The 56,689-nt window shown below is 60.7% G+C and carries 52 protein-coding genes, 2 tRNA genes and 1 riboswitch (1 of these 55 only partly in view); of the genes, 24 read left to right on the top strand and 30 right to left on the bottom strand.

Annotation, left to right across the window (positions count from 1 at the left end):
- The first annotated feature begins 42 nt into the window (after positions 1-42).
- Positions 43-114: transfer RNA gene (locus ACIOTL_RS05370), tRNA-Thr, on the top strand.
- A gap of 273 nt (positions 115-387) precedes the next feature.
- Positions 388-495: riboswitch (TPP riboswitch) on the top strand.
- The gene (thiC, locus tag ACIOTL_RS05365; protein ID WP_400342038.1) at positions 492-2,234 is read left to right on the top strand and encodes a phosphomethylpyrimidine synthase ThiC; all 1,743 of its coding nucleotides are present in this window, start codon (positions 492-494) and stop codon (positions 2,232-2,234) included. It overlaps the preceding riboswitch by 4 nt.
- 92 nt (positions 2,235-2,326) lie before the next feature.
- Here the strand turns inward: thiC and ACIOTL_RS05360 are convergent, their stop codons facing one another.
- Complete coding sequence (locus ACIOTL_RS05360; RefSeq protein ID WP_388022972.1) at positions 2,327-4,246, bottom strand: DEAD/DEAH box helicase; 1,920 nt, start codon at positions 4,244-4,246, stop codon at positions 2,327-2,329.
- A gap of 308 nt (positions 4,247-4,554) precedes the next feature.
- Between ACIOTL_RS05360 and ACIOTL_RS05355 the strand changes: the two genes are divergently transcribed.
- Positions 4,555-4,971, top strand: a complete 417-nt coding sequence (locus ACIOTL_RS05355) for a hypothetical protein (RefSeq protein WP_133833604.1) — start codon at positions 4,555-4,557, stop codon at positions 4,969-4,971.
- An 88-nt stretch (positions 4,972-5,059) separates the two neighbouring features.
- Here ACIOTL_RS05355 and ACIOTL_RS05350 read toward each other — a convergent pair whose 3' ends face one another.
- Together ACIOTL_RS05350 and ACIOTL_RS05345 are read right to left on the bottom strand one after the other, a co-directional pair.
- Positions 5,060-6,217, bottom strand: a complete 1,158-nt coding sequence (locus ACIOTL_RS05350) for a cystathionine gamma-synthase (protein ID WP_400342037.1) — start codon at positions 6,215-6,217, stop codon at positions 5,060-5,062.
- A gap of 27 nt (positions 6,218-6,244) precedes the next feature.
- Positions 6,245-7,609, bottom strand: a complete 1,365-nt coding sequence (locus tag ACIOTL_RS05345) for a pyridoxal-phosphate dependent enzyme (RefSeq protein WP_105657076.1) — start codon at positions 7,607-7,609, stop codon at positions 6,245-6,247.
- A 139-nt stretch (positions 7,610-7,748) separates the two neighbouring features.
- On the opposite strand from ACIOTL_RS05345, the gene ACIOTL_RS05340 reads away from it, so the two are divergent.
- Positions 7,749-8,711 (top strand): DNA-3-methyladenine glycosylase family protein, encoded by a 963-nt coding sequence (locus tag ACIOTL_RS05340; protein ID WP_400342034.1) that lies wholly within the window; start codon positions 7,749-7,751, stop codon positions 8,709-8,711.
- Between the two features lie 25 nt (positions 8,712-8,736).
- Here the strand turns inward: ACIOTL_RS05340 and trxA are convergent, their stop codons facing one another.
- Both trxA and ACIOTL_RS05330 read right to left on the bottom strand, forming a co-directional pair.
- On the bottom strand, positions 8,737-9,111 hold the full coding sequence (gene trxA, locus ACIOTL_RS05335; RefSeq protein WP_105656896.1) for a thioredoxin: 375 nt from the start codon (positions 9,109-9,111) through the stop codon (positions 8,737-8,739).
- Positions 9,112-9,252: 141 nt separating this feature from the next.
- Positions 9,253-9,334, bottom strand: a tRNA-Tyr gene (locus ACIOTL_RS05330).
- 182 nt (positions 9,335-9,516) lie between these two features.
- Here ACIOTL_RS05330 and ACIOTL_RS05325 point away from each other — a divergent pair.
- On the top strand, positions 9,517-10,005 hold the full coding sequence (locus tag ACIOTL_RS05325) for a YajQ family cyclic di-GMP-binding protein (protein ID WP_105656897.1): 489 nt from the start codon (positions 9,517-9,519) through the stop codon (positions 10,003-10,005).
- A gap of 115 nt (positions 10,006-10,120) precedes the next feature.
- Here ACIOTL_RS05325 and ACIOTL_RS05320 read toward each other — a convergent pair whose 3' ends face one another.
- Together ACIOTL_RS05320 and htpX are read right to left on the bottom strand one after the other, a co-directional pair.
- A complete protein-coding gene (locus ACIOTL_RS05320) occupies positions 10,121-10,756 on the bottom strand; it encodes a hypothetical protein (RefSeq protein ID WP_400342033.1) in 636 nt (211 codons plus the stop codon).
- Positions 10,757-10,953: 197 nt separating this feature from the next.
- Positions 10,954-11,832, bottom strand: a complete 879-nt coding sequence (gene htpX / locus ACIOTL_RS05315; protein ID WP_105656899.1) for a zinc metalloprotease HtpX — start codon at positions 11,830-11,832, stop codon at positions 10,954-10,956.
- 238 nt (positions 11,833-12,070) lie between these two features.
- Here htpX and rarD point away from each other — a divergent pair, with 238 nt between their 5' ends.
- Complete coding sequence (gene rarD / locus ACIOTL_RS05310) at positions 12,071-13,009, top strand: EamA family transporter RarD (RefSeq protein WP_400342030.1); 939 nt, start codon at positions 12,071-12,073, stop codon at positions 13,007-13,009.
- A 94-nt stretch (positions 13,010-13,103) separates the two neighbouring features.
- On the opposite strand, the gene gabT is transcribed toward rarD, so the two are convergent.
- From gabT to ACIOTL_RS05295, 3 genes are all read right to left on the bottom strand, one after another.
- The gene (gene gabT, locus ACIOTL_RS05305; protein ID WP_400342028.1) at positions 13,104-14,447 is read right to left on the bottom strand and encodes a 4-aminobutyrate--2-oxoglutarate transaminase; all 1,344 of its coding nucleotides are present in this window, start codon (positions 14,445-14,447) and stop codon (positions 13,104-13,106) included.
- A gap of 206 nt (positions 14,448-14,653) precedes the next feature.
- Positions 14,654-14,797, bottom strand: coding sequence for a methionine/alanine import family NSS transporter small subunit (locus ACIOTL_RS05300; protein ID WP_332487043.1), 144 nt, complete (start codon positions 14,795-14,797; stop codon positions 14,654-14,656).
- Positions 14,798-14,799: 2 nt separating this feature from the next.
- Positions 14,800-16,407, bottom strand: coding sequence for a sodium-dependent transporter (locus ACIOTL_RS05295; RefSeq protein WP_400342026.1), 1,608 nt, complete (start codon positions 16,405-16,407; stop codon positions 14,800-14,802).
- Positions 16,408-16,521: 114 nt separating this feature from the next.
- Between ACIOTL_RS05295 and ACIOTL_RS05290 the strand changes: the two genes are divergently transcribed.
- From ACIOTL_RS05290 to ACIOTL_RS05275, 4 genes are all read left to right on the top strand, one after another.
- The gene (locus tag ACIOTL_RS05290) at positions 16,522-17,925 is read left to right on the top strand and encodes a PucR family transcriptional regulator (RefSeq protein ID WP_400342025.1); all 1,404 of its coding nucleotides are present in this window, start codon (positions 16,522-16,524) and stop codon (positions 17,923-17,925) included.
- An 18-nt stretch (positions 17,926-17,943) separates the two neighbouring features.
- A complete protein-coding gene (locus ACIOTL_RS05285; protein ID WP_105656905.1) occupies positions 17,944-18,378 on the top strand; it encodes a hypothetical protein in 435 nt (144 codons plus the stop codon).
- Entirely contained in the window at positions 18,378-18,890 is a 513-nt protein-coding gene (locus ACIOTL_RS05280) for an HIT family protein (RefSeq protein ID WP_388022801.1), read from the top strand. Before ACIOTL_RS05285 ends, ACIOTL_RS05280 begins: the two co-directional genes overlap by 1 nt.
- A gap of 183 nt (positions 18,891-19,073) precedes the next feature.
- Positions 19,074-19,244, top strand: a complete 171-nt coding sequence (locus ACIOTL_RS05275; protein WP_166650716.1) for a hypothetical protein — start codon at positions 19,074-19,076, stop codon at positions 19,242-19,244.
- Positions 19,245-19,327: 83 nt separating this feature from the next.
- On the opposite strand, the gene ACIOTL_RS05270 is transcribed toward ACIOTL_RS05275, so the two are convergent.
- Positions 19,328-20,425 (bottom strand): polyprenyl synthetase family protein, encoded by a 1,098-nt coding sequence (locus ACIOTL_RS05270; RefSeq protein WP_400342024.1) that lies wholly within the window; start codon positions 20,423-20,425, stop codon positions 19,328-19,330.
- A 290-nt stretch (positions 20,426-20,715) separates the two neighbouring features.
- On the opposite strand from ACIOTL_RS05270, the gene ACIOTL_RS05265 reads away from it, so the two are divergent.
- From ACIOTL_RS05265 to ACIOTL_RS05250, 4 genes are all read left to right on the top strand, one after another.
- On the top strand, positions 20,716-22,053 hold the full coding sequence (locus tag ACIOTL_RS05265; RefSeq protein WP_400342022.1) for an isochorismate synthase MenF: 1,338 nt from the start codon (positions 20,716-20,718) through the stop codon (positions 22,051-22,053).
- 166 nt (positions 22,054-22,219) lie between these two features.
- Positions 22,220-23,008, top strand: coding sequence for a transporter substrate-binding domain-containing protein (locus ACIOTL_RS05260; RefSeq protein ID WP_400342021.1), 789 nt, complete (start codon positions 22,220-22,222; stop codon positions 23,006-23,008).
- A gap of 98 nt (positions 23,009-23,106) precedes the next feature.
- Positions 23,107-23,898 (top strand): amino acid ABC transporter permease, encoded by a 792-nt coding sequence (locus ACIOTL_RS05255; protein WP_105656910.1) that lies wholly within the window; start codon positions 23,107-23,109, stop codon positions 23,896-23,898.
- Positions 23,899-23,911: 13 nt separating this feature from the next.
- Positions 23,912-24,694, top strand: a complete 783-nt coding sequence (locus tag ACIOTL_RS05250; RefSeq protein ID WP_133833593.1) for an amino acid ABC transporter ATP-binding protein — start codon at positions 23,912-23,914, stop codon at positions 24,692-24,694.
- Positions 24,695-24,764: 70 nt separating this feature from the next.
- Here ACIOTL_RS05250 and menD read toward each other — a convergent pair whose 3' ends face one another.
- The 3 genes from menD to ACIOTL_RS05235 all read right to left on the bottom strand — a co-directional run bounded on the left by menD (position 24,765) and on the right by ACIOTL_RS05235 (position 29,856).
- Positions 24,765-26,456 (bottom strand): 2-succinyl-5-enolpyruvyl-6-hydroxy-3-cyclohexene-1-carboxylic-acid synthase, encoded by a 1,692-nt coding sequence (menD, locus tag ACIOTL_RS05245; RefSeq protein WP_400342263.1) that lies wholly within the window; start codon positions 26,454-26,456, stop codon positions 24,765-24,767.
- Between the two features lie 155 nt (positions 26,457-26,611).
- Positions 26,612-28,735 carry a PhoX family protein gene (locus ACIOTL_RS05240; RefSeq protein WP_388022814.1) on the bottom strand — a complete coding sequence of 708 codons (2,124 nt, stop codon included), beginning with the start codon at positions 28,733-28,735 and terminating at the stop codon, positions 26,612-26,614.
- Between the two features lie 125 nt (positions 28,736-28,860).
- Positions 28,861-29,856 carry an o-succinylbenzoate synthase gene (locus tag ACIOTL_RS05235; RefSeq protein ID WP_400342018.1) on the bottom strand — a complete coding sequence of 332 codons (996 nt, stop codon included), beginning with the start codon at positions 29,854-29,856 and terminating at the stop codon, positions 28,861-28,863.
- Positions 29,857-29,936: 80 nt separating this feature from the next.
- Between ACIOTL_RS05235 and ACIOTL_RS05230 the strand changes: the two genes are divergently transcribed.
- A complete protein-coding gene (locus tag ACIOTL_RS05230) occupies positions 29,937-30,800 on the top strand; it encodes a phosphatase PAP2 family protein (RefSeq protein ID WP_105656915.1) in 864 nt (287 codons plus the stop codon).
- Positions 30,801-30,825: 25 nt separating this feature from the next.
- Here ACIOTL_RS05230 and ACIOTL_RS05225 read toward each other — a convergent pair whose 3' ends face one another.
- The 4 genes from ACIOTL_RS05225 to pdhA form a co-directional block, all read right to left on the bottom strand.
- Positions 30,826-31,851: a hypothetical protein gene (locus ACIOTL_RS05225; protein WP_400342016.1), complete on the bottom strand. Its 1,026-nt coding sequence runs from the start codon at positions 31,849-31,851 to the stop codon at positions 30,826-30,828.
- A gap of 234 nt (positions 31,852-32,085) precedes the next feature.
- Positions 32,086-33,495 (bottom strand): dihydrolipoamide acetyltransferase family protein, encoded by a 1,410-nt coding sequence (locus ACIOTL_RS05220; RefSeq protein WP_400342014.1) that lies wholly within the window; start codon positions 33,493-33,495, stop codon positions 32,086-32,088.
- Positions 33,496-34,578: an alpha-ketoacid dehydrogenase subunit beta gene (locus ACIOTL_RS05215; protein WP_105656918.1), complete on the bottom strand. Its 1,083-nt coding sequence runs from the start codon at positions 34,576-34,578 to the stop codon at positions 33,496-33,498. It abuts the gene before it with no gap.
- Between the two features lies 1 nt (position 34,579).
- Complete coding sequence (gene pdhA, locus ACIOTL_RS05210; protein WP_105656919.1) at positions 34,580-35,743, bottom strand: pyruvate dehydrogenase (acetyl-transferring) E1 component subunit alpha; 1,164 nt, start codon at positions 35,741-35,743, stop codon at positions 34,580-34,582.
- A 226-nt stretch (positions 35,744-35,969) separates the two neighbouring features.
- Here pdhA and ACIOTL_RS05205 point away from each other — a divergent pair, with 226 nt between their 5' ends.
- On the top strand, positions 35,970-36,422 hold the full coding sequence (locus tag ACIOTL_RS05205; protein ID WP_013349765.1) for an Lrp/AsnC family transcriptional regulator: 453 nt from the start codon (positions 35,970-35,972) through the stop codon (positions 36,420-36,422).
- A 76-nt stretch (positions 36,423-36,498) separates the two neighbouring features.
- On the opposite strand, the gene ACIOTL_RS05200 is transcribed toward ACIOTL_RS05205, so the two are convergent.
- The 9 genes from ACIOTL_RS05200 to ACIOTL_RS05160 all read right to left on the bottom strand — a co-directional run bounded on the left by ACIOTL_RS05200 (position 36,499) and on the right by ACIOTL_RS05160 (position 44,135).
- Positions 36,499-37,284: an enoyl-CoA hydratase/isomerase family protein gene (locus ACIOTL_RS05200; RefSeq protein WP_332595042.1), complete on the bottom strand. Its 786-nt coding sequence runs from the start codon at positions 37,282-37,284 to the stop codon at positions 36,499-36,501.
- 18 nt (positions 37,285-37,302) lie between these two features.
- Positions 37,303-38,463: a 1,2-phenylacetyl-CoA epoxidase subunit PaaE gene (paaE, locus tag ACIOTL_RS05195; protein ID WP_105656922.1), complete on the bottom strand. Its 1,161-nt coding sequence runs from the start codon at positions 38,461-38,463 to the stop codon at positions 37,303-37,305.
- Positions 38,460-38,957, bottom strand: a complete 498-nt coding sequence (gene paaD / locus ACIOTL_RS05190) for a 1,2-phenylacetyl-CoA epoxidase subunit PaaD (RefSeq protein ID WP_332489069.1) — start codon at positions 38,955-38,957, stop codon at positions 38,460-38,462. Before paaD ends, paaE begins: the two co-directional genes overlap by 4 nt.
- A gap of 37 nt (positions 38,958-38,994) precedes the next feature.
- A complete protein-coding gene (gene paaC / locus ACIOTL_RS05185; protein WP_400342012.1) occupies positions 38,995-39,855 on the bottom strand; it encodes a 1,2-phenylacetyl-CoA epoxidase subunit PaaC in 861 nt (286 codons plus the stop codon).
- Positions 39,852-40,142 carry a 1,2-phenylacetyl-CoA epoxidase subunit PaaB gene (paaB, locus tag ACIOTL_RS05180; protein WP_105656924.1) on the bottom strand — a complete coding sequence of 97 codons (291 nt, stop codon included), beginning with the start codon at positions 40,140-40,142 and terminating at the stop codon, positions 39,852-39,854. The genes paaC and paaB overlap by 4 nt, the downstream gene beginning before the upstream one ends.
- Position 40,143: 1 nt before the next feature.
- Positions 40,144-41,130: a 1,2-phenylacetyl-CoA epoxidase subunit PaaA gene (gene paaA / locus ACIOTL_RS05175; protein ID WP_105656925.1), complete on the bottom strand. Its 987-nt coding sequence runs from the start codon at positions 41,128-41,130 to the stop codon at positions 40,144-40,146.
- Between the two features lie 141 nt (positions 41,131-41,271).
- A complete protein-coding gene (locus ACIOTL_RS05170; RefSeq protein WP_332489071.1) occupies positions 41,272-41,721 on the bottom strand; it encodes a DoxX family protein in 450 nt (149 codons plus the stop codon).
- Between the two features lie 195 nt (positions 41,722-41,916).
- A complete protein-coding gene (locus ACIOTL_RS05165) occupies positions 41,917-42,672 on the bottom strand; it encodes an amino acid ABC transporter ATP-binding protein (RefSeq protein WP_105656927.1) in 756 nt (251 codons plus the stop codon).
- Positions 42,669-44,135 (bottom strand): amino acid ABC transporter substrate-binding protein/permease, encoded by a 1,467-nt coding sequence (locus ACIOTL_RS05160; protein ID WP_388022837.1) that lies wholly within the window; start codon positions 44,133-44,135, stop codon positions 42,669-42,671. The genes ACIOTL_RS05165 and ACIOTL_RS05160 overlap by 4 nt, the downstream gene beginning before the upstream one ends.
- 202 nt (positions 44,136-44,337) lie before the next feature.
- On the opposite strand from ACIOTL_RS05160, the gene ACIOTL_RS05155 reads away from it, so the two are divergent.
- The 6 genes from ACIOTL_RS05155 (at position 44,338) to ACIOTL_RS05130 (ending at position 51,035) form a co-directional block, all read left to right on the top strand.
- On the top strand, positions 44,338-46,491 hold the full coding sequence (locus ACIOTL_RS05155) for a S9 family peptidase (protein ID WP_400342011.1): 2,154 nt from the start codon (positions 44,338-44,340) through the stop codon (positions 46,489-46,491).
- Between the two features lie 20 nt (positions 46,492-46,511).
- Entirely contained in the window at positions 46,512-47,525 is a 1,014-nt protein-coding gene (locus ACIOTL_RS05150; RefSeq protein ID WP_400342009.1) for a GNAT family N-acetyltransferase, read from the top strand.
- A gap of 116 nt (positions 47,526-47,641) precedes the next feature.
- Entirely contained in the window at positions 47,642-48,088 is a 447-nt protein-coding gene (locus tag ACIOTL_RS05145) for a hotdog fold thioesterase (protein ID WP_105656931.1), read from the top strand.
- A 32-nt stretch (positions 48,089-48,120) separates the two neighbouring features.
- Positions 48,121-49,440: a phenylacetate--CoA ligase family protein gene (locus ACIOTL_RS05140; RefSeq protein ID WP_400342008.1), complete on the top strand. Its 1,320-nt coding sequence runs from the start codon at positions 48,121-48,123 to the stop codon at positions 49,438-49,440.
- A gap of 32 nt (positions 49,441-49,472) precedes the next feature.
- The gene (locus ACIOTL_RS05135) at positions 49,473-50,090 is read left to right on the top strand and encodes a TetR/AcrR family transcriptional regulator (protein ID WP_105656933.1); all 618 of its coding nucleotides are present in this window, start codon (positions 49,473-49,475) and stop codon (positions 50,088-50,090) included.
- Positions 50,091-50,306: 216 nt separating this feature from the next.
- A complete protein-coding gene (locus tag ACIOTL_RS05130) occupies positions 50,307-51,035 on the top strand; it encodes a nicotinamide mononucleotide transporter (RefSeq protein ID WP_388022849.1) in 729 nt (242 codons plus the stop codon).
- 84 nt (positions 51,036-51,119) lie between these two features.
- On the opposite strand, the gene paaZ is transcribed toward ACIOTL_RS05130, so the two are convergent.
- Together paaZ and ACIOTL_RS05120 are read right to left on the bottom strand one after the other, a co-directional pair.
- The gene (gene paaZ / locus ACIOTL_RS05125) at positions 51,120-53,243 is read right to left on the bottom strand and encodes a phenylacetic acid degradation bifunctional protein PaaZ (RefSeq protein WP_400342005.1); all 2,124 of its coding nucleotides are present in this window, start codon (positions 53,241-53,243) and stop codon (positions 51,120-51,122) included.
- Between the two features lie 110 nt (positions 53,244-53,353).
- Positions 53,354-54,070, bottom strand: coding sequence for a tyrosine-protein phosphatase (locus tag ACIOTL_RS05120; RefSeq protein WP_400342003.1), 717 nt, complete (start codon positions 54,068-54,070; stop codon positions 53,354-53,356).
- 140 nt (positions 54,071-54,210) lie between these two features.
- On the opposite strand from ACIOTL_RS05120, the gene ACIOTL_RS05115 reads away from it, so the two are divergent.
- Complete coding sequence (locus tag ACIOTL_RS05115) at positions 54,211-55,113, top strand: serine protein kinase RIO (protein ID WP_400342002.1); 903 nt, start codon at positions 54,211-54,213, stop codon at positions 55,111-55,113.
- Between the two features lie 149 nt (positions 55,114-55,262).
- Here ACIOTL_RS05115 and ACIOTL_RS05110 read toward each other — a convergent pair whose 3' ends face one another.
- Positions 55,263-55,661 (bottom strand): acetate uptake transporter, encoded by a 399-nt coding sequence (locus ACIOTL_RS05110; protein ID WP_388063455.1) that lies wholly within the window; start codon positions 55,659-55,661, stop codon positions 55,263-55,265.
- Positions 55,662-55,962: 301 nt separating this feature from the next.
- Here ACIOTL_RS05110 and ACIOTL_RS05105 point away from each other — a divergent pair, with 301 nt between their 5' ends.
- On the top strand, positions 55,963-56,689 hold the 5' portion of the coding sequence (locus tag ACIOTL_RS05105; protein WP_400342000.1) for a LuxR C-terminal-related transcriptional regulator. It continues 98 nt past the right edge of the window; the window shows 727 of its 825 coding nt (coding positions 1-727); the start codon lies at positions 55,963-55,965; its stop codon lies beyond the right edge, outside the window.

Below are 56,689 nucleotides of genomic sequence, written 5' to 3'. Positions count from 1 at the left end.
ATTTTGCAAACCTCAAAAACCTGTGTAAAGTATTTACCTGTTGCCCCCTTAGCTCAGTGGTAGAGCGCGTTCTTGGTAAGAACGAGGTCGCCGGATCGATTCCGGCAGGGGGCTCGAAATAAGAGAGGCAATCTGGTTCCAGATTGCCTCTCTTTTCGTTTATCCCGCAGATGCCGTGTAGCCACTGCGAGCATGGCCCAAGGCGCACCCCAAGCTGCAGCACCGGCTATCGGCCGCGTCTTGCGCCCCGGATTCCAGGTGCCCCCGGCAAGAGTCTCCGGCCAATGAAAAGCATCCTGGCCCGCCACAGCCGGCCCTTCCCACTTCCTTGATGTCAGGCCCTGACCACTGGGTTTGCGTTTTCTCCTCGCAAGCGTGCTAAGTTGTTCGCGACCACACGGGTGCCCTGGCAAGGGCTGAGATCGGGCTATCGCCGTCCGCGACCGTTGAACCTGTCCGGGTAATGCCGGCGAAGGAAGTGAGTTTCCCCAGTGGAACAAATTGAACAGCACCCTGCCCACACCCTTGCCTACCGTGAATCTGCGGGAATTTCTGTTCCCGTCACGCAGATCCAATTGGCAGACTCCCCCAATGGACAGCCCAACGAGCCGCTGGCGGTATATCGCACCAGCGGACCGGGAAGCGAGCCCACCCAAGGCCTGCAACCCTTCCGCGAGCGGTGGATCCTGGAACGCGGGGACGTGGAAACCTATGCAGGCCGCGAACGCAACCTGCACGACGACGGACGCTCAGCGGTCCGCCGCGGCACGGCCAGCGCGGAATGGGCCGGACGCTCAGCCCCGCCACTGCGGGCCGTTGGCGGAGCCCGCGTGACGCAGATGCACTATGCGCGTGCCGGGATCATCACCCCGGAAATGCGCTATGTGGCCCTGCGCGAGGAATGCGATGTCGAGCTGGTGCGCAGCGAGCTCGCGGCCGGGCGAGCCATCATCCCGGCGAACATCAACCACCCGGAATCCGAGCCGATGATCATCGGCAAGGCGTTCCTGGTCAAGATCAATGCGAATATCGGCAACTCGGCGGTGACCAGCTCCATCGCAGAAGAAGTCTCCAAGCTCCAGTGGGCGGCCAAATGGGGCGCGGACACGGTAATGGACCTGTCCACCGGAGATGACATCCACACCACCCGCGAGTGGATCATCCGCAACTCCCCGGTCCCCATCGGCACTGTGCCGATCTACCAGGCGTTGGAGAAGGTCAACGGCGAAGCCAACGAACTGACCTGGGAGATCTTCCGCGACACCGTCATTGAGCAGTGCGAGCAGGGCGTGGACTACATGACCATCCACGCCGGGGTGCTGCTGCCCTACATCCCGCTGACCGCCAACCGGGTCACCGGCATGGTCTCGCGTGGCGGGTCCATCATGGCCGGCTGGTGCTTGGCGCACCACCAGGAGAATTTCCTGTACACCCACTTCGATCAGCTGTGCGAGATCTTCGCGCAGTACGACGTGGCCTTCTCGCTGGGCGACGGGCTGCGCCCGGGCTCCATCGCAGATGCGAACGACGCCGCCCAGTTCGCCGAGCTGGACACCCTGGCCGAGCTGACCAAGCGCGCCTGGAAGTACGATGTGCAGGTGATGGTCGAAGGCCCGGGGCATATCCCGTTCCATCTGGTGCGCGAGAATGTGGAACGCCAGCAGCAGCTGTGCGACGGGGCGCCGTTCTATACCCTGGGCCCGCTGGTCACCGACATCGCCCCGGGCTACGACCACATCACCAGCGCCATTGGCGCCACGGAGATCGCACGGTACGGGACCGCGATGCTCTGCTACGTCACCCCCAAGGAGCATCTGGGACTGCCCAACCGGGATGATGTGAAGACCGGGGTGATCACCTACAAGATCGCTGCGCACGCCGCCGATCTGGCCAAGGGCCACCCGGGTGCCACAGCGCGGGATGATGCGCTGAGCAAGGCGCGCTTCGAATTCCGCTGGAATGACCAGTTCGCGTTGTCCCTTGACCCGGTCACCGCACAGGAATTCCATGATGAGACCTTGCCGGCCGAGCCGGCCAAGACCGCCCACTTCTGCTCCATGTGCGGGCCGAAGTTCTGCTCCATGCGCATCTCCCAGGATATCCGCGACGAGTACGGCTCGGCCGAGGCGCAGGCCGCATTGGCCGGGATGGCGCAGAAAAGCAGGCAGTTCCTTGAAAGCGGCGGCACGGTCTATCTCGGGGACGGGATCCCGGTGGGAACTCCTGCTCCGTAAATAGCCTGCGGCGCACGAAAAACGCCCTTGGGGCAAGCTTTCGGCTTGCCCCAAGGGCGTTATTCAATGCTGTTCAGCTGCGTGCGACTGGCTTAGTAGTCGCGACGTCCACCGCTACGGCCCGAATCGCTGAAGCGATCCTTGCCGCCGCGTCCGCCGCCACCGAAACCGCCACGTCCGCCACTGCGTCCGCCACCGAAACCGCCACGTCCGCCGCTGCGTCCGCCGCCGAAGCCGCCACCACGGCCGCCACGGAAGCCACCGCGGTCGCCTTCGTCGTCGCGACGTGGGCTGCGGCCATTGTCGAGCTCAAGCTCGATGGCCTCGCCGCCGATGCGGGTCTTGGACAGTGCACGCCACTGGTCCTTGCTCAGCTCTGCTGGCAACTCGACCAGGGTGTGGTCCGAACGGATCTCGATGCCGCCGATTTCCGAAGAATCGAAGCCACCCTCGTTGGCCAGTGCGCCAACGATCGAGCCCGGCTGCACGCGGTTGCGGCGGCCAACGGCCAGACGGTACATGGCGTTGCCCTCGGCAGCGGTCTTGCGGGCACGTGGACCGCGATCGCCACGGTCACCGCGGTCGCCACGCTCGCCGCGCTCTGGGCGATCCATGCGCGCCTTCTTCGAAGGGGACATGACTGGTTCGGTCATCAGCAGCGGGCGGCCGCCCTGGGCCATCAGAGCCAGTGCAGCTGCGATTTCCAGCTGGTCCAGGTCTTCGTGCTCGGAAGCGAACTTCTCCACGATTTCGCGGAAGGTGGTCAAGTCCTGGCCGCTGATGGTCTTATCGATGCGATCAGTGAACTTCTGGATACGACGGTCGTTGACCGAATCCAGCGAAGGCAGCTGCATCTGGGTCACCGGCTGGCGGGTAGCCTTCTCGATGGCACGCAGCAAGTACTTCTCGCGCGGGGTCATGAACAGGATCGCGTCGCCCGAGCGGCCGGCACGGCCGGTACGGCCAATGCGGTGCACGTAGGACTCGGTGTCATGCGGGATGTCGAAGTTGATAACGTGCGAAATGCGCTCAACGTCCAAACCACGAGCTGCCACGTCGGTAGCAACCAGGATGTCGATCTTGCCCGAGCGCAGGTTCTCAACGGTGCGCTCACGCTGCTGCTGAGGGATGTCGCCGTTGATGGCAGCCGCGGTGAAGCCGCGGGCCTTCAGCTTGTCGGCCAGGTCCTCGGTAGCCATCTTGGTGCGGACGAAGGTGATAACGCCTTCGAACGACTCGGATTCCAGGATGCGGGTCATGGCGTCCAGCTTGTGGGCGCCCATGACCTGCAGGTAGCGCTGGGTGATGTTGGTGCCGGTGGACTGCTTGGACTTCACGGCAACTTCCTGCGGGTTGCGCAGGTATTCCGAAGCGATGCGGCGGATGGTGCGTGGCATGGTTGCCGAGAACAGGGCAACCTGCTTGTCCTCTGGGGTAGCTTCCAAGATCTTGTCGACCTCCTCGGCGAAGCCCATGCGCAGCATTTCGTCGGCCTCATCAAGGACAACGTACTGCAGGTTCGACAGGTCCAAGGAACCCTTGTTGATGTGGTCGATAACGCGACCTGGGGTACCAACGACTACCTGGGCGCCACGGCGCAAGCCGTTGAGCTGCGGGCCGTATGGCGAGCCGCCGTACACTGGCAGAACGGTGAAGTTCGGCAGGTACTTGGCGTAGGAAGTGAAGGCTTCGGCGACCTGGAGGGCCAGCTCGCGGGTTGGAGCCAGAACCAGGATCTGCGGGGTCTTGGCTGGACCATTGGTGTCAGCCAGCTCTGCCATGCGGGACAGGGCAGGAAGCGCGAAAGCAGCGGTCTTGCCGGTACCGGTCTGGGCCAGGCCGACAACGTCGCGGCCTTCGAGAAGCAGTGGAATGGTCGCTGCCTGGATTGGCGATGGCTTTTCGTAGCCAAGGTCGGCAAGCGATGCAAGCACGCGGGCATCCAGGCCAAGTTCGGAGAAGAGCACGGTTGGCTCTTCCGGGGTCTGGTTGTCGTCGGTGTTTACGGGCATGTCAGAAGACACGAAGAATTACCTCATTCGTTAGGGGATAGGCCTTGGCCGTCCCCAAAGAAACGACGTATAGGCTGCACAGTCAGATACAAGTCACGCTCATCAAGCGCTCCCCTATGACATAAAGACCCGCACACACTTTGCGGAAAATACAACACGAGAAGGCTCCGGCCTCAAAAATTGGGCTGGATGCGAGAGGGATACCCTGATGTTCGCGAACACTTAATGCTAGCTTGAACAGGCCACTATTGTCAGTGTCGAGAGCGTGTGAGATCGGGCACCGCACCAAAGCACGTAGGGTTGAGAACGTGAAGAAACCACTTTTTCCGCGACGTCCAGATGAGCCCACCCCAGGCGGATTGTTCATCGCCCAAATGCTATGGCTCCTAGCCGGAGTGCTTTTTCTCGGCTTCGGAGGCTTCCTGGCTTACGAGCATATCCAGGATTCCGCACTGGATTTCGGAGCCATTGCGCTGATGATCTTTTTCGCCGCCGCCGGCCTTGCCTGCTGTGTGCTGGGTTACCGCTTATTCACCGGGGACCGGGCCGCGCGCGCCCAGCTGTCCTGGTTGGGCCTGATTACCGCGCTGCCGCTGTTGCTGCGATTCGGCCGCTATTCGCTGTTGGCTGCCATCATCATGTTCAGCGTGGCCTTGATGTGGATGCCAGCGAGCAACAGGTATTTCAAGATCGTGGATCCCAAACCGGCCAAGCGCCGCCGGTAGCCGATCCGGAACTTCGTTCAAAGCACCAAGGACCTGGGTTCCGTTGCCCTTTGCGGGCAGCGGAACCCAGGTCCTTTGCGCTTGGTTCTCACAGGTTGGCGAAGGCCTTATCCAGGTCTTCAATCAAATCCGCAGGGTCTTCGATGCCAACGGACAGGCGCAACAGGTTCACCGGAACCGCCAGCTCGGTACCCTTCACCGAAGCGTGGGTCATCTCCGACGGGTAGTTCATCAGCGATTCGATGCCGCCCAGGGATTCTGCCAAGGTGAATAGCTTGGTGCTCTCGGCAATCTTGCGGGCCGCCGATTCTCCGCCCTTGAACTGGACGGACACCATGCCGCCGAAGCCGGACATCTGCTTCTTGGCAATCTCGTGGCCCGGGTGGTCTTCGAAGCCCGGGTAGAGCACGCGCTCGACTTCGCTGCGCTCACGCAGCCACCCGGCAACCTGTGCGGCGTTCTCCGAGTGGGCGCGCATGCGAACGCCCAGGGTCTTCAGGCCGCGGGTGGTCAAGAAGGCGTCCATCGGGCCCGAGACGGCGCCCACGGCGAACTGTATGAAGCCGATCTTTTCTGCCAGCTGCGCATCCTTGACGATCACTGCACCGCCTACCACATCGGAGTGGCCGCCGATGTACTTGGTGGTCGAGTGGACCACGATGTCAGCACCCAGGGTCAGCGGCTGCTGCAGGAATGGGCTGGCGAAGGTGTTGTCCACGACCAGCAATGCGCCGGCAGCATGGGCGATTTCAGCGACCTTGGCGATGTCGGTGATGGTCATCATCGGGTTCGAAGGGGTTTCAACCCACACCAGCTTGGCCTTGTTCTTTTCGATGGCGGCGGCAAGGGCTGCTTCATCAGCCATGTTCACCGGAGTGTTGCCGATGCCCCAGTCGCCCAGCACGCGGTCAATCAGGCGGAAGGTTCCACCGTAGGCGTCGTTGCCCAGCACAATGTGGTCGCCCGGACGCAGGATGGCGCGGATCAGCGAATCCTCGGCGGCCAGGCCGGAGCTGAAGGAGAAGGCGTGGGTGCCGAATTCTGCGCCGGCCAACTGCGCCTGCAGCGCGTCGCGGGTCGGGTTGGTGCCGCGGCCGTACTCGTAGCCGTTGCGCAGGCCGCCAATGCCGTCCTGCGCGTAGGTCGAGGAGAAGTGCAGCGGCGGAACTACCGCGCCGGTGACCGGTTCGAATTCCTGGCCCGCATGGACAAAGCGGGTGTTTGCTCCCTGATGGTTTTCAGTCATCGATATCAATCCTTTGAGGTGTTGTCTCTAGCGGGTGGAGTAGGCCAAGAGGTCGGCTGCGGTAGCCGCGGCGATCACTTCGCCGCCCTTGGTCAGCAGTACGGCCGGGTGGCTCTTGAGCAGTTCCTGTGCATGTTCCGGGGTGTCTGCGGTGCCAATGAATGGCTTGGCCAAGTCGCCCAGGTCTGCGAGCGTACTGGTTGGTTCTGCGCCAGCCAGCAGTGCGTCGGTGATGTCCCCCGCGCCAATGACACCGCGGATCTCGCCGATACGCGCTGGCAACGGCGAGGTGGACACGACCAGTGCGTCATCGCCCTGCTCGCGCAGTGCCTTGGCCGCTTCGGCCAGGGTGGTATCCAAAGCCACCGTGGTGGTGCCCTGCTTGGCAAGTGCCGCGCCGATGAAGTCCAAGGCGGAGTATTCATCGGTGGTGAAGCCCTGGTCCAGCATCCACTGGTCGTTGAAGATCTTGGCCAGGTAGCCGCGGCCGCCATCCGGGGCGATCACGACAACTATGTCGTCTTCGCCCAGGTCCTTGGCTGCACGCAGCGCGGCGACCACTGCCATGCCCGAAGAACCGCCCAGCAGCAGGCCTTCTTCCTTGGCCAACCGGCGGGTCATTTCAAAAGCCTCAGCGTCGGTGACTGGTTCCACGGCATCCGGCACGGATGGGTCGTAGTTCCCTGGCCACATATCTTCACCGACGCCCTCGACGAAGTATGGGCGTCCGGTGCCACCGGAGTAGACCGAGCCATCCGGGTCAGCGGCAATGATCTTGACCGGGCCCGAGGCGCGGCCGGCGGAAACCTGCTTGAGGTAGCGTCCGGTGCCGGTGATGGTGCCGCCGGTTCCTGCGCTGATGACCGCATGGGTCAGCTTGCCGTCGGTATCGTTCCAGATTTCCGGTCCGGTGGTTTCGAAGTGGCTGTCGGGTGCTGCCGGGTTGGAGAACTGGTCGGGCTTGTAGGCGCCGTCGATCTCGGTAACCAGGCGGTCCGATACGCCGTAGTAGGACTGAGGCGAATCCGGGGCCACCGCGGTTGGGGTGACTACTACCTTGGCACCGTAGGCGCGCAGTACGTCGCGCTTTTCCTCGCCGACCTTATCCGGGGTGACGAAAATGGTGTTGTAGCCCTTGAGTTGGCCCACCATGGCCAAGCCGACACCGGTGTTGCCGCTGGTTGGTTCCACGATGGTTCCGCCGGGCTTGAGCTGGCCGGATTCTTCGGCGCGCTCGACCATCTTCAATGCGATGCGGTCCTTGATGGAACCACCCGGATTCAAGTACTCAAGCTTCACCAAAACAGTGGCTTTGATCCCTTCGGTGACTCGATTGAGCTTCACCAAAGGGGTATTGCCGATCAGATCTAGGACTGTGGACGCATACTTCATGTCAAGAACTTTACCGGCGGTTGTCATACATGTCGTTCCGGCACGTAGCGAAACGTCACGCAGTGGACGGGCACTTTTCATCAGTGCTAGGCAAGCCTGCCGCAAGCTACCGCAGGCACGAGGCTATAGGATGCGATTCATGGAGAAGCCGTTGAGCGCCGATTACGATCCGCACCGCCCCGTGTCCTTGCTCAAGACTCTGGGAATCCTGCGCCGGGGACTGGGCGATCCGACCATCCGCCTGTCCCAGAGCGAAGCATGGCTGGCCTTTGGAACACCGTTCGGAGATGCCACGCTGCGAATCAGCAAGCCCGCGCCCACCGCCCCGGCAACGTTTCAAGCATGGGGTCCCGGAGCCCCATGGGCCATCGGCTCAGCGCCGAACCTTCTAGGGGCGCTCGATGACTGGAGCGATTTCGACGCGAGGATCAAAGAAGGGCAGTTCCCGGAAATTATCGCGCGCACCCGCTCGTTGCATCCGGACTTCGTTCTGCCCCGCACCGGCAGGATCTTTGAGCACGCCGCCGGGGCGATCTTGGAACAGCGAGTGACCGGGATTGAAGCGAATTATGCCTGGCGCTGGCTGATCCGCCATTTGGGACAGCGAGCTCCGGGTCCGGCTCCCGAGGGCCTGATGATTTTCCCCGGACCGCAAAAGCTAGCCTCGATGAGGCGCTGGGACTGGCAAAAGGCGCGCGTTGAAGGACAGCGGGCTAACACCATGGCACGCCTGCTGCAGGTTGCCGGCAGTTTGCAGTGGTGGGCAGAGAAGCCAATGGACCATGCACGGCCCACCGCCAAGGCTCCGGGCACCTTGGAAGCCGCCTTGGGTTCGGTGCCGGGCATTGGTCCCTGGACAATTGCCGAAACCCTGCAGCGCTCCCACGGATCCAGTGACCATATTTCGGTGGGAGATTTCCATCTGGCTGATTTCGTGGGCCAGGTGCTTACCGGTTCCCGAATCAGCGATGGGCAAATGCTGGAGCTATTGGCGCCATACGCCCCGCACCGTCAACGCGTAGTGCGCTTGCTGCTGCACTCGGGGCAGAAAAAACAAAGCTTCGGGCCCCGTTACGCACCGCTGGATCACCGGCGGAGGTAAAGGAGCCCGAAGCCTCTAATGGTTCTTAGGAATCAGCCTGCGCGGCTTCCTCGGCGATCTGCTTGTGCACTTCGCTCATGTCAATGCCCTTGACCGCGGTGACGAGATCTTCGAGCTGGGTCTGGTTCAACGCACCAGCCTGCGAGAACACGAGGACCTGTTCGCGGAACGCCATGATGGTAGGAATCGAGGTCACGTTAGCTGCACGTGCCAGGCCCTGCTCAGCTTCGGTATCCACCTTGGCAAAAACGACGTCGCTGAACTTGTCCGAGGTCTGGTCATAAACCGGTGCAAACTGCTTGCACGGCCCGCACCAGTCAGCCCAGAAGTCCACGAGGACGATGTCGTTGTCTTCAATCAACTTCGCGAAGTCGTCTTCGCTCACATTTTTCGTTGCCATGGTTATACGGTAGCCGATCCTTATTTGAAATACGTAGAAAGGTGATCTTGTTCGGAACCGGGAATAGGAAAGATCCGGGTTGCCATGCATTCCTTCCGCATGCAAAAAACTCCCGGATCCTGGGATCCGGGAGTTATTTTGTGGCAGATACTGGATTCGAACCAGTGAAGGCGTTGCCAGCTGATTTACAGTCAGCCCCCTTTGGCCACTCGGGTAATCTGCCGAGTACGTTCGCTTCAAGAACATTTGCTCTTGTCGGAACGAGAAATAACTCTACAGGAGTTTTTCGATGTTGTGAAATCGAGAGGGGCATTTTTGCTGTAAGCCTGATCACACCCCAAATCCAGGGGGCAAAACCGGTAGGCTATGAAGCGAATCAGACCCGTTTCAACTAGGAGTATTCACATGGCTAGTGATTCCACATTCGACGTCGTAAGCAAGGTTGATAGCCAGGAAGTCGCCAACGCGATGAACCAGGCCCAGAAGGAAATTGCCCAGCGCTACGACTTCAAGGGCGTCGGCGCTGAAGTTGATTTCAGCGGCGAGAAGATCCTGATGAAGGCCAACTCGGAAGAGCGCGTCAACGCAGTACTGGATGTTTTCCAGTCCAAGCTGGTCAAGCGCGGCATTTCCCTGAAGTCATTGGATGCCGGCGAGCCATTTGCATCCGGCAAAGAATACCGCATCGAAGCAAGCATCAAGGAGGGCATCGCCCAGGATGTCGCCAAGAAGATCAACAAGCTGATTCGCGATGAGGCGCCTAAGGGCATCAAGTCAACCATTCAGGGTGACGAGCTGCGCGTCTCTTCCAAGTCCCGCGATGACCTGCAGGCCACCATGGCTCTGCTGCGCGACTTCGAAGAAGCGGATCTGCAGTTCGTGAACTTCCGCTAGGACTGACCCAGCGTTAGAAATCACGTGATACACAGCGAGGGCTGTTTCCCATTCACCATGGGAAACAGCCCTCGCTGCCATTCTGCGCACCACTGGATCATGGACCCGGGAAGGATCAGCGCTGATCCTCGTCGCGCTTCTGCTTCTTCAGCCTCTTTGCTTCTTCGCGGGCCTTCTTCGCGTAGTACTGTTCACGAGTCCTTTCCCTGGCCCGCCGCTTGATATCAGCAACATCATCAGCGAAGTGGTCCTGGGTCATGGCTTTGAATTCATTGAACTTCGCGGCCATCTCTTCCGGCGAAGGTCCCGGCACCCATGGTTTGATCCAGAGGATCTCAGCGGCGTTGCATGCGGCAACGAGCACTGTCACAAAACTGCTATCACGCAATGAGCTGGTAACTGCATAGGCCGCAGCAAAGCTGACCACGATGGACACCACGAATGGAAGGACGACGTACAGCACTCCCCCGGGGTTGGGACGGCGTTCTTTCAGGACAATCGGTCGAACGATGATGGCGCCGAGGATTTCCGAGAGGAGATACGAGATCGCCAGCGCGATAGCGAATGTGCCGAAAGCAGTGTGGAGGGCAATCCATGATGAGCAAATCCAGGCCGCAAGCAGGCAAGCCAATCCTTTGACCGTTCCGGTGGCCAGTTGACCGGCTATGGCATCCCCAAGCCTGGGCAGAAGTGCCGCGTCGTCGTCTCGCATCCTTGCTCCTTGCTCCTTGCTCCTTGCTCCTTGCTCCATCATCAGACGGCAGAGAGTCTTCTCTTCGGTGCCGCTACGATCAGCCTATCTTTGCTTGACTAGGGCAGACAAAGATCTTCGCCTCATCCTTTAGTAGGAGGGTCGATAACTATCAGTTCAACGGGAAAGGCCCAAAACAAGCTTAAGGCCGCATCTCCATATGAGATGCGGCCTTAAGCCCAGGAGCTGCTTTGCACTTAGTACCCGCGTCCGCCAGCCATCGCTTCAAGCCGTGCGATGCGATCCTCCATTGGCGGGTGGGTGGAGAACATGCGCTTGAGGCGCGAGCCGAATGGATTGGCGATCATCAGGTGCGAGCTGTTGACCAGCTTCTGGTCGTTGGAAGCCAGCGGAGCCTGCGTAATCCCCGATTCCAGTTTCCGAAGCGCGCTCGCCAACGCCAGCGGATCATTGGTCAGCTTGGCTCCGTCCTCGTCTGCATCATATTCGCGGGTGCGGCTCACGGCCATCTGGATGATCGACGCTGCCAGTGGCGCCAGCAGGGAAAGGGCAATCAAGGCGATCGGATTCACCCCGCGGTTGTCATTGCTGTTGCCGCCGCCGAAGAACATCAGGAACTGGGCAACGGAGGTGATGACGCCCGCAACCGCGGCGGCGACCGAAGAAGTGAGGATGTCCCGGTTGTAGACATGCATCAGCTCGTGGCCCAGCACCCCGCGCAATTCGCGTTCGTTCAGCAACTGCAGGATGCCTTCGGTGCAGCACACCGCCGAATTCTGCGGGTTGCGGCCGGTGGCAAAGGCGTTCGGCGAAGTGGTTGGCGAAACGTACAGTCGCGGCATCGGTTGCTGCGCGTTCATCGACAGCTCACGCACGATTCGGTACATTCCCGGCTGTTCCGCTTCGCTGACCGGGTAGGCGTGCATCGAGCGCAGAGCCAGCTTGTCGCTATTCCAATAGCTGTAAGCAGTAGTTCCGAGGCCGATCAAGGCAAATATCCAAATGAACATTGAACGGCCGGTACCCGCGGATATCAGCGAGCCAATGGCCAGCAGCAGGGCAAACATTCCGCCCATCAAAAAGGCGGTTTTGAGTCCGTTGTTATGTCCATGCACGGCGATGCACTCCCTCAATGAAGCAAACCAAGTTGGTGTTCTCTAGTCTAGTCAACGACTGGAATTCCATTTATGTTCCTGTGAAAATATCACAGTGCCGTGTGGAATGGCAGGCACCGCCGGCCCAGGGGAATATCCAGACGGCGGGAACGTTGTAGTTTTAAGATGCGGTTCCACAACTTGTTTCCCGGTGGGCCGCTCCCTTGATCCATTTTGTTTCTGAAAGTGTGCGCCCTGCATGTCCGTAAGTACCGCTAAACCGATCCGTTCAGAACATAGCTACGGACTGATCCAAGGCACCGCCGCGTACCTGATTTGGGGCATGCTCCCGGCTTACTTCCTATTGCTGCCTGACATCTCGGCCTTCGAATTCGTTGGCGTTCGCGTGATCTTCTCGCTGGTTTTCTGCCTGCTGCTGCTGGCGTTCACGCGCCAGGTCAAGCAGTTCCTTGGGATGTTCAAGGATTCCAAGACCATCTGGCAGTTGGGACTGGCCAGTGTTCTGATTGCAGCTAACTGGACTCTCTATGCACTGGCGGTCTTGACCGGACATGTGCTGGAAGCCTCGCTAGGCTACTTCATCAACCCGATTGTGGCAATTCTTCTGGGTGTTGTCGTCCTGAAAGAAAAATTGCGTCGGCTGCAATGGATCGCTGTTGCCATAGCCACCGTTGCTGTACTCGTCTTGACGATCGGCTTGGGACAGGTCCCTTGGATTTCCCTCGGTTTGGCTTTCTCCTTTGGCTTCTATGGCCTGGTAAAGAACAAAGTGGGCCAAAGCGGAACTGCACTGGGGTCCTTGACCATCGAAACCGTCTGGCTGACCCCGTTGGCCATCGGCTATCTGGTCTGGCTGGCCGCTGACGGGAAGTCTGCGCTGTTCTCAGCTGATGTTCCTGGCCTCTCGCTTTTGGCAGCGAGCGGCATCATCACCGCCGTTCCGCTCTTGCTCTTCGGTGGCGCGGCTCGCCGCCTGCCTTTGAGCACCTTGGGCTCATTGCAATTCCTCGCCCCGCTCTTGCAGTTCATCCTGGGCCTGCTGGTCTTTGGCGAGCACATGCCATTCGAACGCTGGGTTGGTTTCGCCTTGGTATGGGTTGCGGTGCTCTTCGTGCTCGTGGACATGATGCGAACTCCACGCATTGGCTCCATGCCCGAACCGAAAAAGTTGGTCTGAACGCCCGGTTGCACTCACCGCCGATACAGCGAATGCCTCGAATCTCCCGTGGGAGGTTCGAGGCATTCGCCGTTTAGGACCAGTTTTGGGCTACTTAGGCGACAGCCTTGCGGATCGCATCTTCCAATACGTTGAATGCATCTTCGAGCAGATCGTCGCCGATCACCAGCGGAGGCAAGAGGCGAACCACGTTGCCGTAGGTGCCGCAGGTGAGGATCAAGACGCCCTGGGCCAGGCATTCGGCTGCGATGGCCTTGGTCAGCTCGGCATCCGGTTCCTTGCCACCAGCCTTGACGAATTCCATTGCAACCATGCCGCCACGGCCACGGATGTCGCCCAGTTCCTTGATGTCCTTCTGCAGCGCACCGAAGCGGGTGAAGAACTTCTCTTCGATCTCGCGGGCGCGGCCCGCCAAGTCCTGCTCTTCCATGAACTTGATGGATTCCAGAGCCGCGGCCACAGCAACCGGGTTGCCGCCGTAGGTGCCGCCCAGGCCGCCACCGTGCACCGAATCCAGCAGGTCGGCACGGCCGATAATGCCCGACAGCGGCATGCCGCCGGCGATGCCCTTGGCCAGGGTGATGATGTCTGGCTCAATGCCTTCGATGTCCGAGGCGAACCAAGCACCGGAGCGTGCGAAACCTGCCTGGACTTCGTCGGCAACGAAGACAATGCCGTTTTCCTTGGCCCATTCGGCGATGCGCGGCAGGAAGCCGGTGGCCGGAACGATGAAGCCGCCCTCGCCCTGGATCGGCTCGATGATGATCGCAGCGATCTGCTCGCCGCCGATCTGCTTTTCCATGGCCAGGATCGCGCGCTCGGCTGCTTCCTTGCCGGAGATGTTCGGGTTCTCTTCGCGGTATGGGTAGCTCATTGGCATGCGGTAGATCTCCGGTGCCAGTGGGCCGAAGCCGCGCTTGTATGGGGCGGCCTTGGCTGTCAAGCCCATGGTGAGGTTGGTGCGGCCGTGGTAGGCGTGGTCGAAGGCGACGACTGCCTGGCGGCCGGTAGCAATGCGGGCTACCTTGATGGCGTTCTCGACCGCTTCGGCACCGGAGTTGAAGAAGACTGCACGCTTCTCGAAGTTGCCCGGAGTGATGGCAGCCAGCTTCTCGGCCAGCTCGATGTAGTTCTCGTACGGAGCGACCATGAAGCAGGTGTGGGTGAAGCGCGCGGCCTGTTCGGCGACGGCTTTGGCTACTGCCTGATTCGAGGCGCCAATGGTCGTGACGGCGATGCCGGAGCCCAGGTCGATGAGCTGGTTGCCATCGACATCGACAATGATGCCGCCATCAACCTCGGCCGCGTACACAGGCAGGCTGGAAGCTACACCGGCAGCAACTGCCTTGGCTCGGCGTGCGGCCAGTTCCTGCGACTTCGGGCCGGGGAACGGACCATTGATCTTGCGCTTCTGGTCAATGCGGTAGGTAACGTCCATGTGCTTGTCCTTCCAGAACTTATGAGTGAGCTCTCTGGCCCAGTTTTCTCTATAACTAGAGAGTATTCTCCTGAGCTCCAAGCCACTACGCGGATCGGCACAACACATTTCGTGTCGCATAGTGCATCTGCACAGGAAAAGGCCTCTTCGCTTCAAGCCGGAACTTGAAGCCAAGAGGCCTTCAATCTTGATGCAGTCTACAGGTTCTAATTGCCTGCCGAGCCAGCAGGCTCGATCACATCGTCATCGTGCTTTTCAGGATGGCGATTCAGGCTGATCAAGGCGATGGCCAGGCCTCCCCAAATGGTCAGCATGGAGATAATCATGAAGACAATCGCTATAGGACTCATGGCTAGTATTCCTTCCTGGACACTTCAGGGACTTCTTCTGCCTCGACGTTCGCACGATGCTGATCGAACTCGGGGTCGTTTTTCTTGGAGTTCTTGCTCCAAGGGACCAGGGACAGCAGGACCGCGCCGACAATCAATGCCCCGGCCATGCCCCAACCGAAGATCCCGAGGAACCAAACAGGGTAGTCCTCATAGGGAGTTGCAAGCTTGGTCTGGATTTCATTGATCAGCATGTAGCCCAAGACAGCTGGGCCCACGCCGCCGACCAGGACCATCCAGCCGGTACCCAGCTTGATGGAGCTGTGGCGGTTCAAGTGCTTGGCCAGCTTAGGCAGCATGCCCAGGCCTGCACCGAAGACGATCACGATCACCAGTGCGCAAGCGAGGATGCCGAACTGGTTCACGAACGCATCCATGGTGTCCAGCAAATACAATCCAGTGGTGGTTGGGAACAAGATCATGGAGATCAATGCCACTGGAACGACAACAACCAGGGTGGCCGACTGGCGCTTCCAGCCCAGCTTGTCCTGGAAAGCCGCAACAATCACCTCGAGGATCGAGATCAACGAGGTAATACCGGCAAAGACCAGCGAACCGAAGAACAGCACGCCGATGACGCCGCCCAAGGGAGCCTGCGAAACGATGGTCGGGAAGGCGATGAAGGCCAGGCCGATTCCGCTGGTTGCCACTTCGTCGACGGAGCTGCCGGCGTTGTACGCCATGAACCCCAGAGCCGCGAAGACGCCGATGCCGGCGAGCAGCTCGAAGCTGGAGTTGGCGAAAGCTACAACGTAGCCCGAACCGGTGAGGTCGCTCTTGCGCTTCATGTAGGACGAGTAGGTCACCATGATGCCGAAGGCCACCGACAGCGAGAAGAAGATATGGCCGAATGCCGCTGCCCACACCGAAGGATTCGACAGCGCCTCGAAGTTCGGCGTGAAGAAGGTATTCAAGCCGTCCACAGCACCTGGCAGGAAGACCGACTGGATAACGAGGATCAGGAACATCACGATCAGCAAAGGCATGAAGATCGCGTTGGCCCGCGAAATGCCCTTGTTCACGCCGGCAACCATGATCACGATGGCGATCAGCCAAACGCACAGCATCGGGAAGAAGACGCTGCCGACGAAGTCGAACCCGACGGTGACATCGTCCGCGACCTGCAGGAAGTCGCCCATGAAGAATCCGGCAGCCCCGTCCGGGTTCTTATCCCACGCCTTGGTGACCGAGAACCAGCAGTACATCGCGGCCCACGCAATGATGGCCGCGTAGTAGATGGCGATGATGAAGCAGACCAGCACCTGCCACCAGCCCAGGGCCTCGGCCTTGCGGTTGGCCCGGCGGTATGCCAGCGGAGCAGAGCCGCGGTAGCGGTGGCCGATGGAGTAGTCGAGGAACAGCAACGGAATGCCGGCGCAGAGAATTGCGACCAGATATGGGATCAAGAATGCGCCGCCGCCGTTTTCGTAGGCGACGTAAGGGAAACGCCAGATATTTCCCAGACCAACGGCCGAACCAATCGCTGAAAGGATGAACAACTTTCGGGAGCTGAAAGTTTCACGCTTCTCGGTTGCGAGTGGAGCGCCCTGTGATGAAGATGGAGTGCTCATGTGTCTAAGCTACTGCAAAATTTTCACATTGTGGTCATTTTTCGAGGTCGCGTGTCCATATTTTGAGCAATTTGCTGAATCGGGAACTTTTCGCCATCCCTCTAGAATGGCTACATGGCAATTAGTTTACGCGGTCTTCTGGAACATGACGAGCTCGACCTTCGACCGCTGACTGAACACACTCATCGCGATGGCATGGTCATCACCTGGGGTGCGGTGACCGAGCTGCTTGACCCGTCGCAGTTCCTCACCGGGCGAGAAATCGTGTTGACCACCGGGGTGCGCCAGAAGACCAAGGCCGCACAGCGGCAGTTCGTCAAAGTCCTTGCGGCCAACGATGCCGTAGCCCTGGGTTTCGGCACAGGCCTGGAACACGCCTCAGTCCCGCAAGCGACGGTTGAAGCGGCCCGCGAAGTAGGGCTTCCGGTCTTCGAGGTGCCCTATCAGATACCCTTTGCCGCAATTACCCGGCTGATCGCCGAAGCACTGAATTCCGACCACCTCAAGCGTGTTGAAAGCCTGCTGAAATCCCACCAGAAGCTGGCCCAGACACTGCTTTCCTCGGATCTGGACAGCATGCTCGAGGAACTCGAGCGAATGCTCGGCACCCAGGTAGCGCTGACCCTGCACGGCGAAGTGATCAGCGGGGACTATGATCCTGCACGTTCCTGGAATGAACGACCGGTGGCCACGGGTCTGCGTGATAAGTGCACCCTGCATATTGCAGAACCCTATGTCCACCATCCAGTGGTCGATTACGCGCAGTCGCTGATCGGGCTGGAACTGGCTAATAAATCCCGTCTGCGCGCCTCGCAGCGCCAGGCCAACGGCCAGGTGCTGGAGGACCTCGCCACTGGAGCCCTGGTTGGCGCCGATGCCGCTGGCCGGCTGGGGGCACTCGGCTTGAATACCCAGCGTGAGCACTCTGTCATCCTGGTGCAGGCTCCAGCACAGGTCGAGCGCTTGCAAACCCTGCCGCTGCCCGCCGATCTGTCCTCGCAGGTCTCAGCCATCATAGATGGCCGCCTGGCGATCATTGTCGCGCACAGCAAGCTGCAGCTGTCCATCAAGCACCTCGACGAGTATCTGCTCGCTGCCGGCCTTCCGGCTCGGGTGGGCTACGGCGGGCGCTACCCGAATACCACCGGCATCCGCTGGAGCTACTTCGAGGCCCTGGAGTCCCTGCGCCACGGAGAGCGGGTCAACGAACCCACCAAGCTTTCTCTCACCTCGCTCCTGCTCGCCGCCCACGATGTTCCGCTGCAGGATTTGGCCATCGAAGCCCTGGGCCCGCTGCAGGAATTCGACGCCTCCCACGATTCTGACCTATTGCTGACCTTGCGTGAATACCTCAACCGCGATGGCTCGGTGGGGGCCGTGGCCGAGTCCTTGGGCCTGCATCGCAACACAGTGCGCTACCGGATCCAGCAAATTTCAGATCTCTCGGGCTACGACCCGAATGTGACTAGCGACCGAGTCCAGCTCTGGATCGCGTTGAGTGCCCTTGAGCTGGGCTAATCTCGATAGGATAAAGACATGGCAGACATGTTTCTAGAGAAGTTCTGTTCCCTGGTTCCCAAGTACTTGGAAGACCAGTGGAACGAAGCCGATGGCTTGAGCGCCGAAGAATTGCGCGAAGGGCTGGCGCAGTCAGAGGTCTCAATTCCATTTGTCCTTGAAGAGTTCTATCGTGCTCTGGGCAACAATGAGGATTTCATGGAGGCCTACCACTACTTCTTCGACCCTGAAGAACTGGAAATCGAAGACGGCTACCTCCTGTTCCTGGAAGATGAGGAAGAGAAGTTCGTGTGGGGCTTCAAGGCATCCCAGCTCGATGTTCCGGATCCAATCGTCTACCGCCGCAGCAATGCCAAGGGAAAATGGACCAGCGAGGAAGGCACCTTCAGCGAATTCACCCTGGACATGTACACCTGGGTGTTTGAAGAGCTGGCCGCCGAATTGGAGGACTAGTGCTCCACCGTTCCCATGAACCAGCCAACTACCAGTGTCCCTTCTGCGAGCTGGTCAACGACCAGCCTTTCAGCCAGGACAACTTGTGCGCGCCCACGGATCTGATCTACCAGACAGATCTGGTGGCAGCAATCATGGCTTGTGATGGGTTCGGTAATTACGGCGGGCACGTGATGATCATTCCGACCGCGCATCTGGAAGCGCTCTACGATCTGGATGAGCAGACCGGCGCCGCGATCATGCGGGAGACCAAGCGCGTTGCCCTGGCGATGAAGCTCGCCTGGAATCCCGAGGGCACGAGCACGCGGCAGCACAATGAGCCTGCGGGCAATCAGCATGTTTGGCATTACCATCAGCACGTTTTCCCGCGCTACGCCGATGACGAGCTCTATCGGCAGCTGCGCCACCGGGTATCGATCCAGGATCGGGCCAGCAAAGCGCAGCAGCTGCGCCAAGCGCTCTTTTCCCCCGAGCATCCGCAGCCGCTGGTCCCGGAGAACATCGTCCGATAAGCACGAGGGCATGACGCTGGCGCGAGCGGGCCCCGGGAACGAGAATTCGTTGCCGGGGCCGGCTTGCCACTTATGGGAGACCTCAGGCATTTTCCGCTCAGCACTACGGCCATGCTCCCGGTCTACAGAAATATCATCATTGAGGCGGTACTGCATCTGACAGGGCCCTCATAAGATGAACACATGAATCCCCTGGTCCCGAATACCTACGAACTGATTATTTTCTACATCATCCCGGCCCTTGTGGCCATTGGCCTGGTCATTCTCGCCGTCAGATTCTTTACCGCCAGCAAGAATCGTCCTGGGAGTAAAGCGTCGACCGACGACGGGCAGAACTGCAACGACCAGCTCTAGCAGGGATCTGGCAGCCGCCCTGGGCAAAACAGAACCCCGGAAGACCTTTGCAGTCTTCCGGGGTTTTGTCTGTTCAAGCTTGCCTAGGCTTCGCGGGTAACAACCGCATCCGCGAAGGAAATCAGCGCCTGCTTCACGGTGCCCTCGGGCAGTGGAGCCAAGACGGCAATCGCGTCATCGGCCCACTGGCGTGCGGCCTTCCATGCATCATGGATTGCCTGGTGCGAGGTGACAGCTTCCACAGCGGCCGCCAGTGCTTCATCGGTGGCCAGATCCGCATCAACCAGTTCGATAGCCTGCTGCGCTTGCGCGTCGCCCTCGGCTGCTGCCTGGCGCAGCAGCAGAATTGGCAAGGTCGGCACGCCTTCACGCAAATCGGTGCCCGGAGTCTTGCCCGAGTCGGCTTCCGTGGATGCCAAGTCGATCACGTCATCGGCGACCTGGAAGGCAACGCCAACCTTTTCGCCATACTCGCGCAGTACCTCAATGTACTGCGGGGCGCCACCGAAACGGGCGCCGAAGGCTCCGGAGGTGGAGAGCAGCGACGCGGTCTTGTCGCTGATTACCTGGATATGGTGCTCGATGGCATCGCCGCCCTCGCGCGGACCGATGGATTCATGCAGCTGTCCGAGGCACAAGCGCTCGAAGGTGCGCGACTGCCACATGACTGCTTCTGGGCCCAGCTCGGATCCGAAGACCGATGCACGGGCGAAGATCAGGTCGCCGGCGAGAATCGCCACCGAGTTGCCCCACACCTCGTGAGCTGTTGGCGCACCGCGGCGCATTGGAGCAGAGTCCATGACGTCATCATGGTACAGGGTTGCCAGGTGGGTGAGTTCCACGACGGCGGCGGCCTTGATGACATCGTCATTCACGCCGTCGCCGAGCAGGGAAGTCAGCAGCACCAGCAAGGGACGCACTCGCTTGCCTCCGGCCTCAACGAGGTGGCGGCTGGATGCGTCGATCAAGGGGTCGGAGTTGGCCAGCGCGTCGCGCAGCAGCTTCTCCACCTTCGCCATGCCGATGGAAATAGCCGGACCGAAGTCCGGGTCCTCGGCCAGCAAAGCGAAGCCCGAGGGAAGATTGATGGCCGCAGCTAATGCAGCGGTTTCAGGATTCAGCTCAATCGAGTCGGACACGTCGTGTCCGGCTGCGGTCCAGTTGCTCTTCGAATCAGTCACTGTTCTACGGCTTACTTATCTTTCATCGGGTTGGCCATCGCGGTATGCGAAGGCAATCTGCCTGCAAGATGCACGCAAACATCTCTTCACTCTAGCCGATGCTTTCCACTGCACATTGCTGGCATGGCCAGACCGGGCATACCGGTCTGGTACCAGCGACCTAGGAGGTCGTTTTAGAGTTTACCGGGTTCCCCCGGCACTTCTCACCAGACCCGGCCGATCTCACAGGGGTGACTACGGACACCCGCAAGCCTTTTCCCCCGGCATTGCGCGGTAGGCTTAGCCTTATCATGTCTGCAGATTCGCCCGTTCTTAGCGCCAGCGCTCATCAGCCGTCGGCTCCTGTTCTCACCAGCATCACCTTTGAATACCTTGATGCCCCCGAAACACTAGTTGCCGACTCATTGCGTCACCGAAGCTTGGTCTGGACCCGCAACGGCCACGGTCTGGTTGGCTTTGGCACTGCGGCCCGCTTGCACACCCACGGCGAAGAGCGCTTTGCACGTGCCCGCGCCTGGCTGGCACAGATCATCGAACAGGCACAGATCATTGACCCGATCGCCCGCCCCGGCAGCGGCCTGGTGTCCTTCGGATCTTTTGCCTTCTCCTTCACCAGCGTCTTCGAATCGCGCATGGTGATCCCGCAGCTGGTGATTGGCCGCGATGAGGAAAAGTCCTGGATTACCATCACCGGCAGCGCAGAGGAACTCGACGGGCTGACCTACCAGCAGGCCTTGGCCCGCGCCGAAGCCGCGATGGCCGATGCGTCGTTGCCGGCGGGCGAACCGGGCAGCATTGAACTGACCAGCGGACAGCTGACCGCCGGTTCCTATCTTGATGCCGTGGATCAGGCGCTGGGCCGCTTCGAGGAACGCGGAATTTCCAAGCTGGTGCTGGCCCGCGACGTGTTGGCGCACAGTTCCACCCCGATCAATCTTGCCCGCGTGGTCGATGCGCTGACCGAGCACTATGGCAATTGCTGGACCTATTCAGTTGACGGCCTGGTAGGCGCTACCCCGGAGATGCTGGTGCGCGTTACCGACGGCTTGGCCGAGGCCCGCGTATTAGCTGGCACGCTCGACCGCGCGGCTGCTGGCGCCGAGGACCCCGGATTCGCACACCGCAACCTCTTTGAAGATCCGAAGCAGCGCAACGAGCACCAGCTGGCCATAGATTCGCTCACGGCTTCCCTGAATCCCATTTCGCACGGCATGAGCGCGCCGGAAGAACCTTTTATTCTGCAGCTTCCCAATGTTTGGCATTTGGCCAGCGACGTACGCGCCCAGTTGCGCGCCGATGCCGCCGGGGTTCTGCCTACCGCTCTGGATGTTGCCGAGATTTTCCATCCGACCGCTGCAGTGTGCGGCACGCCGACCAAGAAGGCTGGCGTGCTCTTGCGCGAGCTGGAAGGCATGGACCGCGGACCGTATGCCGGCCCCGTGGGCTGGGTTGACAGCCGTGGCGATGGCGAATTCGGCATCGCGCTGCGTGGCGGAATCCTGGAACACGAAAAGCTGATGCGCCTGTACGCGGGCTGCGGCATTGTTCCGGGATCGGTGCCCGAGGATGAACTAGCCGAATCATGGGCGAAGATGCGTCCCATGCGCCAAGCCCTCGGAGCCGAGTAGGCGCAGGCTGCGCAGCGGATCAAGGCCGCCAGGATCGCACTGAGCATAAATAATCCTTAGTCTCGACGCGACATGTGTGAGGTGAATCTCAGCCTAGTGTTGCCCCGGTTATGATTGTGGCTACGCACTGATCCACTCGCATAACCCGAAAGTAGGTTCTGATCCTATGCGTAGTCTCAAGAAGAAGTTCGCCTCCGCTGTTGCCGTCACGTCCGTTGCATTGCTGGCGCTCACCGCCTGCGGTTCCGGCTCCAGTTCCGAAGGTGAAGCCGAAGCTGGTTCCTTCCCGCTCAACGAAGGCAAACTCACCATTTGCTCAGACATTCCTTACGAACCATTCGAATTCGTCAAGGACGGCAAGAACGTCGGCTTCGATATGGATATCGCTGCCGAGATTGCCAAGGATGCAGAACTGGATCTGAACGTCATCGACGCCAGCTTCGACTCCATTGAATCCGGCCTGTTCAGCACCCAGTGCGATATCGCGATCTCCTCGATATCGATCACCGAAGAGCGTTCGGCCAAGATGGACTTCTCCACCCCTTATATGGATGACGATCTGGTGCTGATTTCGGCTGACGGTTCTGAAATCAAGGATCTTGAATCCGCCAAGGACAAGAAGGTCGGCGTCCAGCAGGCCACCACCGGCGAGAAGTACGCCAAGGAACAGGGCTTGAGCAACATCGTTGGCTTCGAGGATGCCGGTTTGCAAACCCAGGCACTTCTGGCTGGCCAAGTGGATGCATTGCTGGGCAACCAGTCGGTCTTGGGCTACGCGATCAAGGATAAGGACGGCTTCAGCGTCGTGGCCGACTTCAAGACCGGCGAGCAGCTGGGCATTGCGGTTCCACAGGAGCAGCCAAAGACCTTGGAACTGGTCAATGGCACCCTCAAGCGGCTGGCCGATGCAGGAACCATGGAAGAACTGACTGTGAAGTGGTTCGGCGAGAAGTAATTCTCGAGCATCATCTGATTCCAAGGCAAGCGGGGGCATGGACTGCACCCACAGGTTGGCAGTCCAGCTTCCGCTTCCTTTATGAGAGGTAATCAAGCATGGCAATGACTACACGTCAGCGCGCCCGCATGAGCAAGACCATTCAAATCGCCATCTTCATCATCGCGATCATCGCACTGGTCTTGGCCGTTGATTGGAACAAGGCCATTTATGCCTTCTTCTCCTTCGACAAATTGGGACCGATGTTCCCTGGCATGATCTTGGTCGGTCTGAAGAACACGATCTTCTACACGATCATCTCCTTCGCCTTCGGCCTCATCCTGGGTCTGCTTCTGGCCCTGATGAAAATGGCGTCCTTCGCGCCCTATCGCTGGTTCGCCACTGCATTTATCGAATTCTTCCGCGGTATTCCAGCCATCCTGGTCCTATTGGCCTTCGGCTTCGGCTTGCCGCAGGCGTTCGGAACCCAGTGGCCGCAGCCGGTCAATGTCATGTGCGCCTTGGGCCTGGTCTCGGCCGCCTACATCGCTGAGACCCTGCGTGCAGGCCTGCAGGCGGTGCCAAAGGGACAGACCGAAGCTGCACGTTCGTTGGGCATGCCAGCGTGGCGTGCCATGGTCACCATCGTGATTCCGCAGGCGTTCAAGATCGTGTTGCCGCCAATGACCAACGAAATCATCTTGCTGACCAAGGACACCTCGTTGGCATTCATCCTCGGTGCGTCGATGGCCCAGTACGAAATGACCAAGTTTGGCCGTGATGGCATTTCGCAAATCGATGCCGGCATCACCCCGCTGGTTGTCGCCGGCCTGTTCTACTTGGTGATCACCATCCCGCTGAGCTTGGTGGCCCGCAAGTTTGAATCCCGCGCCGCCAAGACCAAGCGATAGATAGGACTTGAAAATGTCGACTGACACCAATGAACTTTCAGTCCATGCTTCGGGCGTGGAAATCACCGGACTGCGCAAGTCATACGGTAGCAACGAAGTGCTCAAGGGCATTGACCTGAATGTTGCTCCGGGCGAGGTTGTCTGCCTGATCGGCCCATCCGGATCAGGCAAGTCCACCCTGCTGCGTTGCGTGAACTTGCTGGAGCAGCCAAACGGGGGAACCATTATGGTCGGTGGCTTCAACGTCACCGATCCCGATGTGAACCTGGACAAGATGCGCCAGCAAGTAGGCATGGTCTTCCAGCAGTTCAACCTGTTCCCGCACCTGACCGTGCTGGAGAACTGCACCATATCCCCCATCAAGGTGCTCAAGCGCAAGAAGGCCGACGCCCAGAAGGTCGCGTTGCGCAATCTGGAGCGTGTAGGCCTGGGCGACTTCGGCGATCGCTACCCCGACCAGCTTTCCGGCGGCCAGCAGCAGCGCGTGGCCATTGCCCGAGCGCTATCCATGGAACCAACGCTGATGCTCTTCGATGAGCCAACCAGCGCATTGGATCCTGAGACCGTCGGTGAGGTTCTGTCCATTATGAAGAATCTGGCCCAAGCGGGCATGACCATGCTGGTGGTCACCCACGAGATGGCTTTCGCCAAGGAAGTTGCTGACCGTGTGTTCTTCATGGACGGTGGCGTCGTGGTGGAAGAAGGCAAGGCCGTGGATGTCATTGGCAATCCGCAGCAGCCACGTACCCAGGACTTCCTGCGTCGCGTGCTCGATCCCACGCACGTGGATATCTGAGTTCAACTGCAAAAATTCCCCTGCGTTGCCCATCGTTGCCGATGGTCGACGCAGGGGAATTTCTTTTTCCCTACAGCTCTGGCCAGGCTAGCTGCCCGATCTGTTGATTTAATTCAAGATTCTCGGCGCGCAGGCTGCTCCGCGACGCAGGCACTTCAATCAGGCGCAGGTTCGCCGGCTGCGTTGAAGCCAAGACGGCGCTGAGCTCTTCCTTGCTTGCGGCCCTGGCGTACTGCCACCCATAGGCTTCGGCGAGCGCAGGCAGGCTCAGCTGCTGCGGTGTGGCAAAGAGCCGTTCCACCGCATTGGCGTAGCGGCCCGAGGCATCCACGGCACCATGCTCCAGAGTGGAGAAGATCGCTCCTCCCCCGTCGTTGTAGACCACGATATCCACCATTGGCTGCTCGTCGCCGGGGGTCCAGGACAGCGAGCTGGCGTCATGGGCGAAGGTAATATCTCCCATCACCGCAAGCGTCCGCTTTTTGCTTCCCTGGGCCAGGCCCAGGGCGGTGGCAATGGTCCCATCGATTCCGGCAAGACCGCGGTTGGCGTGCACGGTCATAGTTGGTTCGGGTGCCGGTCGGGTCGCCAGGTCGAAGTCGCGAACGATGTTGGATGAGCCCAGCAGCAGGACTTCCGGCGCGTGATCCCAAATAGCTTCGGCAACATCTACCCCGTTAATCAGCGATTCGCGGCTTAGGCGTTGCCGTACTTCCAAAGCTTGGGCATCAAGCTGCTGCCACGCTTCCAACCACCCCTCTGCACCGGTTCCGGCGAACTCCTGCAATTCGCTCCACGAGCTGACCAGGGTCTCGCGGCGCCGTCCCGCTTCATACCAGGCCGCTGGCGCAGGCTGCCAAATCACCGATTCGATCGCTGGGTTGGCCAGGAGCTGGCCTACCGGGCGGCTCAATGTCGGACGGCCAAAGAGCACCACTCGTTCAATGCGGTCCATGCCTGCCGCGATCAGCGGACGGTAGTGGCCAATGGCGTTGGCCGAGAAGCGTGCGTTAGAAGATGGTTCGGCAAATAATGGCAGCCCCAGAGTGTGGGCGAATCGTTGCGCCTCTTCTCCGGCGCCATGCCCGGCGATGACAACGCTCCGGCGTGGCTCCAGCTGCTGGACCGGCAAGCTCGCCCTGTCCAGCTGGTCGTGTGCCTGCCACTGCCCCGGCTCAACTGCCGTCCAGCTTTGGCTCTCGATCCTCTCGTCCTGTGCAGGGGTGAGCGGATCCCGGAACTGCAGATTCAATTGGACCGGACCTGCGGCTGTGTGCTGGTCGCCGGCCAAGGCCAGTAATGCGCGTTGAACCTCGTGTTGCGGATCTGTCCCAGCGGGGACATTGGCGGCCAGGCGAACGTGCTCGCCAAAGAGGGTTTTCTGGCGTGTACTCTGGCTGGCACCGGTGCCGTGCAGTTCATCGGGACGGTCGGCAGAAAGGACCAGAAGTGGTGTCGCGGTGTGGTTGGCTTCCATTACTGCAGGCAGCATTTGCCCGATGGCCGAGCCGCTGGTGGCGGCGAGGGCGACCGGCCGCATGGTGCTTTGGGCGAGGCCCAGTGCCATGAAGGCCGCGGAGCGTTCGTCGATGCGCACATGGATATCCAGGATCCCCGCGGCTTCTGCCTCGGCTGCAGCATAGGCCAAGGGCGCGCTGCGCGAACCGGGAGAAATCACCAGATCCCTGATCCCGGCACTGATCAGGGCGGAGAGCACATGGCGAGCTGTAGTGATGGCGCGTTGCTCGCCAGGTTGCTGCATTCCCACGCCGCATGACTCCTTAGATTCCAAAGCTGAAGGCAATGATCCAAGTCTATGCCTTGACGTGCCGGTCAACCGACTTGGAACGGCAAAGGGCGCCGGCCGGATCCCGGAGAGGATCCTGCCGACGCCCTTGCACTGCAGGCTAATCCGACTTATTTGTCGTGACCCTTGCCTTTGTCGTGTCCCTTGCCCTTGCCGTTGCCCTTGCCCGGCTTCGCATCTTGCTTGAAGACCTGGACGACCGATGGGCGCGGGCCGTAGAACTCGCCCTTGCCGGCTCCTCCTGCGTTCTTCACGAAGTCCGGGAACAGCGAGGTAGGGCTGGCAAAACTGCCGCCTTCACCCGGGTGCTGCACCGCGACGAAGACCGAGTTGTCCTTGTCATGGATCAGCGGGCCGCAGGTCTCTGCGCCGGTTGGCACGGCCAGGAACTGCTCGACACGGCCGCGATCCTTGCCGGTCAGGGTGACCTTGTGCAGTGCATCGGAGTAGCCGATGGTGCCAGGGGCGCCGTCGGTGGAGATCCACAGGTTGCCCTTGGAATCGAATGCCAGGTTATCCGGGCAGGAAATCGGCGAGACCTTGTCCGTTGGGTAGCCGGAGAAGTAGGTCGATCCGTTCACATTTGGATCGCCGGCAACCAGCAAGATGTTCCAGGTGAACTTCGCGGCGGTGGCGTCGTTGCCGGCTTCAGTGATTTCCAGAACGTGGCCGTCGCGGTTGCGTACCCGTGGGCTGACCTCGGTTGCGCCTTCCTTGCCGTCCTTGCCGCGGTCGGTGTTGTTGGTCAGTGCCACGTAGACCTTGCCGGATACCGGGCTCGGCTCAACGTCTTCGGGACGGTCCAGCTTGGTGGCGCCGACCTTGTCAGCTGCTTGGCGGGTGTAGACCAGCACCTCGTCGACGCCCATGCCCTCCACCTTGGATTCGCCGTTCTTCACCAGTGGCAGCCAGGTTCCCATGCCGTCGAAAGCACCATCAGACGGAACTGCGCCGCTGCCGTCGATCTCGCTTGCTGGAGAGTTGCCGGCGAACTTGGCAACGTACAGGTCGCCTTCGGAGAGCAAGCCCATATTGTGCTTGCGATCGTGCTTGGAGAAAGTGTTTTTCGAGACGAACTTGTACAGGTACTCGAAGCGCGAGTCATCGCCGGAGTAGGCAACAACCTTGCCGTTCTTGGCAATGCGAACGTTGGCGCCCTCGTGCTTGAAACGGCCCAGGTTGGTGTGCTTGACCGGGGTGGACGAAGGGTCCTGCGGATCGATTTCGACTACCCAGCCGAAACGGTTGGCTTCGTTTTCGAAGCCTTCGTTGTGCAGGCCGAAGCGCGGGTCGCTTTCTTCCCAGCCACGGCCGGTCGCGGCGGTGCCAATGCCGTAGCGGGATTCCTCGGCGGTGCCCTTGCCGCGGAAATACTGGTCGAAGTTTTCTTCACCGGAGAGTACGGTGCCCCATGGGGTGGTGCCTCCGGCGCAGTTGTTCAAGGTGCCAAGAACCTTGGTACCGGTTGGATCTGCGGCGGTCTTGAGCAGGTCGCTGCCTGCGGCTGGGCCATCGACCCGGAATTCAGTACTAGCGGTGATGCGGCGGTTGCGTTCGCCGCCCTGCACGTAGCTCCACTTCTTGTCATTCTTCTTGCGCTTGACCTCGACCACTGAGAAGCCATGCGCGTTCATCGCGATCTTGCGGGCTTCTTCCTGGTTCGCTTCGAACCAAGCCGAGTCGAACATCATGTCTTCATTGGTGTATTCGTGGTTGGCAACCAGCACGCCGGTGCGTCCCGAGTACTTGTCGACAATGATGTCCAGGTAGTCGCAGTTGTAGCCGAACTGCTCAGCCTGCTTGCGGGCGGACTGCTTGGAAGCATCGAATTCCGCGGTGTTCTTGAAGAGCGGGTCGCCCCAGCGGATGATGGCATTCCAGTCATAGCCTTCTGGAACGGAAACAGTATCCACCGAACGCGACACCGGCTCAATGGCATCGAATGAAAGGTGCCCGCCCTTACCCGGCTTCATTGGCACCAGTGGTGCCGCGGTAGCGTCGGCTGCACCGAAAAGCTGCGGGCCGATGACCAGCGCTGAAGCACCGACGGCTCCCAGGCCCAGCATGCTGCGGCGGGAGAGCGATTTGTCGGCAATGTCCTTGAAGTAGCCGTTGGACGAAGTGTTGCAATCTGGCTTGGTGCAGGCGTCGGCGCACTTGAAGTGGCAAGTAGCTGCAGAACGACCGCCGCGGGTGTGGCCCAGCATTGGCAAAAGGGTACGGGTTGGATTCATGATCCGCTCACTCCCTCAGTATGTGGCTCATTGTCAGGGGAATGACTCGAACTGAGGTTTTCACTTGGAAGTGTTCTAAATGCAACGCAAAGGTTAACGCCGGGGAAATAGATTCTTGCCTGGGGTTATCCCCTAGTCAGCTCGGCATAACAGGACTCCAGGCGTTGCAGCCACCAGCGCACGCGCGCCTCTTGCGGACGCAAGCCATCCAATTTCTGGTGATCCGGCTCAATGCGACGCACCGGCAAGTACCCAGCGGTGGCCAGCAACGGCTCGGCACATACGTCTTCGGCGAACAAGGTGCCCGTCGCAAGGCCGCAGGCATAGGGCAGTTCTGGCAGCGCGCTGGCTAAGGCGGCGGCTTGGGCCAGCCCTACCGAAGTATCCAGGGCGCTGGACACGACAACATCCAGTTCGGCTTGCTTGGCAATTTGCAGCACCGCACCGATGCCGCCCAGCGGTTGGGCCTTGATGACCATCAGATCTGCTGCGCCCAACCGCGAGACTTCCAAGGGGTCGGTGTGCTTCCGCACCGCTTCATCAGCGGCGATCTTCAAGGGGTTGCCGGCGTTGCGCAGTTGCTCGCGGACTTCTGCCAGCCCGGTAATGCCAGGCACTGGTTGCTCTGCGTATTGCAGGTCGTACTCGCTCAGGGCCTTCAAGGCCGGGACCGCCTGGGCAATATCCCATCCCATATTCGCGTCCACGCGCAGCGCTGCTTGCGGGTAGAGCCGACGGGCCTCAGCTACACGCGCCAGGTCCTGCTCGATCCCCTGGCCTTTTTCTGCCACTTTGATCTTGATGGTGTGCGGCGCGTCATAGCGTTCGAGAACCGCTCCGACATCTTTTACCGCAACTGCAGGCAAGGTGGCGTTGACCGGAATGCTGGTGCGCAACGGTTCCGGGAACGGCTGGTAAGCGGCCTCGATTCCGGCGGCTAGCCACAGTGAGGCTTCGGCCGGTCCGTACTCGGTAAATGCGGAGAACTCGCCCCAACCTTCCGGCCCGTTGATCAGCAGCGCTTCACGCTGGGTGACACCACGGAATTTCACACGCATCGGCAACCGGACAACATGGGAATTTGCCAGCAGATCTTCAAGGGGCGGAAGTTCAACACTCATGCTCTAAGCCTATCGAGGGTGGGCATAGTTACATGCCTGAACTGTGCCGTTCCCCGTGCCGGATATGACACCCTAGAGATATGCCTCGCAATCCAGCATCCGCGCGCCCGCACCATATCAGGTGGTGGTGGGCTCTGCTGTTGCTGATTTCGCTGTTCTGCCTCGAATACGTATTTTTCGTCCAGCAGCGTGTGGGGCAATGGGCCGATCAGGCTGGATTCATAGCGTGGTCGCAATGGTGGCCCCGGACGGACCTGATTAATCCGATCCGTGAATTCCTGAATCTCTTGCCGGCAATCTGCGGCATCATTGCGGCAGTTTTCCTGCTGTATCGCGTGATTCGAGACCGGCGCTTCCTGCGGGCCATCGTGGCGGTCATCGCGGCCGCAGCCGCAGCGGGCAGCACGCAATTGCTCAAGCACGAGATCTTGTCCCGCCCGGATTTCAACTTCGGCACCACAGGAAATTCTTTTCCCTCAGGACACACCACCGCCGCTGCCGCCGCAATGGGACTGATGTACCTGGTTTCACCACCGAAACTGCGTCCGGTAGTCCAGCCGATCGCGTGGTTGTTCGCGACGGTGACCGGGGTGGCCACTTTGATCTGCGGTTGGCACCGTCCAAGTGACATTGCAGCTGGTTTCGTGGTGGCCGGATTCTGGATGGTCTTGGCCTCGGTCGTGCTCCAGCGCATCCAGCCGCTGAGCCATGAACTGCCAAAGGGCACCTGGTCGAGGAAAGTTGGGGCCGGCAGCCTGGTTGTCTGGGCTGCGGTAATCGGGCTCTCGTTCCTCCTGCCGCACCCGCATATCCAGAAGATCCCGGAGTTCCTGCAATTGGTCTACGCGGCATTGGGGATCATCCATGTCGTGGCCGCTTCGCTGGTATCCGGCTTGGTGCTGCGCTCGGTGGTTATCGGGCCCATGCGCACCTTCAATAAGTAGGGCGCAGGCCCAGAAACGTTATTCGCTACTGTTTCCCGCAGGCCATACGGGCATTGAGCAAGTCTGCGGCTTGCTGCGATTCCGGGATGGTCACGGCGAAACGCTTCTTGTTCTTGAGTTCGAAAACGAGGCCTTCGTGTTCTTTCATCACGATGGCCGAACCGCCTGGAATGATTCGCCAGCCCCAGCCTCCCCACATCATGGGAACGATCTTTTCGCTGGTCGCAGATTCAATTTCGTCGATTTTGATGGTTCGCATCGGGAACCCCAAGACCGCTGATGATACCCGGAAGCGATCACCGCTGATCGATACCCGAATCCAGATCAAACCCAGAATCGATACGCACGCCACGGCCGACAGGGTCATGGCAACGATGAAGCCCACCCAGTCGCCATCTTGGCTGTCACCGGTCAGCAGCGGCAACGCAACAGCAATGAAAAGCGCCACGAACACCACCAGGCATAGCAGCCACATCCACCACGGTGCTGCCATCGTTTGATTGAATTCTTGCCGTGCCATGACTGGTGTCCCCGCCGCAACAGGCCGCTGGATGCCCTGCGCTGCATCACTTCGTGCCTGGCGGGCCTCAACGGATTGCCTGGTGTATTGCTGGTAGATGCCGCTGACCCACAGTGGCGCAATGCCCAGCAGCGAGCAGGCAATCAGCACAACCATCATGCCGCCCAGCACTGCGGTTTCAGGTGTCTCGGCGAGCGCTGTAGGCACCGCCGAGCCGACGAATACGCCAGCTGCACTCCAGGAGAGCAACCCGCCGGCGAAGAGCAGCACCATGAGCAGTGCCGGTTTGCGGCGCAGCGCCAAGGAAATCACTCCGGTGATGGCACCAAGAATGCATAGCCCGATGCAGACGGGAACAAACACCGCGGTGCGGGTAAACTCGTCCGGATAGGTCGAACTCCAGTGAGTGGCGGTCATTTCCGGCAGTTTGCCGGCGAGCAGGGCGTAGGCGCCCAGCACAATGGCCGTCGGTAGCAGGAGCAGCAGGTAGATGAATGGCCGGTTCTTGATTCCGGTCCCCGCTGTTGACATCTCAATCCCCTGTTCCTGCTGCCTAGCCCGCGTCATAAGCGGCTGGAAAGCAACCCAACATATTTCCATCATAGAAATAATAATTGGTTCAATTCTAGCAACCTATATTTGACATGCTGATAAATGATCGAACATAGATGAAATATCAGCAAAAAGGGTGATGCCCGTCAATCCTCGTGAGGTTCGACGGGCATCAAGATCACTCTTGAGAGCGAGCACTGCGCACAGTAGGCGCTAGAGCGAAGCCAGCGCAGTCTTTGGATCCGTCATCGCGTCGGCAACATAGCGCATGAAGCCGGCAGCGGTTCCGCCATCGCAGACCCGGTGGTCAAAGCTCAGTGTCATCTCGCAGATGGATCGGACCTTGATCTTGCCATTGACCACCCACGGCTTCTCGATGATGCGCCCCAGCCCCAGAATGGCCGCTTCCGGGTAGTTGATGATGGCCGCGGAGCCATCAACATTGAACACGCCGTAGTTATTGATGGTGAAGGTGCTGCCGGACAGGTCGGCGACACCGGCCTTGCCCTCGCGGGCCACCGTAGCCAGTCGAGCGAACTCGGCTGACAGTTCCTTGGCGTTCAGCTTGTGGGCGTTGCGCACATTTGGCACAACCAGGCCGCGATCGGTCTGGGCTGCGAACCCGAGGTTCACGCCCTCGAAGAGGGTATGGCGCAAGCCCCCATCAGCTTCAGCCTCAATGCGGCTGTTCAGTTCAGGGAAGCGCCGCAAGCCGGCCACCGCGAAACGGGAGATCAGTGCCATGACGCTTGGAGCTTGGCCTTCGGCTTCCTTGATCTTCGATCGCAGCTTCAGCAGCTTGGTGACATCGACATCCACCCACACGGTAGCCTCGGGGATCTCGCGGCGCGAAGTGCTCATCGCGGTGGCGATGGTCTTGCGCACGCCCGAGAGCACCTGGGAAGATGCGACCGGCAGGCCGGTCTTCGAATCCGCCTCGCCAGCCTGGGCTGGTGCAGCGGGCACCGCGGCTGCGGAAGCCGGGGTCGGTGCTGCCGGGGCAGCGGCCGCCGCAGCTGCAGGCAGCCCCGCATCAGCCGACAAGGCGGCTTCCACGTCGGTGCGCAGAATCAGCCCCTCTGGACCAGAGCCTCGAACCGTTGTGATATCCAAGGCGTTATCCCGCGCCAGTTTGCGTACCAGCGGGTTGATCACGCGGGCCGCTTCGGCCGGTGCCTGTGCCGCTGGCGCGGCTACCCCGCCGCGCGGCTTGCGCCGACGGCTGGTCTTGCGCTGGGCAGAGGAAGTGCCGTAGCCAATGAGCACGTTGCCGCTACCCTCATCGGCTTCTGCTGATTCTTCGGCAGGTACCTGGGTGCCAGCACGCTCTTCCTCGCGGTAGGACTGCGCACGTTCGGCTTCAGGCACTTCAGCTTCTTCGCCGCCGGTGTTCACGGAGATGAAAGGCTCATCCACCAGCATCATCTGGCCGGCGTCCCCATGCAGGGTCGAGACTACGCCTTCAAACGGGCAAGGGATCTCCACCAGCGACTTCGCGGTTTCCACCTCCGCTATGGGCTGGTCAACTGCGACAACGTCACCGGCGGCAACCATCCAGCGCACCAGCTCGGCTTCGGTCAGGCCTTCGCCAAGGTCTGGCAAGAGAAAAGTCTTGATGCTCATTTACGCCTCCCACTGAAGCTGGTCAACCGCGTCGAGAATGCGTTCGGCGCTTGGAAGATGGAACTTTTCCAGCGTTGGGGCCGGGTATGGAATGTCGAATCCGGTCACGCGAAGCACTGGAGCGGCCAACGAGTGGAAGCAGCGCTCCTGCACCCGGGCCACGATTTCACTGGCTACCGAGGCGAAGCCCTGGGCTTCGGCAACCACGATAGCGCGTCCGGTCTTGCGCACCGATGCGCAGACGGTCTCGTCATCGAAGGGCACAATGCTCCGGATGTCGAGAACTTCCAGGCTGATGCCTTCCTCGGCTGCCAACTTGGCAGCTTCCAATGCGGTGGAAACGCTTGGACCATAGGTAATCAGCGTGGCATCGCTGCCCGGACGGGCGATGCGCGCCTGGCCCTCGGTCCTAGCGCTCTTCTTGGCCTCGTACTGCTCGGCCAGCTGCGCCAAGTCCACCTGCTCCTTGGACCAGTACAGCTTCTTCGGCTCGAAGAAGACCACCGGATCATCCGAATCGATGGCTTCGCGCAGCATCAGGTAGGCATCCTCTACGCACGAGGGCGTGAAGACCTTCAGACCTGGAGTGTGGGCGTAGTAGGCTTCCGAGGAATCGCAGTGGTGCTCCACGCCGCCCACGCCGCCGGCGTACGGAATGCGGATGACCATCGGCAGGTTCAGCTTGCCCTGGGTTCGGTTGCGCATCTTGGCGACATGCGAAGCGATCTGCTCGAACGCCGGGTAGGCGAATGCATCGAACTGCATCTCGATAACCGGGCGCATGCCGTTGATGGCCATGCCCACGGCCATGCCGACAATGCCGGATTCGGCCAGCGGGGTGTCAAAGCAGCGTTCGGAACCAAAGCGTGCGGTCAGCCCGTCGGTGATGCGGAAAACGCCGCCAAGGGTTCCCACATCCTCGCCGAAGATCACTACCGAGTTGTCGGCAACCAGCGAATCAGCCAGGGCGGTATTCAGCGCCTTGCCGAAGGTCACCGGCTGGTGCTCATTGGCGGCCTTGGCTGCGGCTCGTGCGGTGGCAGCGCTGACGTTCGGGTTCAAGCGCGAAGTAGTGGCAGTCATCCTAGGCCTCCTCACGGTCTAGTTCGTCGACGAGCATGGCTTGCTGTTCAGCCAGCTGCGGGGTCTTGGCCGAGTACACGTGCTCGAACAGCTCACGTGGATCGGTGTTGGCTTCCTGGTTCATGCCATCACGCAAGGTCTTGGCGACCGACTCGGCGTCGGCGGTGATCTTGGCGACGGTGCTATCGGTCAAGAGCCCGGCATCGTCCAAATACGCCTTCATGCGGGTCACCGGATCCTTGGCGATCCATTCCTGGACCTCGGAGTCCTCGCGGTAGCGCTTGTCGTCATCTGCGTTGGTGTGCGCCTGCATGCGGTAAGTGTGGGCCTCGATCAGCAGCGGGCCGTTGCCTTCGCGGGCCATGCGCACCGCTCGGGTCATGATTGCCATCAAGGCCATCAGGTCGTTGCCATCCACGCGCTCGCCGGCCATGCCGTAGCCAACAGCCTTGTGGGCCAGGGACGGGGCGGCACTTTGCTGCGAGAGCGGAACCGAGATGGCGTACTTGTTGTTCTGCACGAAGAAGATCACCGGAAGGTTGAAGACCGCGGCGAAGTTCAGCGCTTCGTGGAAGTCGCCCTCACTGGTGGCGCCGTCGCCGCACATGGCCACCACTACGGTGTCTTCGCCACGCAGCTTGGCAGCGTGGGCGACACCCACTGCGTGCAGCAGCTGGGTCGTGAGCGGGGTGGACATCGGTGCGCAGTTATATGCCTTCGGGTCATAGCCGCAGTGCCATTCGCCGCGGAAGCTGGTCATGACTTCCATCGGGGCTACGCCCTTGGTCAGCACCGCTACGGTGTCGCGGTAGGTTGGGAAAAGCCAGTCGTTCTCGCCCAGGCACAGGGCTGCTGCGATTTGGCAGGCTTCCTGCCCGTGGCTGGAGGGGTAGACAGCCATGCGGCCCTGGCGGACCAGTGCGGAGTTCTGGTCGTTGACGCGGCGGCCGGTGACCAGAGCCGCATAGGCTTCCAGCAGCCGGGCCGGGCTTGGCAGCGGGTACTCGTGGCCAGGTTCAGTGCCCTGCTGGTCCTCTGGGCGCAGGGTTCCGTCCGGGTTCAACAGGTTGATCATGTGGCGTGCTGGCAGCATGTAGTCTTCGGGGGTAATCCCGAATTTCTTGCTGACATCAGAGATGCGATCTGCATGCGCTTCAGTGCTCATGTTCTCCCACCTTTCGTGGTTCTGGCTCGGTCCATGAGCACAACTGCTTGTGACTCACTTCACCTAAACATCATTTGCAATCAATTATGGGTATGCGTGGCATTCTGTATCCAGTCCGGCGTGGAATCGTGGAAAGTTGCGATTGGTATCCTTATACTCGTAGACGAAAAGTTTCGATAGATTGTGTTTGGAACAGAGACGTCCGACACGTCAACAAGGAGTACCAATGGCCGCGGAAGCGGAGTTAAAACTCGATGATGTCGACCATGCGATCCTCGCTGAGCTAACCAGCGACGGGCGCCAGTCGGTCACCACCGTGGCACAAAAGGTGCATGTATCGCGTGCCCACGCCTATTCCCGTATCGCAAAGCTCCAAGATGCCGGGGTGATCACTCGTTATACGGCGGTGATTGATCCGGTGAAGGCAGGGCTCAAGGCCAGCGCCTACGTGACTTTGAAACTCCGCCAGCATTCCTGGCGCGAACTGCGCGATCACTTGGCGTCCATTCCCGAGGTGCATCATGTGGGCTTGGTCGGAGGCAATTTCGATGTGATCCTGCTGGTGCGAGCCAAGGACAATCTGGATCTGCGCCGCGTGGTCTTCGAGCAATTGCAGTCTTTGCCAACGGTCCTGGATACGCAGACCCTGCTGATCTTCGAAGACACCGATACCCGATAGGCAGTGATTCACCGGAAGACACGAGAAGAGCACCTGGATACCATTTCCAGGTGCTCTTCTCGTGTCTGCTGGGAAACTACTTCTGGCCGGTGAACACCGGCTTGCGCTTCTCCTGGAAGGACTTGAAACCTTCGGCGTAGTCAGCGGTGTCGCACAGGGCTGCCTGCGCCCGGTTCTCGGTACGCATCGATTCCCACAGCCCCGCACGCTGGTCACGGATTTCCTTGACCAGCTGCTTGGAAGCGATGAATGCCTGAGTTGCACCCTGGGCTACCTTGGCAATGATTTCTTCGCTGCGCTCCACCAGTTCCCCGGGCGCGAACGCACGCGAGAACAATCCCGAACGCACCGCTTCAGCACCGGAGATCAGTTCGGCGGTGTAGATCAGATCCAGCGTGCGGTGTGCCCCGAGACGCTCGGTGAACAGCCAGTGCCCGCCCGAGTCCAAGGTGGCACCGAGGTTCGCGAACGGCGAGCCGATCTTGGCGTTTTCCGCGACGTAGACTACGTCGGTAGCGATCGCCAGCCCCAATCCCACGCCCAGGCAGGCCCCCTGCACCAGCGCGAAGGTTGGCGCAGGGAAGCTGGACATCTTTTCCAGCAGCGGCTGGACCTTGCCGTCAAGATAGCCGATCACGTCATCGTCCGCGGGATCTACCCCGGAGATGTCGCGACCTGCGCAGAATCCGCGTCCCTCGCCGGTCAGTACCAGCGCGCGCACGGTGCCCGCAGCCACGGCGGCGGCCGCTTTGTCATAGGCTTCCGAGAGCTGCGCCAAGGCAGCTTCATCCAGCGAGTTCATCTTCTGCGGAGCGTTGAGCACCACCCGCGCGATGGAATCTTCAATCGTCAGTTCGATCATGGATCCGTCCTGGCCTTTCTAGGCGTCGAAGTCGACGCTCAGCTTTTCGCTGGTTGGGTGCGACTGGCAGGTCAGTACGTAGCCGGCTTCGACTTCGTCGGGTTCCAGCGCGTAGTTCTCGGCCATGGTGACCGTACCGCAGGTGACCTTGGCACGGCAGGTGCCGCACACGCCGCCAGCGCAAGCGAACGGCACATCCGGACGCACGCGCAAGGCAGCGTTCAGCACGGTTTCGTTGGCCCGCACCGGCGACTTGACCTCGCCCTTCAGGCCGTCGAGGTTGAAGCTGATCTCGTAGCTTTCCTCATTCTCGTCCGCCACCACGGGACGGCCGATATGCCCTTGCGGCTTCGTCGGCTCGCCGGTGGTGAATAGCTCGAAACGGACCTTCTCGGCGGGAACGTCCAAGCTGGCCAGCTGGTCGCGGACCAACTGGACGAGCTCGAATGGGCCGCAAAGGAACCACTCGTCAACATTCGGTGCCTGGACCACGCTGGTCAGCAGCGTGGTGAGCTTCTCGGCGTCGATGCGGCCCGAAAGCAACGGCGAAATGCGCTGTTCGCGGCTGAGCACGTGGTGCAGTGCCAGCCGGGATGTGTAGCGGTCCTTCAGGTCGGCCAGTTCCTCCAGGAACATGACGTCCATGGCGGCCTTGTTCGCGTAGATCAGGTCGAAGCGGGTGTGCTCATTGGCTTCGAGGATCGTGCGGGCAATGGCCAGCACCGGGGTAATGCCCGAGCCGGCGGCGACGGCCACGAAACGGTCCTGCGCTTTGGTGTCGATGGTCGACGGGTTATTGATCTGGGTGAGCTTGTGCTTGGAGATGAAAGCGCCGGCAGGGCTCATCACATCGATCTGGTCCCCTGCGGCCAGGGACTCGTTGGCCCAGGTGGAGAACAGGCCGCCCAGGTCGCGCTTGATCGCCACCTTGATCTCGTCGCCCGTCGGGGCGGCGCAGATCGAGTACGAACGGCGCAGTTCGACCAGCTCGCCTTCGGCGTTGGGGATTTCCTTGCGCAACGCCACGTACTGGCCTGCGACGTAGTCGTATTCCTCGCTCAAGTCGCCAGGGATGGCGAAGCTGACTTCAATTGAGTCCTTGGTCAACCGGCGCACGTTCGAGACGGTGAGCCGATGGAAGGATGCCCGGCGTCGGGTGGGAGTGGTTTTTTCGGTCATGAGAGCACCTTGAAGTAGTCGAAGGGTTCCAAGCAGTCTTTGCAGGTGTAGAGCGCCTTGCAGGAAGTCGAGGCGAAGCGGGCCAACTCCCGGGTGTTCAGCGAGTGGCACCGCGGGCATTTCACGCTCATGCCCAGGGTGACGCGGCCTGCGTGGCCCTGGCCGGTCGGTGGGGCAATCCCGTACTCTTCAAGCTTGGCCTTGCCTTCCGCGGTCATCCAGTCCGTTGACCACGCCGGGCTCAGTACCAGCTTGACGTCAACCTTTTCATATCCGGCGTCTGCGAAAGCGGTGTACAGGTCGCCATTGATGGCATCCATCGCCGGGCAACCTGAATAGGTCGGGGTGATGACTACCTGCACGGTTCCGTCCTCGGCCATGTCCACCTCGCGCAGGATTCCCAGGTCCGCGATGGATAGCACCGGAATTTCCGGGTCGGTCACCTGGGAGGCGATAGCGAACAGGTCCTTGGCGCCAGCGATCGTCTTGCTCAAGACTGCTTCCCCCTTTTCGGGCAAAAATGTTGCGTAGTTACCAGCTGGCACCGGGATGCTTGCGGGCGAGAACTTGCATCTCTGCCAGCAGGTAGCCCAGGTGCTCCGAATGCTCGCCGCGGCGTCCGTAGGCCATGGCCTGTCCGGTTGCAGGAATCTCCAGTCCGGCGTCGGCCAGTACCGCAGTGATTTCTTCATCCCATGCACCGCGCAGGGTGGAGGGCAGCGCGGCGATGCCCGCAAGGTCCTGGTGGACTTCCTCATCGCGGAACATCTCATCGACGTACGGCCAGAGGATTTCCAGGGCATGGCGCATCCTGGACGCTGATTCCTCGGTCCCCATGCCCAGGCGGATGGTCCACTGGATGGCGTGGTCGCGGTGGTAGTCGACTTCCTTGACTGCCTTGGCCGAGATGGCGGCCAGGGTTTCGTCCTTTGACTGCGCCAGCTGCTTGTAGAGCAGGTTCTGGAAGATCGAAACGATCAGCTGGCGGATGATGGTCACGCCGAAGTGGCCGTTAGGCTGTTCGACAATCCACAGCGAAGTGAATTCTTCTTCCTCGCGCCAGTAGGCCAATTCGTCTTCGGTCTTGTCCCAGGCCAGTCCGGCGTAGGTCAGGAACGAGCGGGCGTGGCCCAGGATATCCAGGGCGATATTGCCCAGGGCAACATCTTCTTCCAGTTCCGGAGCCCGGGAAATCCAGTGCGACATGCGCTGCGCCAGGATCAGGGCATCGTCGCCCAGGGTCAGCGCGTAGCGCGCAACCTCTTCGCTTGGCTTGACGCCGTCCACAGCGATGTCCTCCGGACGCAGGGCATTGCCCGGGGTGACGCGGGTGGCCGAGGCCAGCGCGTCGCCGAAGCTATCGAGCGCTTCGTCGAGTTCTTCGTGCTTCACAGGTGCTTCACTCCCTCGCTGGCCTTGTAATAGGTCGCGTGGCGGTAGTCCTTGCCCTGCGGGGATTCGAAGAAGGAATCCTTTTCACCGGGGTCGGAGCTGATGATGTCCGAGGACTTTACGACCCATAGCGAGACGCCTTCATTGCGGCGGGTGTACAGATCGCGGGCGTTGCGCAGTGCCATCTGCTGATCCGGTGCATGCAGGGATCCGGCGTGGACGTGCGAGAGTCCTCGGGACGAACGGACGAATACTTCCCACAGGGGCCAATTGCTCTGTTGGCTCATGCTAGGCGACCTCACTTCGTGCTTGTTTTGCTGCGTATGCTGCGGCGGCTTCTCGGACCCAGGCACCTTCGCGGTGCGCTTCACGGCGGCGTTCCAGCCGCTGCGCGTTGGCCGGGCCATTGCCCTTGATCACTGCCATGAATTCATCCCAGTTCAAATCCTTGTGGATCCACTGCTTCTTTTCTTCATCGAAGTGCAGCTGGGGATCCGGCAGGGTCAGGCCCAGGACCTTGACCTGCTCGGCGATCATGCCAACGAAGCGCTGGCGCAGTTCGTCATTGGAGAAACGCTTGATCTTCCAGGCCATGGACTGCTGGGAGTTCGGCGACTGGTCATCTGGCGGACCGAACATCATCAGCGAGGGCTCGTAGAAGCGGTTGATGGCGTCCTGGGCCATCTTCTTCTGCGCCTCGGTGCCGCGGGAGAGCGAGAGCAGGATTTCGAAGCCCTGGCGCTGGTGGAAGGATTCTTCCTTGCACACGCGCACCATCGCACGGCCGTAAGGGCCGTAGGAGGCGCGGCACAGCGGAACCTGGTTGGCGATGGCCGCACCATCGACCAGCCAGCCGATAGCACCCATATCCGCCCAGGTGCGTGCAGGGTAGTTGAAGATCGAGGAGTACTTGGCCTTGCCGGAGAGCAGCTGCTCGTTGTACTCGTCGCGGGTGGTGCCCAGGGTCTCGGCAGCCGAGTAGAGGTAGAGCCCGTGCCCGGCTTCATCCTGCACCTTGGCCATCAGAATGGACTTGCGCTTCAGCGAGGGAGCGCGGGTGATCCAGTTGGCCTCAGGCTGCATGCCGATGATTTCGGAGTGCGCGTGCTGGGAGATCTGGCGGCTGAGGGTCTTGCGGTACTTCTCAGGCATCCAGTCGCGTGGCTCGACGCGGGAGTCCTGATCGATCAAGGCGTCGAAACGCGCTTGGGACTGCTCTTCTTCGTAGCTCGGGACGGCACTCAGTCCCGGCTCCTGCGGTGTGGTCGGGGCCATGGGTTCACCTCATCGAAAACAAATTACATACTGACCGTTCGTTCAGTATGTCAGAGTGCGCTCGATCACGTCAACACCAACCCCCTCCAGTCGCAACAAAACCCCGGGAAAGAATTCCCGGGGTTTCCTTGAAGCTGGGGATTAGGCGTTAGCCAGCGCCTTTTCCGAGTTCTTGCCCTTGAATATCAGCGCATCAAGCGAGATGCGGCCTGGGCCAGTCAAGAGCAGTGCCAGCGCGCCGGCAGCCAGTGCCAGGACAAGCTCGAAGCCGCCATTTTCCACGAACACGCCACCTGAGGCATGAACCATGAACAGGGCGGCAATCATCTGCAGGCCCAGCAGGCCAGCGAAGACGCGGGTCAGCAGGCCAAGGATGATCGCGGCGCCGCCGGCGATCTCCAGGGTTGCCGCCACTGGAGCAATCAAGCCGGCAGCAGGAACGCCCATTTGACCAAAGGCCGCAGTGGTGCCCTCGATGGTGAACTGGAAGTACTTCTGCCAGCCATGAGCCAGGAAGAGGAAGCCGAAGGCCAAGCGAAGCAGGGTACGCGCAGCGGTCTGCAGACCCGGGTTGTTTTCCAGAGCGGACATATTTTAACTCCTAGGGATTGGGGCACGGGAAGATCCCGTGTGGCTACTGCTCCAACCCTACAAGGGAATAAGTTGAACCTTCAAGCATATGAAGGTTTTTGTCCCGTAAGCTTCGTCACGAAAAAACCGTGCTGCCCGCAACCAGTTTCATCTGGTCGTGGACAGCACGGTTTTCCGCTGGCTTGGCGGTACGGCTCAGAGAACCTTGGACAAGAAGTCCTGGGTACGCGCCTGCTGCGGGTTGCCGAACAGCTGTTCGGGCGCACCCTGCTCGCAGACAACACCATCAGCCATGAAGACCACGCGGTCAGCGACTTCGCGTGCAAAGCCCATCTCGTGGGTCACCAGAACCATGGTCATTCCGGTGTCGGCCAGCTCCTTGATAACCTGCAGCACTTCTCCGACCATCTCCGGGTCAAGAGCGCTGGTAGCCTCATCGAAGAGCATGATGCCCGGGGCCATGGCAAGCGCGCGGGCGATGGCCACACGCTGCTTCTGGCCGCCAGAGAGCGAGGCCGGACGGGCGTTGGCCTTCTCGCGCAAGCCCACGCGTTCCAGCAGCTCAAGTGCGCGCTCCCGGCCTTCCGCCTTGCTCATCTTCTTGAGCTCGACCGGCGCCAGCATGATGTTCTCTGCCACGCTCATATGCGGGAACAGGTTGAAGTGCTGGAACACCATGCCTACATGGCGGCGCACCTCATTGATGTCCACCTTGGGGTCGGTGACATCAAAGCCATCGACAACCACCTTGCCCGAGGTAATGTCCTCAAGCTTGTTCAGGCAACGCAGCAAGGTGGACTTGCCGGACCCCGAAGGGCCGATCACGCACACCACTTCGCCTTCGCGGACATCCATGTCGATGCCCTTGAGGACATTGTTGGAGCCAAAGGACTTGTGCAAGTCCTTGACCTGGATCTTCACGTTGGAGCTTTGCTCAGTTACGGTGCTCACTTGTTGAACCTCCGATCGGCATAATTTGCCAATTTGGTCAGCGCCATAATGGCAATGAAGTAGATAATGCCCACGATCAGCAGGGTCTCAGTGACACGGAAGTTCGCCGCGTAGATCTGCTGGCCCTGGTAGAGCAGCTCGGTGAAGCCGATAGCCAGCAGCAACGAGGAGTCCTTCAGGCTGATGATCAACTGGTTGATCAGCGACGGGGTCATCATCTTGAAAGCCTGCGGGATCACGACCTTCTGCATCGACTTGCCATAGCCCAGGCCCAGCGAACGGGATGCTTCAAGTTGCCCTGGATCCACCGACTGGATACCGCCGCGAACGATTTCGGCGACATAGGCACCGGCGTTCAGCGACAGCGTCAGCACGCCTGCGGTCCAGACGCTGATCTCCCAGCCGGTCAGCTGCGGCAGGCCGAAGTAGAACATGAAGGCCCAGAGCAGCAACGGGGTGCCGCGGAAGATGTTCACGAAGGTCGTGGCGATGCCGCGCAGCACGATGTTCCCGGAGATCTTCATGAAGCCGAAGACCAGGCCCAATGCCATGGCAATGGCGAAGGAAATCGCGGTCACCAGCAGGGTGTGCCACAGACCGGTCATCAATGCGGGAATGGACTTGACCAGCAGGTCGAAGAAGTTACTTGGCGCCGCTGCGGTCGGGTCGGCAAGGTAGGAGTCCAGAATCTGCTGGTACTCGCCGTTGGCCTTCAGCTCGGCCAAGCCGTCGTTGAACGCTGCCAGCAGCGCGGTGTTCTCGCCCTTGTTCACGGCGAAGCCATAGGAACCGCCCGGGACCTTGTCGGTGACGGTCTTCAGGCCATTGCCCTGGGCAATGCCGTAGGCCAGCACCGGGTAGTCGTCGAAGACGGCAACTGCAGAACCGGCCTTGACCGATTCGTACATGGTGGCCGACTGGTCCAAGGACTTGACCTGGAAGCCGTATTCCTCGGCGATGGACTTTGCATAGCTTTCGCCCTCGGCGCCGGTCTTGGCGACAACGGTCTTGCCTTCCAAGTCCTCGTAACCGGTGATCTCGTCATTGCCGGCAGCGACAGCCATCTGCACGCCGGACTCGAAGTACGGCTCGGAGAAGTCGTAGATCTCCTTGCGCTCGTCGGTAATCGACATGCCGGCGATCACGCCATCCACCTGGTTGGAGGAAAGGGCGGCCAAAGCGGCGTTGAAGCCCAGGGACCTGATCTCGACTTCAAAACCCTGGTCTTCGGCAATGGCGCGCAAAAGATCCATGTCGATACCGGTCAGTTCGCCGTTCTGGCGGAACTCGAAGGGCGCGAAAGTCGTATCCGTGCCGATGACGTAGGTCTGGCCCTCGACGCTTTCACTGCCTTGGGCCACGGCCGAGGGTGCCCCGACGACCAGGGCCATCAAACCGATGGCAGCCGCGGCTATCCATCGGGCCAGGCGCCCTGTGGGGGCAGCTGTTCTTTTCTTTTCCACTGATGTATCGCTTTCTCGTACTGAAGGGCGAATGGCCCAAGTTGCAGATGATACGTTCTGCCTGCAAGCCTAGGACTTATAAAGCCTAGCCGGTACCCCGCGACTCGCCTGCACTTGCATCGTTATCGGTTTGAAACCGCTGTTCTGTCCGCGCTGAGCATAGCTGCACCCGCATAGCACGGTAGTGGGATTGAATAGGGGTATGACTCCAGAATCGTTGACCGCCAATGCACCGCGTGCCGCAAAGCTGCCCACCACCCGCAGCTTCCACGGCGATGACTTCATCGACAACTACGAGTGGCTGCGGGAGAGAGCCAACCCGGATGTCATCGCGCATCTGACCGCAGAAAACGAGTACACCGACACCATTACCGCTAGCCAGCAGCCGCTGCGCGATGCCTTGTTCAGCGAGATCAAGGCACGCACCGTTGAAACCGACCTGTCGGTTCCAGTGCGCCGCCGCGGCTGGTGGTACTTCACCCGTTCGGCCGAAGGCAAGCCCTACACCATCCAGTGCCGCGTCAAGGCATCGGACACCGGGGACCTTGTTGCCGACTGGACTCCCCCGGTCATCGACGCGGAAACTGCATTGCCTGCCGAAGAGGTGCTGCTTGATGGCAACGCCTTAGCCGAAGGGCAGCCGTTCTTCTCGCTCGGCGGCATGGCGTTGAATGAAGCAGGCAACTTGCTTGCCTACTGTGTCGATAATGCGGGCGATGAGCGATTCACCCTTTTCATCAAGGACCTGGACACCGGCCTGCTGCTGAGCGACACCATTGAAGGAGTGTTCTACGGCCTGGCCTTCTCCCCCGATTCTTCAACTGTCTTCTACACGGTGGTTGACGAAACCTGGCGGCCACACCAGATTCGTGCTCACCTGCTGGGGACCCTCCCAACGCAGGACAAGATCATTTTCGAGGAAAATGATCCTGGCATGTGGCTCGGCTTCGATCTGAGCCCGGACCGCAACACCCTGATGATCTCCAGCGGCAACTCCGAATACGCCGAAACCAGCATGCTGGATCTGGCCGATCCTTCGGCTGCCGTGACCTTGCTGGTGCCGCGCTCCTTGCGCCTGCTGCACGGAATCGACCTGATGCCGGGCGCCGGCCAGGCCTTGATCACCCACGACCACCAGGCACCGAACAACATGGTGTCGCTGGCATCCCTGGACCAGCTGGGCGAAAACGCCGACCCGGCGCACTGGCAGACCGTGGTGGCCCACGAGGACACGGTCAAGATCGAAGGCACCGCGCTGACCGGTTCGCACGTGGTGCTCTCGGTGCGCCGAGATACCTGCGAGCGCGTGCAGCTGATCGCCTTGGACGGATTGGGCACCAAAGCCCAGCAGCCGGCCATTGAACCGGATTTCGATGATGAGCTGTTCACTGCCTCGGCGACCTTTGCCGAGCTGGATGCTCCGTTGATCCGCATCGGCTACACCGCAGACTTCACCCCGGCCCGCGTATACGACCTGTGGCTCCAGAACCAGTCGCTGGTGCTGCGCAAGCAGACCCCGGTGAACAACTTCGATCCCGCCAAGTACCTGTCCACCCGCGAGTGGGCCACCGCGGCCGATGGCGCCAAGATCCCCTTGACCATCATGCGCCGTGCCGACCTGGATACCTCGGTTCCCCAGCCGGTGCTGATCTACGGCTACGGTTCCTACGAGGCCTCCATGGATCCTGGTTTCGGCATCCCCCGCTTGAGCGTGCTGGATCGCGGAGTGGTCTTTGTCATTGCCCACGTGCGCGGCGGCGGCGAGCTGGGCCGCAACTGGTACCTGCAGGGCAAGAAGCTGCACAAGAAGAACACCTTCACCGACTTCATTGATTCCACACAGTACCTGCTCGATTCCGGGTGGGCCGATCCGCAGCGCATCGCCGCCCTGGGCGGTTCGGCCGGCGGACTGCTGATGGGCGCTGTCGCGAATATGGCTCCGCAGCTGTATACCGCGATCATCGCCCAGGTGCCGTTCGTCGATGCCTTGACCTCCATCCTGGATCCAGAGCTTCCGCTCTCGGCACTGGAATGGGAAGAATGGGGCAACCCGATCGAGAGCAAGGAGGTCTACGACTACATGAAGTCCTACACTCCCTACGAAAACGTCACAGCACAGGATTACCCGAAGATCGCTGCGGTCACCTCGCTCAATGACACCCGTGTACTGTATGTGGAGCCAGCCAAATGGGTGGCCAAGCTGCGGGAAGTCGGTACCGGACAGGCCCCGATTGTGCTGAAGACCGAAATGGATGGCGGTCACGGCGGCGCTTCGGGACGTTACGAGTCCTGGAAGGCCCGCGCGTGGGACTACGCCTTCGCCTTGGACGCCCTGGGATGCACCGACGAAATCTAAGTAGCAAAGGAACGGCGGCCATGCACCACATCAAGATCAGCGACTACCGCAACGACCCTGCGATTCGCCGCTTGCTGGTGCTGGCCGCCGAACCTGCCAACGAGCAGGCGCTTGAAGTGCTGCTCGATGAATGCGAAGGCCTTGAGGTGCTTGCCATCGCCACTGCCGCGGGCGATATTGCGGCACTGGCCGCCTACCGGCACAGCGGCAAATACGCGGTGTGCGTTGAATACCTGGCCGTGGAAACATCCCACCAGGGCCGGGGGCTGGGTTCGAGGCTGCTCGCTGAGCTGCGCGACTGCCATGAGAAGAACGTTTGGGCCACCACTGCAGAGGATGCGGTGGGTTTTTACCGCTCGCTGGGTTGCGTTGTTTCGCAGTCTTCTGCCGACCCGCGCTGGCCGGATGCCCGGCGGTACCTGTGCACCTTGCCTTTCTACCCGCTGCTCACCAGCCAGCCAGATGAAGATCCGGAATACGAGGCCGTGGGTGGAGAGCTGATGCGCGGCCTCATTGAGATTGCCGAGCCATCGAAGCAATGGGCCAGGGACTTCCACCGCCTGCACCATCGAATCGCCAGCGCCCTGGGGGCCACCGCGTTGGCCATTGAACACACCGGCTCGACATCCGTTCCGGACCTGCCCGCCAAGCCGATCATCGACATCGTCTTGCTGGTCCCCGACGCGGATCAGGAAGCGTCCTACGTTCCGGCGCTGGAATCCAGCGGCATGCTTCTTTGGCATCGTGAACCTGGCTGGTATGGCCACCGCATGCTCAAGCCCGCTGCCGGTTCGCGGCTCCCCGAGGCCAATATCCATGTCTTCAGCGCAGGAAGCCCCGAGTATCTGCGGCTCGTGATTTTCCGCGAGCATCTGAAACACCATGAAGCCGACCGTTTGGCATACGCCGCGGTAAAGCGGGAAGCCGCCCGCGCAATGGCTGCAAGCGACGGCGAGAACGGCCTGGTCATGGACTACAACCGGATCAAGGAACCTTTCATCCTTGACGTCCATCAACGAATTTTCACTGCCTGAATCCGCTGCGCTTCATCGCTGAAACAGTACGGCCAATACGGCCGCATAACTTGACTTAGCTCACATAATGTTATTACCTAATGATCGTTCGGTAAATAATTCGGCGAAGGAAGATGATGAGCGAAACACAGCTAGAGAATTCGGTCCCGCACGCCATTCTCCGCAATGACTACGCCACCCAGTGGATGGGAATCGAAGTCGTCGAGGTCTCCGACGGCCACGCAGTCATCACCATGGCGCTCCGGCAGGAAATGCTCAACGGCTTCGGCATTGGCCACGGCGGAATGATCTTCGCTCTGGCCGACACTGCGTTCGCACTGAGCTGCAATCCGCAGGCAGGCTCCGACGAGACCATCACGGTAGCCTCCGGCGCCGACGTCAACTTCCTCAAGCCAGCCATTCCCGGACGAGTGCTGACTGCCACCGGCAACCGTGTCTCGCAGCAAGGCCGCAGCGGGATCTACGACATCAAGGTGACCCAGCCAGCGGCCGACGGCTCAATTGAAACCGTCGCAGAGTTCCGCGGACGATCGCGCACCGTCCCGAAACCGAAGAACCGCTAAGCACCCTGCCCACTCGACACGAAAGTTTCAGCATGTCCCAGAACACCGACCGCGACAGCCTTCCGAATCCGCTTGATCCAGAAGAAACCATGAGCCGTGAGCAGATCGAAGCGATCCAGCTGACCCGCTTGAAGGAAACTCTGCACCATGCCTACAACAACGTGCCGTACTACAAGGCAAAGTACGATGCCGTTGGCGTGCACCCTGATGACCTGAAGGAACTGAGCGACCTCGCCAAGTTCCCCTTCACCGACAAGGAAGATCTGCGCAAGAACTACCCTTTCGGCATGTTCGCCGTCCCGCAGCATGAAGTCGCCCGCATCCATGCCTCCTCGGGTACCACTGGCCAGCCCACCGTGGTTGGCTACACCAAGAAGGACCTGGAGGACTGGGCCAAGCTCGGCGCCCGCTGCCTGCGCCTGGCCGGAGTCAAGCCAGGCTGGAAGGTCCACAACGCCTACGGCTACGGCCTGTTCACCGGCGGCCTGGGTGCGCATGCCGCCGCCGAGCACCTCGGAGCGACGGTCATCCCCATGTCCGGAGGCCAGACCGACAAGCAGATCTCGCTGATCCAGGACTTCGAGCCTGATGCGATCCTGTGCACGCCGACCTACCTGTTGACCATTGGCGATGCCATGCAGCGCAAGGGCCTTGATCCGCGGTCCACCTCGCTGAAGGTGGCCGTCCTCGGTGCCGAACCATGGACCGAAGAGATGCGCCACGAGCTGGAAGAGATGTTCAACATCACCGCCTGCGACATCTACGGCCTCTCCGAGGTCATGGGCCCCGGGGTGGCCGGCGAATCCGGAGAAGGCAAGGATGGCAGCCACATCTGGGAAGACCACTTCCGCCCGGAAATCATTGATGCCTTCGACGAAACCAAGGTGCTGCCCGATGGCGAGCACGGTGAATTGGTCTTCACCTCGCTGACCAAGCAGGCCCTGCCGATCATCCGCTACCGCACCCACGATTTGACCCGCCTGATGCCTGGCACCAGCCGACCGGGCCACCGCCGCATGGGCCGCATCACCGGACGCAGCGATGACATGATCATCCTGCGCGGCGTGAACCTGTTCCCAAGCCAGATCGAGGAATTGATCCTGAAGGTGCCGACCCTGTCGCCGCACTTCCAGCTGATCCTGACCCGTCCGGATCGCATGGACCAGCTGGCGGTGAAGGTGGAGCGCCGCGGCGAGGCGTCCATCGAAGATGCCACCAACGGCGCCAAGGAACTGGCCAAGCTGATCAAGATCCATGTCGGTTCTTCCTGCGCCATCGACGTTGTCGAACCGGAATCCCTGGAACGCTCCATGGGCAAGCTCAAGCGCATCTACGACATGCGCGCTAACTAGCCTCCGCCGGGACATGGGATAATCAACTAATCATGGAAACTACCGATACTGCCAACCGTCCGGCCAAGCGTGGCCGCCCTGGTTACGATCAAGAAACCGTTTTGCGCATTGCTGTCGAGGCATTCAACGAATACGGCTACGACGCGACCTCCATGGGCAAGCTCGCCGACCGACTGGGTATCAGCAAATCCGCGATTTACCACCATGTCCCGTCGAAAGAGGACCTGCTGCGCCTAGCGTTAGATGAGGCGCTGATTCCCCTGGAGGCGGTGATCGCCGAGGTCCGCTCGCATGAGGGCACCGCGGATGAGCGTCTGGAATTCTTCCTGCGCGCAACCTTCAGGATCCTGCTGGCTAAGCGTTCCTACGTGACCTTGTTGTTGCGTCTGCGTGGCAACACTGATCTGGAACGCCAGGCGCTGGAACGCCGCCGCGCAATGGACCGCCAGCTGGCAGAATTGGTGACTGCCGCGCAGTCGGATGGCAAGTTGCGTGCCGACTTGGAACCTCGGGCCACCGCCAGGCTGCTTTTCGGCTTGATCAACTCAGTGGTGGACTGGTACCGCGCTGACGGGCCGATCGACGGACCCGAGTTGGAGGACCAGGCTGTTTCGCTGCTCTTCAACGGCCTGCATACCGGCGGCGCCTGATTCCAAGTCCGGGCTCCCCATATCGGCTCCCGCCTTCCAGCCGGGAGCCGACGTCGCTAACCGGGCTGGGCGTCCGCTGCAATGTGGCGCAGCCAACCTTGTAATCTTGCCGTCCTCACAGAAATCACCGTTAGCATCGAAGGGGTGCTTTAGCACCTGTCATTCTCGATCAACCAAGTGAAGAGCGCTGTGGATTCCATCTTAGAAACCCTTTTCATGGCTACCGCCGACAGCAGTAGTTCCTTTGTCCAGATTTTGCTCTCGGCTGCGAGCATGCTGCTCGTCTTCGTCTCCGCCGCACTGCTGGCGCACCGCAACGACCTGGGTTGGTGGACCCTGATCCTGGGTGTCTTCGTAGGCCCGGTCATTTCTTCGATGCAGTTCGACCTGCTGGGCCTGATCTACGCCGTTCCGCTGCTGCTGATTGCAATCTTCGGCCTCTGGCGCTTCTCCCGCTACGAGCTCAAGGGAAAGTTCACCCGCATGGTCACGAGCACCGCGGTGACAGTGTGGTCCGCGCTCGGCCTGCTCGTGGGCCTGATCCTGCTGGTCGCCTTGCGCTTCGGCCCGTTCCTCTTCAATGGCGGCTTCATGAGTGCAACCCCGGAAATCTGGGTGCTGTACTTCGCTGATGCGGCCATCTTCGCATCGTTCGTCATGGTTGCCCGCGGTGTGCGAGCTGGCTGGCTGGTGCTGGCCGTGGCCGCCGTTGCCGATCTGGTCGTCTACTTCCTGATCTCCCCAATGCTGGGCATGCTGGGCCTGTTCGTCTTCATCGCCTTGGCGGCACTGTACGGCTTCTTCCTCTGGCGCAACCTGCCAGCCGCCGGCCAGGCCGGTCAAGGCATTGCAGAGCTCTCCGAGGCCGAGCTGGCACTGGATGCCGCCAAGGAAGCTACCTTGGCGAAGCTGAACAAGCAGCACGGAAGCAACGGCGCTTCCTAGGCTTCGCGAAAATGGCGTTGGACCACGATTTCCTCATCGTGGCCCAACGCCATTTCTTGTTTCCCGCGAAGGGGTCAGCCGGACTTAGCCGTTCCAGTTGGCATAGGTCGAGTCGGTCTTTTCAACCAAGGTCAGCACGTCGTAGGTGGCGACCAGTTCATCGTTCTGGTTGTGCAGCACCGCATCCCAAGCAACCTCGCCGTATTCGTCGGTGACGCGCGGGGTGATTTTCTTGGCCGTCAGGGTGACGCGAATCGAGTCGCCGGCAGCTACAGGGGTGATGAATCGCAGTGATTCAAGGCCGTAGTTAGCCAAGACGGGTCCCGGAGCGGGCTCCACGAACAGTCCCGCGGCCCAGGAAACCAGCAAGTAGCCGTGGGCCACGATTCCCGGGAAGAACGGGTTGGCTTCGGCGGCGGCCTGATCGGTGTGCGCATAGAAGGTATCGCCGGTTTCGTGAGCGAATTCGGTGATCTTCTCCAAGCTGACTTCACGCAGATCCGAGACGAAACCGTCACCGATCTTCAGCTCAGCCAGCGACTTGCGGAACGGGTGGACGTTCTGCGGCTTACCGCCAAACTGCTGGCTGCCAGCAAGGGACTGCTGGGCACCGGTGTGCCAGACGCCGCTCAGCGCGGTGATCATGTTGGGTGAGCCCTGCACCGCGGTGCGCTGCATGTGGTGCTTGACCGAACGGATGCCGCCCAGTTCTTCGCCGCCTCCGGCCCGGCCTGGACCGCCATGGACCAGATGCGGAACCGGAGAGCCGTGGCCGGTGGTGGATCGTGCGGTTTCGCGGTTCAGGATGTGGACGCGCCCGTGGTGCGCGGCGATGCCCAAGGCCAGGGCGCGCATGGCTTCGGCGTCATTGGTGCACACGGTTGCGACCAGCGAGCCGGCGCCCATGGCAGCCAGTTCCACGGCCTCGTCAACGCTGCTGTAGCCGATGACGGAACTGACTGGGCCGAAGGCTTCGCGCGAGTGCACCATCGGGTTGCGCGCGTCGTTCCAGCGAAGGACCACTGGGGACATGAAGGCTCCGCCTTCTGCCACGGCGTCCTTTTCGGGAGCGACACGTACCGCAGGGGCATCCAGGCGGCCGTAGGCCAGTTCGCCGCCGGCAGCGATCATGTCCTCGACGGCCCCGCGCACATCGGCCAGCTGTTCCAGCGAAGCCAGGGCACCCATGGTGACGCCCTCAACTCGAGGATCGCCGATGACCACCCGTTCATCGATGCGCTTGCCAACGGCCGAAATGACCGCATCCACCTGTGCTGCAGGCACGATGTTGCGACGGATGGCGGTGCATTTCTGGCCGGCCTTCGACGTCATTTCATTGACGACAACCTTGACGAAAGCGTCGAATTCCGGGGTGCCTTCCACAGCGTCGGGGCCGAGGATGGCTGCATTCAGGGAATCGGTTTCAGCCGCGAAGCGCACGCCTCCGTCGATAACGTTGCGGTGCGACTTGAGCTTGCTTGCGGTGGATGCCGATCCGGTGAAGGCGAACATATCGCGGTAGTCCAGGTGGTCCATGATGTCGCGAGCAGAGCCGGAAAGCAGCTGCAGGGAACCCTCTGGAAGGATGCCCGAGTCCAGCATCATGCGCACAGCCGCTTCGGTGAGGTACCCGGTGGGGGTTGCCGGCTTGACGATTGTCGGCACACCGGCGATGAAGGCCGGTGCGAACTTCTCGAGCATCCCCCAGACAGGGAAGTTGAAGGCATTGACCTGGACGACTACGCCGGCCATCGCGGTGTAGATGTGGGTGCCAATGAAGGAAGCGTCCTTGCTCAGCGGCTCGGTGGGGCCATCGAGGATCACGTTGGAATTGGGCAGTTCGCGCCGGCCCTTGGAAGAGAAGGTGAACAGCACGCCAATGCCACCGTCGATGTCGACCATCGAGTCGATTTTGGTGGCACCGGTCTTGAAGGAAACCTCGTACAGGTCCTTGCGCCGCTCATTGAGGTACAGCGCTAGTGCCTTGAGCTTGAGCGCCCGCTCATGCAAGGAGAGCTTGGCTAGTTCGCGCTGGCCGGTCTGTCGGCCGTATGCCACGGCGCCAGCAACATCCAAGTTGTCCTTGGTGACGGTGACCAGCACTTCGCCGGTATTGGCGTCGCGGACCTCGGTTCCGCCTTGTGCCGCTGGGCTGTGCCAGTTCCCCGCGATATAGCTGGGTACTACGGTGATCTGTTCTGTCGTCATTGACGCAATTCCTTCCTGAACGGTCGGTCAGTATTACCGTTAACCATAGCAGGAAGGGGTGATCGAGGACACTTGTGCGCCTCGCTGCTTCGCCAGCGCTCCCCTGGCCCTTAGCGTGCCAGCTGGCGCAGGCGCTCCACGGCGTTCTCGCTCATTCCCTGGTCCAGCAAATACCTCCGCGTGGACCCGAGCCACCTGAGGAAATTCTCCAGTTCGCCAGCTCGGCCATGAATGATTTCCCGCAGTTGCTCTTCACTGCGGTAGCTCTCGTACGGGTGCTTGCGAGGGGAAATGCGATGCCACTCATTGATCCCCCTGACCGCGAGTTCATCATGGAGCAGGATCTGGCCATCCAAGCCAGCCAGCTGAAGCAGCATTGTGGCTATCAATCCCGATCGGTCGCGTCCAGCCGAGCAGTGGACCACCGTGCCCTGCTCCGCGGTCGCGAGGCTCTCGAACACTGCCCGCAGGTGGTCGCCGAATTCCTCGCAGACCAGCTGGTACATCCCGGTGTGATTCATGTACGGCACCGCCACCGACTCGAAACGCTCATTGTCTGGCGATTCCAGCGGCAGATTCACCAGCTCGATCCCTGCGAGGCTTGCCGCGGGCACCGCTGGGTCATGCTCGCGACGGCGGATTTCGTCCGGGTTGCGCAGGTCGATGACCCTATTGACGCCAGCAGCGTGCATTTGCTGCCAGCCCTCAGCCGTCAGCCACTCATGCCTGCCCATGCGGTAGAAGGCTCCGCAGATGTGGCGCGCATTAACGGCTCCGCTCCAGTCCAGGTCCCCGGCTTGCTTGCGGTAGTTAAGGCTGTGGCTCATAAGCCTATTGCAACACATTGCCCGGCTGTTGTATTGTTCTAGTCATTGGCAAACGTCAATCAGTCTATTGAAGGAGGGGTAACGATGATTGCTTACCGCCTGAACAAGCCATTTCCCCCTTCTCCCAAGGACTACTTCCGATGCATTTTCCCACTGGCCTCGAGGCCGCAAATTCGCCACTGATCGCCACTGCCTCCACGGATGCCGATCAACAACTGAAATTCAGCAAGCACAAGCCGGTCTGGAACGACTCTGAGACCGGTGATCCGGCAAACGGCCAACGTTATTCGACATGGCCATTTATCGAGAAGGGCTTGCGCGGACCCAAACCGTATCCGCACTGGCTCATCGAAGAGGCCGCAGCCATCGACACCGAGCTGGGCATCTTGAAAACGGGCAAGGAAGGCGATGTCTTCCTGCTGGAACGTGCCACCGAAGATCGCAGCAGCCTTCTGGCAGCAAAGCGCTATCGTTCGCGCGAGCAAATGCAGTTCAGCCGCTCGCAGTCCTATAGCGACGGGCGCTCCGCACGGCGTTCGCGTGATAACCGCGCTATCCGCAACAACTCCACGTACGGCAAGCAGATCGCCGCTCTGCAGTGGGCCAATGCCGAATGGAGCTATTTGCTCCGTTGCTACGAGGCGGGCATACCTGTTCCCTACCCTGTGCAAATAGATGGCACCGAAATCCTCATGGAGTTCATTGCCGATCCAGACGATCAGCATGCGGCAGCGCCTCGCCTGCAGCAGCTCTCGCGCTTTGACCCGCGCCTTCCATCGCTATGGGACCAGCTCACCGGAGCACTGGAGAAATTTGCCGGGCTCGGCATCGCCCACGGAGACCTCTCCGCGTACAACATTCTTGTCTCCGGCGAAAGGCTGGTAGTAATCGATGTTCCGCAGTGCGTAGATCTGGCCGGCAACCCGAACGGCTTGGACTTCCTGCACCGTGATTGCGTGAATCTTTGCGATTGGTTCACTTCCAAGGGCTTGCCCAATGACCCCGATGAATTGTTCTCCTCGCTGATGAGCTACCTCTTCTGAGGACAGCCAGAACTGGGCGCGCCCGCGACGAATCCCGATGATTCGCCGCGGGCGCGCGCCTGCGACCAGCTTTCCGCGGCCTACTTCGCCCAGGTAGGCAGGACCTGGCGTCCCCAGGTGGCGTTCGTGACAATGGCAAAGGAGCCGTACTAGGCCAGGAATGCGGTAAACAGGCCCAACCAGCCTCCGAGTTCATGTATCAGCGTGCTGCCGGTGAAGGCGCCGATAGTCAGGCAGATGAAGGCCGCGGTCAGCATGGTGAACACGGCAACCAGCACGCCATTGGTACGCAGGGCGGCGACCGTCATGTAGGCGGTGAAAATGGTCCACCCCAGAAGGAATGGACCGAGGCCCGCCGGGCCCGCCGCCTGCGCTACCTCCGGGTTGGTTTCCAGCCACCAGAAGGCCATCCAGAATGCGCCATAGGAAGTGAACGCGGTGGCGCCGAAGACATTGCCTTTCGCGAATTCGATGACGCCAGCAATCAGCTGGACCAAGCCACCGTAGAATAGGGCAATCGCCAGGACGGCGGCGCCAGCTTCTGGAATGATCCCGGCGTTGGACAGGCTCAGCGCAAAGGTTGTCAGCGCAAGGCGCCCAATCCCAGTGCCGCGGGGTCAGCCAGGCCCGGCTTGGCCGGTGCGGCTGGTGAGGCGATTCCAACGGGGTCTTCTCGGGTCAGCAGTGCGGTCATGGCGGATACTCCATCGTGTCAGCGGTCAGTTCAATCCAGGCAAGTGATGCCGATCACTTGCCTTTAGCAGGTATCCTAAATCGATGGTGAGTCGGATCACTACCATCTAAAGGAGGTAGCCGGCGACCACTGATTCTTCGCACGAAATAGCCCTTTTGGACCGCACGCTCAATACTTCGGCGGCACGCACCGGCCTGCCAGTTGCCTTTGGCGGTTTCGCCCGGTCCACGGGTACGAAGCTGACTTGTTTCGCAGGAACCCGCACCGGTTCGCTGCGTGGCCTGGTGGTCAAGCCCGGTGAGGGCCTAGGCGGCTTGGCGCTATCGCGGCGTCAATTGGCTGCCACGGATTCGTACCATGAGACCCCGGAAATCATTCACAGCTATGACCGGGAAATTGGCGGCGAGGGAATACTGGCCTTGCTGGCAGTACCGGTCGTGGTTGACGACCAGGTGCGTGCGCTGATCTATGCCGGACTGCGAAACCGCCGGCAGCTGACCGATGGAATGCTGTCCGCCGCCGCAGCAGAGGCCCGCCGGCTCGCTTGGGAACTATCGGTCCATGAAGAGACCCAGAGGCGCATGGCGGTGCTCAGTGCCTACGAACCGCAGGCCGCGCACCCCTCGGAGATGGCATTGAGCCAAGAAGATTTCAATGCGCTCTACACCGAGCTGCGCGATATTGCGCGGATGGTGCAGGATCCGGAGCTCGCCGCACGGCTCAGCACGGCCAGCACGATGCTGCGCCCAGGGCAGGGGCCAGCGCCGCAGGCAATCGACGGCCCCTCGAACCTTTCGCCGCGTGAGCTGGATGTGCTTTCCCATCTGGCGCTGGGCAAGCGCAACGCCTTGATTGCGACGCATCCGGGATTAGCCGAAAGCA

It is taken from the genome of Glutamicibacter sp. NPDC087673 (assembly GCF_044743255.1).
In the GTDB taxonomy this organism is placed as follows: domain Bacteria; phylum Actinomycetota; class Actinomycetes; order Actinomycetales; family Micrococcaceae; genus Glutamicibacter.
Note: the sequence above shows the minus strand (reverse complement) of the source record. Positions and strands in the feature narration are given on the sequence as shown.

Bases quoted from the DNA above. Each gene is read 5' to 3' on its own strand.
- menD (WP_400342263.1), bottom strand. From the start codon at position 26,456: ATGCAGCAACCTGGCGAGCAACGCGCCATCACTACAGCTCGCCATGTG.
- gabT (WP_400342028.1), bottom strand. From the start codon at position 14,447: ATGGACGTTACCTACCGCATTGACCAGAAGCGCAAGATCAATGGTCCG.
- ACIOTL_RS05290 (WP_400342025.1), top strand. From the start codon at position 16,522: ATGGCAATTAGTTTACGCGGTCTTCTGGAACATGACGAGCTCGACCTT.
- ACIOTL_RS05155 (WP_400342011.1), top strand. From the start codon at position 44,338: ATGACTCCAGAATCGTTGACCGCCAATGCACCGCGTGCCGCAAAGCTG.
- ACIOTL_RS05345 (WP_105657076.1), bottom strand. From the start codon at position 7,609: ATGAAGTATGCGTCCACAGTCCTAGATCTGATCGGCAATACCCCTTTG.
- ACIOTL_RS05275 (WP_166650716.1), top strand. From the start codon at position 19,074: ATGAATCCCCTGGTCCCGAATACCTACGAACTGATTATTTTCTACATC.
- ACIOTL_RS05300 (WP_332487043.1), bottom strand. From the start codon at position 14,797: ATGAGTCCTATAGCGATTGTCTTCATGATTATCTCCATGCTGACCATT.
- ACIOTL_RS05150 (WP_400342009.1), top strand. From the start codon at position 46,512: ATGCACCACATCAAGATCAGCGACTACCGCAACGACCCTGCGATTCGC.
- ACIOTL_RS05250 (WP_133833593.1), top strand. From the start codon at position 23,912: ATGTCGACTGACACCAATGAACTTTCAGTCCATGCTTCGGGCGTGGAA.
- rarD (WP_400342030.1), top strand. From the start codon at position 12,071: ATGTCCGTAAGTACCGCTAAACCGATCCGTTCAGAACATAGCTACGGA.
- ACIOTL_RS05350 (WP_400342037.1), bottom strand. From the start codon at position 6,217: ATGACTGAAAACCATCAGGGAGCAAACACCCGCTTTGTCCATGCGGGC.
- trxA (WP_105656896.1), bottom strand. From the start codon at position 9,111: ATGGCAACGAAAAATGTGAGCGAAGACGACTTCGCGAAGTTGATTGAA.
- ACIOTL_RS05320 (WP_400342033.1), bottom strand. From the start codon at position 10,756: ATGGAGCAAGGAGCAAGGAGCAAGGAGCAAGGAGCAAGGATGCGAGAC.
- ACIOTL_RS05140 (WP_400342008.1), top strand. From the start codon at position 48,121: ATGTCCCAGAACACCGACCGCGACAGCCTTCCGAATCCGCTTGATCCA.
- paaB (WP_105656924.1), bottom strand. From the start codon at position 40,142: ATGAGCCAACAGAGCAATTGGCCCCTGTGGGAAGTATTCGTCCGTTCG.
- paaE (WP_105656922.1), bottom strand. From the start codon at position 38,463: ATGACCGAAAAAACCACTCCCACCCGACGCCGGGCATCCTTCCATCGG.
- paaZ (WP_400342005.1), bottom strand. From the start codon at position 53,243: ATGACGACAGAACAGATCACCGTAGTACCCAGCTATATCGCGGGGAAC.
- ACIOTL_RS05135 (WP_105656933.1), top strand. From the start codon at position 49,473: ATGGAAACTACCGATACTGCCAACCGTCCGGCCAAGCGTGGCCGCCCT.
- ACIOTL_RS05230 (WP_105656915.1), top strand. From the start codon at position 29,937: ATGCCTCGCAATCCAGCATCCGCGCGCCCGCACCATATCAGGTGGTGG.
- ACIOTL_RS05260 (WP_400342021.1), top strand. From the start codon at position 22,220: ATGCGTAGTCTCAAGAAGAAGTTCGCCTCCGCTGTTGCCGTCACGTCC.
- ACIOTL_RS05170 (WP_332489071.1), bottom strand. From the start codon at position 41,721: ATGTCCGCTCTGGAAAACAACCCGGGTCTGCAGACCGCTGCGCGTACC.
- ACIOTL_RS05145 (WP_105656931.1), top strand. From the start codon at position 47,642: ATGAGCGAAACACAGCTAGAGAATTCGGTCCCGCACGCCATTCTCCGC.
- paaA (WP_105656925.1), bottom strand. From the start codon at position 41,130: ATGGCCCCGACCACACCGCAGGAGCCGGGACTGAGTGCCGTCCCGAGC.
- ACIOTL_RS05130 (WP_388022849.1), top strand. From the start codon at position 50,307: ATGGCTACCGCCGACAGCAGTAGTTCCTTTGTCCAGATTTTGCTCTCG.
- ACIOTL_RS05120 (WP_400342003.1), bottom strand. From the start codon at position 54,070: ATGAGCCACAGCCTTAACTACCGCAAGCAAGCCGGGGACCTGGACTGG.
- ACIOTL_RS05205 (WP_013349765.1), top strand. From the start codon at position 35,970: ATGGCCGCGGAAGCGGAGTTAAAACTCGATGATGTCGACCATGCGATC.
- ACIOTL_RS05215 (WP_105656918.1), bottom strand. From the start codon at position 34,578: ATGACTGCCACTACTTCGCGCTTGAACCCGAACGTCAGCGCTGCCACC.
- pdhA (WP_105656919.1), bottom strand. From the start codon at position 35,743: ATGAGCACTGAAGCGCATGCAGATCGCATCTCTGATGTCAGCAAGAAA.
- ACIOTL_RS05360 (WP_388022972.1), bottom strand. From the start codon at position 4,246: ATGCCCGTAAACACCGACGACAACCAGACCCCGGAAGAGCCAACCGTG.
- ACIOTL_RS05255 (WP_105656910.1), top strand. From the start codon at position 23,107: ATGGCAATGACTACACGTCAGCGCGCCCGCATGAGCAAGACCATTCAA.
- ACIOTL_RS05220 (WP_400342014.1), bottom strand. From the start codon at position 33,495: ATGAGCATCAAGACTTTTCTCTTGCCAGACCTTGGCGAAGGCCTGACC.
- ACIOTL_RS05235 (WP_400342018.1), bottom strand. From the start codon at position 29,856: ATGAGTGTTGAACTTCCGCCCCTTGAAGATCTGCTGGCAAATTCCCAT.
- ACIOTL_RS05225 (WP_400342016.1), bottom strand. From the start codon at position 31,851: ATGTCAACAGCGGGGACCGGAATCAAGAACCGGCCATTCATCTACCTG.
- ACIOTL_RS05240 (WP_388022814.1), bottom strand. From the start codon at position 28,735: ATGAATCCAACCCGTACCCTTTTGCCAATGCTGGGCCACACCCGCGGC.
- ACIOTL_RS05285 (WP_105656905.1), top strand. From the start codon at position 17,944: ATGGCAGACATGTTTCTAGAGAAGTTCTGTTCCCTGGTTCCCAAGTAC.
- ACIOTL_RS05115 (WP_400342002.1), top strand. From the start codon at position 54,211: ATGCATTTTCCCACTGGCCTCGAGGCCGCAAATTCGCCACTGATCGCC.
- ACIOTL_RS05340 (WP_400342034.1), top strand. From the start codon at position 7,749: ATGGAGAAGCCGTTGAGCGCCGATTACGATCCGCACCGCCCCGTGTCC.
- ACIOTL_RS05200 (WP_332595042.1), bottom strand. From the start codon at position 37,284: ATGATCGAACTGACGATTGAAGATTCCATCGCGCGGGTGGTGCTCAAC.
- ACIOTL_RS05265 (WP_400342022.1), top strand. From the start codon at position 20,716: ATGTCTGCAGATTCGCCCGTTCTTAGCGCCAGCGCTCATCAGCCGTCG.
- ACIOTL_RS05325 (WP_105656897.1), top strand. From the start codon at position 9,517: ATGGCTAGTGATTCCACATTCGACGTCGTAAGCAAGGTTGATAGCCAG.
- ACIOTL_RS05295 (WP_400342026.1), bottom strand. From the start codon at position 16,407: ATGAGCACTCCATCTTCATCACAGGGCGCTCCACTCGCAACCGAGAAG.